General features: G+C 71.0%; 52 protein-coding genes (1 of these 52 only partly in view). 28 read left to right on the forward strand and 24 right to left on the reverse strand.

The window, feature by feature from the left end:
• The first annotated feature begins 29 nt into the window (after positions 1–29).
• The 11 genes from AC2XR2_RS28805 (at position 30) to AC2XR2_RS28855 (ending at position 10,656) form a co-directional block, all read left to right on the forward strand.
• Entirely contained in the window at positions 30–596 is a 567-nt protein-coding gene (locus tag AC2XR2_RS28805) for a dihydrofolate reductase family protein (RefSeq protein ID WP_381298490.1), read from the forward strand.
• A gap of 57 nt (positions 597–653) precedes the next feature.
• On the forward strand, positions 654–1,529 hold the full coding sequence (locus AC2XR2_RS28810; RefSeq protein ID WP_449351702.1) for an LLM class flavin-dependent oxidoreductase: 876 nt from the start codon (positions 654–656) through the stop codon (positions 1,527–1,529).
• A gap of 94 nt (positions 1,530–1,623) precedes the next feature.
• Positions 1,624–2,439, forward strand: a complete 816-nt coding sequence (locus AC2XR2_RS28815) for a methyltransferase domain-containing protein (RefSeq protein ID WP_491516685.1) — start codon at positions 1,624–1,626, stop codon at positions 2,437–2,439.
• A gap of 689 nt (positions 2,440–3,128) precedes the next feature.
• Complete coding sequence (locus tag AC2XR2_RS28820; RefSeq protein ID WP_381298496.1) at positions 3,129–3,902, forward strand: isoprenyl transferase; 774 nt, start codon at positions 3,129–3,131, stop codon at positions 3,900–3,902.
• A 326-nt stretch (positions 3,903–4,228) separates the two neighbouring features.
• On the forward strand, positions 4,229–5,554 hold the full coding sequence (gene phoH2 / locus AC2XR2_RS28825; RefSeq protein WP_381298498.1) for an RNA 5'-3' helicase PhoH2: 1,326 nt from the start codon (positions 4,229–4,231) through the stop codon (positions 5,552–5,554).
• A 398-nt stretch (positions 5,555–5,952) separates the two neighbouring features.
• The gene (locus AC2XR2_RS28830; RefSeq protein ID WP_330264689.1) at positions 5,953–6,636 is read left to right on the forward strand and encodes an aggregation-promoting factor C-terminal-like domain-containing protein; all 684 of its coding nucleotides are present in this window, start codon (positions 5,953–5,955) and stop codon (positions 6,634–6,636) included.
• A 9-nt stretch (positions 6,637–6,645) separates the two neighbouring features.
• On the forward strand, positions 6,646–7,302 hold the full coding sequence (locus AC2XR2_RS28835; protein ID WP_491516686.1) for an aggregation-promoting factor C-terminal-like domain-containing protein: 657 nt from the start codon (positions 6,646–6,648) through the stop codon (positions 7,300–7,302).
• A gap of 132 nt (positions 7,303–7,434) precedes the next feature.
• Positions 7,435–8,808 (forward strand): AI-2E family transporter, encoded by a 1,374-nt coding sequence (locus AC2XR2_RS28840; protein WP_381298503.1) that lies wholly within the window; start codon positions 7,435–7,437, stop codon positions 8,806–8,808.
• Between the two features lie 155 nt (positions 8,809–8,963).
• A complete protein-coding gene (locus AC2XR2_RS28845; RefSeq protein ID WP_491516687.1) occupies positions 8,964–9,782 on the forward strand; it encodes a MarR family transcriptional regulator in 819 nt (272 codons plus the stop codon).
• 42 nt (positions 9,783–9,824) lie between these two features.
• Positions 9,825–10,223, forward strand: a complete 399-nt coding sequence (locus AC2XR2_RS28850; RefSeq protein ID WP_330264685.1) for a roadblock/LC7 domain-containing protein — start codon at positions 9,825–9,827, stop codon at positions 10,221–10,223.
• A gap of 4 nt (positions 10,224–10,227) precedes the next feature.
• Positions 10,228–10,656, forward strand: coding sequence for a hypothetical protein (locus AC2XR2_RS28855; protein ID WP_037719954.1), 429 nt, complete (start codon positions 10,228–10,230; stop codon positions 10,654–10,656).
• Positions 10,657–10,678: 22 nt separating this feature from the next.
• On the opposite strand, the gene AC2XR2_RS28860 is transcribed toward AC2XR2_RS28855, so the two are convergent.
• The 5 genes from AC2XR2_RS28860 to AC2XR2_RS28880 form a co-directional block, all read right to left on the reverse strand.
• Positions 10,679–13,033, reverse strand: coding sequence for an ABC transporter permease (locus tag AC2XR2_RS28860; protein ID WP_491516688.1), 2,355 nt, complete (start codon positions 13,031–13,033; stop codon positions 10,679–10,681).
• The gene (locus tag AC2XR2_RS28865; RefSeq protein WP_020136838.1) at positions 13,030–13,716 is read right to left on the reverse strand and encodes an ABC transporter ATP-binding protein; all 687 of its coding nucleotides are present in this window, start codon (positions 13,714–13,716) and stop codon (positions 13,030–13,032) included. Before AC2XR2_RS28865 ends, AC2XR2_RS28860 begins: the two co-directional genes overlap by 4 nt.
• Entirely contained in the window at positions 13,713–14,237 is a 525-nt protein-coding gene (locus AC2XR2_RS28870) for a PadR family transcriptional regulator (RefSeq protein ID WP_123762826.1), read from the reverse strand. The genes AC2XR2_RS28865 and AC2XR2_RS28870 overlap by 4 nt, the downstream gene beginning before the upstream one ends.
• 117 nt (positions 14,238–14,354) lie before the next feature.
• Positions 14,355–14,600 (reverse strand): type II toxin-antitoxin system antitoxin, encoded by a 246-nt coding sequence (locus tag AC2XR2_RS28875; RefSeq protein ID WP_381298510.1) that lies wholly within the window; start codon positions 14,598–14,600, stop codon positions 14,355–14,357.
• A complete protein-coding gene (locus AC2XR2_RS28880) occupies positions 14,597–15,514 on the reverse strand; it encodes an SPFH domain-containing protein (RefSeq protein WP_381298512.1) in 918 nt (305 codons plus the stop codon). Before AC2XR2_RS28880 ends, AC2XR2_RS28875 begins: the two co-directional genes overlap by 4 nt.
• A gap of 238 nt (positions 15,515–15,752) precedes the next feature.
• Between AC2XR2_RS28880 and AC2XR2_RS28885 the strand changes: the two genes are divergently transcribed.
• Positions 15,753–18,107, forward strand: a complete 2,355-nt coding sequence (locus tag AC2XR2_RS28885) for a transglycosylase domain-containing protein (protein WP_449351697.1) — start codon at positions 15,753–15,755, stop codon at positions 18,105–18,107.
• Between the two features lie 90 nt (positions 18,108–18,197).
• Here AC2XR2_RS28885 and AC2XR2_RS28890 read toward each other — a convergent pair whose 3' ends face one another.
• From AC2XR2_RS28890 to AC2XR2_RS28905, 4 genes are all read right to left on the reverse strand, one after another.
• A complete protein-coding gene (locus AC2XR2_RS28890; protein WP_491516689.1) occupies positions 18,198–20,318 on the reverse strand; it encodes a SpoIIE family protein phosphatase in 2,121 nt (706 codons plus the stop codon).
• Positions 20,319–20,610: 292 nt separating this feature from the next.
• Entirely contained in the window at positions 20,611–21,303 is a 693-nt protein-coding gene (fomD, locus tag AC2XR2_RS28895; protein WP_330264678.1) for a cytidylyl-2-hydroxypropylphosphonate hydrolase, read from the reverse strand.
• Between the two features lie 72 nt (positions 21,304–21,375).
• Positions 21,376–22,767: a class II fumarate hydratase gene (locus AC2XR2_RS28900; protein ID WP_491516690.1), complete on the reverse strand. Its 1,392-nt coding sequence runs from the start codon at positions 22,765–22,767 to the stop codon at positions 21,376–21,378.
• Positions 22,768–22,912: 145 nt separating this feature from the next.
• Positions 22,913–24,580, reverse strand: a complete 1,668-nt coding sequence (locus AC2XR2_RS28905; protein WP_491516691.1) for a fumarate hydratase — start codon at positions 24,578–24,580, stop codon at positions 22,913–22,915.
• 166 nt (positions 24,581–24,746) lie between these two features.
• On the opposite strand from AC2XR2_RS28905, the gene AC2XR2_RS28910 reads away from it, so the two are divergent.
• Together AC2XR2_RS28910 and AC2XR2_RS28915 are read left to right on the forward strand one after the other, a co-directional pair.
• Positions 24,747–25,451: a DUF1707 domain-containing protein gene (locus tag AC2XR2_RS28910; protein WP_491516692.1), complete on the forward strand. Its 705-nt coding sequence runs from the start codon at positions 24,747–24,749 to the stop codon at positions 25,449–25,451.
• A 174-nt stretch (positions 25,452–25,625) separates the two neighbouring features.
• On the forward strand, positions 25,626–26,000 hold the full coding sequence (locus AC2XR2_RS28915) for a WhiB family transcriptional regulator (protein ID WP_123762835.1): 375 nt from the start codon (positions 25,626–25,628) through the stop codon (positions 25,998–26,000).
• A gap of 164 nt (positions 26,001–26,164) precedes the next feature.
• Here AC2XR2_RS28915 and glpX read toward each other — a convergent pair whose 3' ends face one another.
• Positions 26,165–27,199, reverse strand: a complete 1,035-nt coding sequence (glpX, locus tag AC2XR2_RS28920) for a class II fructose-bisphosphatase (RefSeq protein ID WP_031042027.1) — start codon at positions 27,197–27,199, stop codon at positions 26,165–26,167.
• 129 nt (positions 27,200–27,328) lie between these two features.
• On the opposite strand from glpX, the gene AC2XR2_RS28925 reads away from it, so the two are divergent.
• Positions 27,329–27,850, forward strand: a complete 522-nt coding sequence (locus AC2XR2_RS28925; RefSeq protein ID WP_381303054.1) for a DUF4245 domain-containing protein — start codon at positions 27,329–27,331, stop codon at positions 27,848–27,850.
• A 54-nt stretch (positions 27,851–27,904) separates the two neighbouring features.
• Here AC2XR2_RS28925 and AC2XR2_RS28930 read toward each other — a convergent pair whose 3' ends face one another.
• From AC2XR2_RS28930 to AC2XR2_RS28945, 4 genes are all read right to left on the reverse strand, one after another.
• Positions 27,905–28,495 (reverse strand): malonic semialdehyde reductase, encoded by a 591-nt coding sequence (locus AC2XR2_RS28930; RefSeq protein WP_381303053.1) that lies wholly within the window; start codon positions 28,493–28,495, stop codon positions 27,905–27,907.
• Positions 28,496–28,636: 141 nt separating this feature from the next.
• Entirely contained in the window at positions 28,637–28,873 is a 237-nt protein-coding gene (locus AC2XR2_RS28935) for an exodeoxyribonuclease VII small subunit (protein WP_330264672.1), read from the reverse strand.
• A 9-nt stretch (positions 28,874–28,882) separates the two neighbouring features.
• Positions 28,883–30,091, reverse strand: a complete 1,209-nt coding sequence (gene xseA, locus AC2XR2_RS28940; protein ID WP_491516693.1) for an exodeoxyribonuclease VII large subunit — start codon at positions 30,089–30,091, stop codon at positions 28,883–28,885.
• A 70-nt stretch (positions 30,092–30,161) separates the two neighbouring features.
• A complete protein-coding gene (locus AC2XR2_RS28945; RefSeq protein WP_491516694.1) occupies positions 30,162–31,544 on the reverse strand; it encodes an APC family permease in 1,383 nt (460 codons plus the stop codon).
• 116 nt (positions 31,545–31,660) lie between these two features.
• Between AC2XR2_RS28945 and AC2XR2_RS28950 the strand changes: the two genes are divergently transcribed.
• On the forward strand, positions 31,661–32,662 hold the full coding sequence (locus AC2XR2_RS28950) for a 4-hydroxy-3-methylbut-2-enyl diphosphate reductase (protein ID WP_053852825.1): 1,002 nt from the start codon (positions 31,661–31,663) through the stop codon (positions 32,660–32,662).
• A 29-nt stretch (positions 32,663–32,691) separates the two neighbouring features.
• On the forward strand, positions 32,692–33,435 hold the full coding sequence (ppgK, locus tag AC2XR2_RS28955) for a polyphosphate--glucose phosphotransferase (protein ID WP_330264668.1): 744 nt from the start codon (positions 32,692–32,694) through the stop codon (positions 33,433–33,435).
• 90 nt (positions 33,436–33,525) lie between these two features.
• Here ppgK and AC2XR2_RS28960 read toward each other — a convergent pair whose 3' ends face one another.
• Positions 33,526–34,053, reverse strand: a complete 528-nt coding sequence (locus AC2XR2_RS28960; protein WP_381303050.1) for a DUF6542 domain-containing protein — start codon at positions 34,051–34,053, stop codon at positions 33,526–33,528.
• A 177-nt stretch (positions 34,054–34,230) separates the two neighbouring features.
• On the opposite strand from AC2XR2_RS28960, the gene ychF reads away from it, so the two are divergent.
• Positions 34,231–35,319: a redox-regulated ATPase YchF gene (gene ychF / locus AC2XR2_RS28965; RefSeq protein ID WP_330264666.1), complete on the forward strand. Its 1,089-nt coding sequence runs from the start codon at positions 34,231–34,233 to the stop codon at positions 35,317–35,319.
• Between the two features lie 48 nt (positions 35,320–35,367).
• Here ychF and AC2XR2_RS28970 read toward each other — a convergent pair whose 3' ends face one another.
• The 3 genes from AC2XR2_RS28970 to AC2XR2_RS28980 all read right to left on the reverse strand — a co-directional run bounded on the left by AC2XR2_RS28970 (position 35,368) and on the right by AC2XR2_RS28980 (position 38,381).
• The gene (locus AC2XR2_RS28970; protein WP_381303049.1) at positions 35,368–35,949 is read right to left on the reverse strand and encodes a Uma2 family endonuclease; all 582 of its coding nucleotides are present in this window, start codon (positions 35,947–35,949) and stop codon (positions 35,368–35,370) included.
• Between the two features lie 81 nt (positions 35,950–36,030).
• Positions 36,031–37,275 (reverse strand): acyltransferase family protein, encoded by a 1,245-nt coding sequence (locus AC2XR2_RS28975; protein WP_491516695.1) that lies wholly within the window; start codon positions 37,273–37,275, stop codon positions 36,031–36,033.
• A 197-nt stretch (positions 37,276–37,472) separates the two neighbouring features.
• Positions 37,473–38,381, reverse strand: coding sequence for a LysR family transcriptional regulator (locus AC2XR2_RS28980; RefSeq protein WP_491516696.1), 909 nt, complete (start codon positions 38,379–38,381; stop codon positions 37,473–37,475).
• 83 nt (positions 38,382–38,464) lie between these two features.
• On the opposite strand from AC2XR2_RS28980, the gene AC2XR2_RS28985 reads away from it, so the two are divergent.
• Complete coding sequence (locus AC2XR2_RS28985) at positions 38,465–39,295, forward strand: oxidoreductase (protein ID WP_491516697.1); 831 nt, start codon at positions 38,465–38,467, stop codon at positions 39,293–39,295.
• A gap of 62 nt (positions 39,296–39,357) precedes the next feature.
• On the opposite strand, the gene AC2XR2_RS28990 is transcribed toward AC2XR2_RS28985, so the two are convergent.
• On the reverse strand, positions 39,358–40,554 hold the full coding sequence (locus AC2XR2_RS28990) for a serpin family protein (protein ID WP_491516698.1): 1,197 nt from the start codon (positions 40,552–40,554) through the stop codon (positions 39,358–39,360).
• A gap of 60 nt (positions 40,555–40,614) precedes the next feature.
• Between AC2XR2_RS28990 and AC2XR2_RS28995 the strand changes: the two genes are divergently transcribed.
• The 6 genes from AC2XR2_RS28995 to AC2XR2_RS29020 all read left to right on the forward strand — a co-directional run bounded on the left by AC2XR2_RS28995 (position 40,615) and on the right by AC2XR2_RS29020 (position 47,280).
• On the forward strand, positions 40,615–41,952 hold the full coding sequence (locus AC2XR2_RS28995; RefSeq protein ID WP_491516699.1) for a DUF4190 domain-containing protein: 1,338 nt from the start codon (positions 40,615–40,617) through the stop codon (positions 41,950–41,952).
• 147 nt (positions 41,953–42,099) lie between these two features.
• A complete protein-coding gene (locus AC2XR2_RS29000; RefSeq protein WP_330264645.1) occupies positions 42,100–42,852 on the forward strand; it encodes a GntR family transcriptional regulator in 753 nt (250 codons plus the stop codon).
• Positions 42,853–43,201: 349 nt separating this feature from the next.
• Entirely contained in the window at positions 43,202–43,393 is a 192-nt protein-coding gene (locus AC2XR2_RS29005; protein ID WP_123762853.1) for an SPOR domain-containing protein, read from the forward strand.
• Positions 43,394–43,417: 24 nt separating this feature from the next.
• The gene (locus AC2XR2_RS29010; protein WP_381303043.1) at positions 43,418–43,906 is read left to right on the forward strand and encodes a (deoxy)nucleoside triphosphate pyrophosphohydrolase; all 489 of its coding nucleotides are present in this window, start codon (positions 43,418–43,420) and stop codon (positions 43,904–43,906) included.
• A gap of 95 nt (positions 43,907–44,001) precedes the next feature.
• Positions 44,002–44,406, forward strand: a complete 405-nt coding sequence (locus AC2XR2_RS29015; RefSeq protein ID WP_330264643.1) for an ATP-binding protein — start codon at positions 44,002–44,004, stop codon at positions 44,404–44,406.
• Positions 44,407–44,658: 252 nt separating this feature from the next.
• On the forward strand, positions 44,659–47,280 hold the full coding sequence (locus AC2XR2_RS29020; RefSeq protein WP_381303042.1) for a SpoIIE family protein phosphatase: 2,622 nt from the start codon (positions 44,659–44,661) through the stop codon (positions 47,278–47,280).
• A gap of 7 nt (positions 47,281–47,287) precedes the next feature.
• Here the strand turns inward: AC2XR2_RS29020 and AC2XR2_RS29025 are convergent, their stop codons facing one another.
• Positions 47,288–48,607, reverse strand: a complete 1,320-nt coding sequence (locus AC2XR2_RS29025) for a hypothetical protein (protein ID WP_491516700.1) — start codon at positions 48,605–48,607, stop codon at positions 47,288–47,290.
• Between the two features lie 72 nt (positions 48,608–48,679).
• Between AC2XR2_RS29025 and AC2XR2_RS29030 the strand changes: the two genes are divergently transcribed.
• Positions 48,680–49,879 (forward strand): glycoside hydrolase family 18 protein, encoded by a 1,200-nt coding sequence (locus AC2XR2_RS29030; RefSeq protein ID WP_491516701.1) that lies wholly within the window; start codon positions 48,680–48,682, stop codon positions 49,877–49,879.
• A gap of 45 nt (positions 49,880–49,924) precedes the next feature.
• Positions 49,925–50,905 carry a phosphotransferase family protein gene (locus AC2XR2_RS29035; RefSeq protein WP_491516702.1) on the forward strand — a complete coding sequence of 327 codons (981 nt, stop codon included), beginning with the start codon at positions 49,925–49,927 and terminating at the stop codon, positions 50,903–50,905.
• Here AC2XR2_RS29035 and AC2XR2_RS29040 read toward each other — a convergent pair.
• From AC2XR2_RS29040 to AC2XR2_RS29055, 4 genes are read right to left on the reverse strand one after another with little or no spacing between them, the layout of a single operon-like run.
• Positions 50,880–51,656, reverse strand: a complete 777-nt coding sequence (locus tag AC2XR2_RS29040) for a succinate dehydrogenase/fumarate reductase iron-sulfur subunit (protein ID WP_491516703.1) — start codon at positions 51,654–51,656, stop codon at positions 50,880–50,882. The two genes, AC2XR2_RS29035 and AC2XR2_RS29040, sit on opposite strands and share 26 nt — an antisense overlap.
• Positions 51,653–53,587, reverse strand: a complete 1,935-nt coding sequence (locus AC2XR2_RS29045) for a fumarate reductase/succinate dehydrogenase flavoprotein subunit (protein ID WP_449351681.1) — start codon at positions 53,585–53,587, stop codon at positions 51,653–51,655. Before AC2XR2_RS29045 ends, AC2XR2_RS29040 begins: the two co-directional genes overlap by 4 nt.
• Complete coding sequence (gene sdhC, locus AC2XR2_RS29050) at positions 53,587–54,423, reverse strand: succinate dehydrogenase subunit SdhC (RefSeq protein ID WP_330264636.1); 837 nt, start codon at positions 54,421–54,423, stop codon at positions 53,587–53,589. The genes AC2XR2_RS29045 and sdhC overlap by 1 nt, the downstream gene beginning before the upstream one ends.
• Positions 54,424–54,442: 19 nt before the next feature.
• Positions 54,443–54,733: an Rv0250c family protein gene (locus AC2XR2_RS29055; protein WP_330264635.1), complete on the reverse strand. Its 291-nt coding sequence runs from the start codon at positions 54,731–54,733 to the stop codon at positions 54,443–54,445.
• Positions 54,734–55,030: 297 nt separating this feature from the next.
• Between AC2XR2_RS29055 and AC2XR2_RS29060 the strand changes: the two genes are divergently transcribed.
• A protein-coding gene (locus tag AC2XR2_RS29060; RefSeq protein ID WP_449351680.1) for an ABC transporter family substrate-binding protein crosses the window boundary here: on the forward strand, positions 55,031–56,495 show its 5' portion. It continues 788 nt past the right edge of the window; the window shows 1,465 of its 2,253 coding nt (coding positions 1–1,465); its start codon is at positions 55,031–55,033; its stop codon lies beyond the right edge, outside the window.

Here is a 56,495-nt window from a genome sequence, read left to right on the forward strand (position 1 = left end):
CTCCATCCGAGCCCCGGGGCAGGTGACCGATGCGGAAGATCGTCCTGATGATGTCCGTCTCCCTCGACGGGTATTTCGAGGGGCCCGACCACGACATCAGCTGGCACCTGGTCGACGAGGAACTCCACCAGCACATGAACGACGTCACCCGGCGGATGGGCGGTGATCTGTGCGGGCGGGTCACCTTCGAGCTCATGGACGGCTACTGGCCCACAGCTGACGCCGCCCCCGACGTCACCCCGGTGGAGGCGGAGTTCGCCCAGCTCTGGCGGGAGTTGCCGAAGTACGTGTTCTCGCGGACCCTCGAACGCGTCGACGACCCGAACGCCACGATCGTCCGGGAGGTCGTACCCGAGGAGATCAGGAAGCTGAAGGAGCAGCCGGGCGGCGACCTGGTCGTCGGCGGTGCCGAACTCGCCGGCGAGTTCCTGCGGCACGGTCTCGTCGACGAGTTGCGTATCTACGTCCATCCCGTGCTCGTCGGCCGGGGCCGGCCCCTCTTCTCGTCCGCCGACACCCTGACCTCGCTCAACCTGGTGGAGACCCACACCTTCGGCAACGGGGTCGTGCTGCTCCGGTACGCGCTCGATGCCTGAAGCAGCGCGGTCTTAAAGGAGTTGTCGGGTGCCCCTCGCACGGGTAGGAAGGTCCGCATGACCGGACTCGGCGCTGTCTTCCGTCCCCAGCTCCCTCCCGAGCGGCTGCGAGCCCTCGCCCGGCTCGCCGACGAGACCGGGCTCGAAGAGCTCTGGCTGTGGGAGGACTGCTTCCTGGAGGGCGGGATCTCCGCCGCAGCGGCCGCCCTCGCGTGGACCGAGCGGGTCCGTGTCGGGGTCGGACTGCTTCCCGTCCCGCTGCGGAACGTCGCCATCACCGCGATGGAGGCGGCCACCCTGCACCGGATGTTCCCAGGGCGGCCGATTCTCGCCGTCGGACACGGCGTACAGGACTGGATGGGCCAGGTCGGCGCGCGGGCCGAGTCGCCGCTCACCCTGCTCCGGGAGCATCTCGACGCGCTGCGGGCCCTGTTGCGCGCGGAGCGTGTCACCACGCGGGGCCGGTACGTGTCCCTGGACGGCGTCGCCCTCGACTGGCCGCCCGCCGGCCCCGTCGACGTACTCACCGGGGCCACCGGACCACGCACCCTGCGCCTCGCCGGGCAGTCCGCCGACGGCACCGTCCTCACGGCCGGCACCCCGCCCGAGGGCGTCCGCCGGGCCCGCCGGCTCATCGACGAGGGGCGCGAGGAAGCGGGGCGCACCGGGGAGCCGCACCGGGTCGTCGTCTACCTCCTCACCGCCACCGGGCCCGACGCGGCCGCCCGGCTGCACGCCGAACTCGCCGCCGAGGGCCACGCCGACGTGCCCGACCTGGGCGTCGCCGGGGACGCGGACGCCGTCGCCAAGGCCGTCCAGCGGCTCGCCGACGCCGGCGCCGACACGGTCGTCCTCCAGCCGACGGCCGACGAGCCCGACCCCGAGGCCTTCGTACGCTTCACCGCACAGGAAGTCCGCCCCCTGGTGCCCTGACCTCACAGCACAACGCCCTGACCTCCGGCCCCTGACTCGGCCTGCGACGAAAACAGGCAGCGCCCACACCCCCCGCCCTGTCACGATCAACCCCATGACCACCCCACCTACCTCCACCTCCAGCCCCACCCCCACCTTCGAAGCCCTCGTAGCCGAAGGCGCCGCCGTCCCCACCGCGGGGTGGGACTTCTCGTGGTTCGAGGGGCGGGCCACCGAGGCGCGGCCGTCGTGGGGGTACGCCCGCTCGCTGGCCGGGCGGCTGGCCACGGCGACCGCCTCGCTCGACCTCCAGACCGGCGGCGGCGAGGTCCTGGTCTTCGCCCTCGACCAGGGAGAGGGAACCGAGGCACCCCGGCTGGCCGCGGCCACCGAGGGCTGGCCGCCCAACGCGGCCAAGGCCACCGCCCTGCTGCGCCCGCGCGGCATCGTGGTCGTCGCCACCCCGGAGGACGCGCCGCTGCCCTTCGCCGACGCCACCTTCGACCTGGTCAGCAGCCGGCACCCGGTCGACCCGCAGTGGGCGGAGATCGCCCGGGTGCTCCAGCCCGGCGGCACCTACTTCGCCCAGCACGTGGGCCCGCGCAGCGTCTTCGAGCTCGTCGAGCACTTCCTCGGGCCGCAGCCGCCGGAGCAGAGCTCCGACCGCCACCCCGACCGCGAGCGCGCGGCCGCCGAGGCGGCGGGGCTGGAAATCGTGGACCTGCGGGCCGAGCGGCTGCGGGTCGAGTTCCACGACATCGCCGCCGTCGTCCACTTCCTGCGCAAGGTGGTGTGGATGGTCCCGGGCTTCACCGTGGAGCAGTACGAGCCTCAACTCCGGTCCCTGCACGAGCGAATGGTGTCCGAGGGGCCCTTCGTCGCCCACAGCAGCCGACACCTCGTCGAGGCCCGCAAGCCACACCTCGGATAACCGCAAGCCGTACTGCGGATGGCCGTAAAACGCCACAAAGGCGGCATCCCGCCCCGTTCCACCCCAGATTTCCATGGTCTTCACGGGGTTTCCACATTGTTATCCCAGGCGGCTCGCATCCACGCCACTTCTGACGTAAATTCAACACGAGGCAATTCGCGTCAGCAAAGCTGCGCGGTGGCACCGCGCAGAGGAGGGGGCTGCGCGGTGCCGCGCCCACTTCCCGACGTCAAAGACGGGCGTCGACGACGGGCGTCAAAGAAACGTTCCGACCCGGAGTCACCCACGCGGGCGATGCCGTACGTCCCCATGATTCCGCCGTGATTCAGCCACGAAACCCCCATGAACTGGGCTTCGACCGGCCACCGCGCCGTCGCCGCGCGACTCCGGAGAGTAGTTGTGGCACGCCGATGCACGCAGCATCACTTACGAAGGGTTATGGTGGAAACCCCCCCTCGGGCCGGTCCGTCTCCCCCCCACGGACCGGCCCGTTTTTTCATGTGTGGAGCAGGGGTGCTTCCCGGGGATGGGGGCACCCCATCCACTCAGGGGCGCGGGGAACTGCGCGAACGGCCGGCGGCGACCCGCACTCGCCAACCAGGCGCAGCCACCCCCTCATTAGGCGCCCCCCAACCCCCGGTACCCTTCAGTCCGCGGGGACCGCATCCGCACGGAGGGGCGACAATCACGTGAACCTGCGCGACAAGCTGCGCGGCCTGCTCGTCAGGCTCTACGCACGCCGGGTGGAGGGCCACCTGGACCACGCCCAGGTGCCCAAGCACATCGGTGTCATCGTGGACGGCAGCCGCCGCTGGGCGAAGGCCGCCGGTTCCAGCCCCGTCGACGGCCACCGCGCCGGTGCCGAGAAGATCGAGGAGTTCCTCGGCTGGTGCACCGAGACGGACGTCGAGGTCGTCACCCTCTGGCTGCTGTCGACGGACAACTTCAGCCGCCCGCCGGAGGAACTCGGCCCCCTGCTCGGCATCATCGAGGACGTCGTGCGCACCCTCGCCGCCGACGGCCGCTGGCGCGTCCACCACGTCGGCACCCCCGACCTGCTGCCCGCCCCGATGCAGACGGCGCTGAAGGAGGCGGAGGAGTCCACCGCCCACGTCGACGGAATACTCGTCAACGTCGCCATCGGCTACGGCGGCCGCCAGGAGATCGCCGACGCCGTACGGGCGATGCTGCTGGACGCGCACGACAAGGGCACCTCGATGGAGGAGCTCGCCGAGGCCGTCGACACCGACATGATCGGCCGCCACCTCTACACCGGCGACCAGCCCGACCCCGACCTGGTGATCCGGACCAGCGGCGAGCAGCGGTTGTCCGGATTCATGCTCTGGCAGACCGCGCACTCCGAGTACTACTTCTGCGAGGTCTTCTGGCCGGCCTTCCGCAAGGTCGACTTCCTGCGCGCCCTGCGCGACTACGCGGCCCGCCACCGGCGCTACGGCGGCTGACACAGCCGCTTCACAGAAAGCGGCCGTATACCCCGTTCGGGACGGAAGTAACAAGGAGTTCACCAGCGCGCCGTCATATGCACTGGCATGGCACCGCATGTTCGAGGGCATAAGCCAAGCAGGTCGATGCCCGAACCACGGGTGTCGGATCTCAGCGGGCGGCACGGGGCCGTCCGCCCGGGAGGCCCTTTGCACCAGCCTTACCGTGCGGTTACGGCACGGAAGAAGCAGTGGAGGGCCGGTTCCCGGCCCGTGCAAACGGGCCGTCGACCGGTCCAGCTCCACTCCGTCGCTCCCCGACCTCATCCGAGGGGGTACGTCCTTCCGTGGTGACCAGCACAAAGCGCCGTATGCCTGACCGGCGCACCTATGTTCTCGACACCAGCGTCCTGCTGGCCGACCCGAACGCCCTGAGCCGCTTCGACGAGCACGAGGTCGTGCTCCCGATCGTCGTGGTCACGGAGCTGGAGGCAAAGCGGCACCATCCCGAACTCGGCTACTTCGCCCGGCAGGCCCTGCGCCTGCTCGACGAGTTCCGGGTGCGGTACGGCCGTCTCGACGCCCCCATCCCGATCGGGGAGCTGGGCGGGACCGTCCGTGTCGAGCTCAATCACTCGGACCCCAGCGTGCTGCCCAGCGGCTACCGCCTGGGGGACAACGACTCCCGCATCCTCGCGGTCGCCCGCAATCTGCAGGCCGAGGGGTTCGACGTCACCGTCGTGTCGAAGGACCTCCCGCTCAGGATCAAGGCGTCCTCCGTCGGCCTTCTCGCCGAGGAGTACCGCGCCGAGCTCGCCATCACGGACTCCTCCGGCTGGACCGGGATGTCCGAGGTGACCCTGCCCGGCGAGCAGGTGGACATCCTCTTCGAGGAAGGCCACGTCTACGTCCCCGAGGTCTCCGACCTCCCCGTGCACACGGGCCTGACCATCCACTCCGAGCGCGGCAAGGCGCTCGGCAGGGTCTCGCCCGACGGCAACATCCGTCTGGTGCGCGGCGACCGGGAGGCGTTCGGCATCAAGGGCCGCAGCGCGGAGCAGCGCATCGCGCTGGACATCCTGCTCGACCCGGACATCGGGATCGTGTCCATGGGCGGCCGGGCCGGCACCGGCAAGTCGGCGCTCGCGCTGTGCGCGGGCCTGGAGGCGGTCCTGGAGCGCCGTCAGCACCAGAAGGTCATGGTCTTCCGTCCGCTGTACGCGGTCGGCGGGCAGGAACTCGGCTATCTGCCGGGCTCCGAGTCCGAGAAGATGAGCCCCTGGGCGCAGGCGGTCTTCGACACGCTGTCCGCGGTCACCAGCCGCGAGGTCATCGAGGAGGTCACCGCGCGCGGCATGCTCGAGGTCCTGCCGCTCACCCACATCCGCGGCCGCTCGCTCCACGACGCGTTCGTGATCGTGGACGAGGCGCAGTCCCTGGAGCGGAACGTCCTGCTGACCGTTCTGTCCCGAATCGGCGCCAATTCACGGGTCGTTCTGACCCATGACGTGGCACAGCGGGACAATCTCCGCGTCGGTCGCTACGACGGTGTCGTCGCCGTGGTGGAGAAGCTGAAGGGGCACCCGCTCTTCGCGCATGTGACCCTGACGAGGTCCGAGAGGTCCCAGATCGCGGCCCTTGTGACCGAAATGCTGGAGGACGGCCAAATCTGAGGTAGTACCCGCCCGTTGGCGCCGTCCGGAAAGGCCAAGAGCCTAGCCGGGCGGCGCCTTCGCGTGTCGAGGTTTCTCGAAATCCCTGGGGTCAAACGGGATGTGAGCTTTCACACGCAACTCAGAATTGCCACCCGGCGTCCGGTTACGGCAGAGTCTCGGTTCTGTCAGGCCCCGCATACGGCACACCTGTACCCCCAGCGGTACGGCACCACAGCAGCACCACCAACTCCATAGTCGAAGCCGTATGCCGCCCGCGCACCATGCGGCGCTCCCCGCAAGGGAGTTGCCCACCGGGCCCGTGCCTCCCGTGACCCCGTTAGTTGGGAGGCCAGTGTCCAGGGGCACGATTGCGTCCGCCAGGGTCACCGAAGCGGGCGATGCTGGAAGGAAACCGTGTGAGCCCGATTTCGGTCCGGGGATTCGCAGTGGCCTCCGCCACCGCGGTCACCGCTGTAGGAAGCGTTGTCGGAGTCGCCTCCGGCAGTGTCGCGCAGCCGAACGACGCCGAGGCGACGGCAGCCGACACGACGCTCCTGGCGGACATCCCCGCGGGTGAGCAGGCTCAGGTGCAGACCGCGTCCCTCACGCAGCAGGCCGACTACCAGGCCATCGCCGCGGACGCGAGCGCCAAGAAGATCGCGGAGGAGTCGGCCCGCAAGGCCGCCGCCAAGTCCGCGATCGAGAAGAAGGAAGCCGCCGAGCAGGCGGCCAAGGAAGCCAAGGAGCGCGCCGAGGCCAAGGAGAAGGCCAGCCGCAGCGCCTCCAGCTTCCCGGTGCAGAGCTCGTACACCGTCGCGCAGATCCAGTCGATGGCTGCCTCGATGGTGCCGAGCGGGCAGTTCCAGTGCTTCAGCAACATCGTGGACCACGAGTCCAGCTGGAACTACCGGGCCGTCAACGCCTCCTCCGGCGCCTACGGTCTCTTCCAGGCTCTGCCGGGCTCCAAGATGTCGTCGGTCGGTGCCGACTGGCAGACCAATCCGGCCACCCAGATCAAGTGGGGCCTCAACTACATGGACAGCCGGTACGGCAGCCCCTGCGAGGCCTGGTCGTTCTGGCAGGCCAACCACTGGTACTAGGCCCCAGCCGTGAGCCGTAACTCCGCGCGTGGCTTCGCCGTGGTCTCGGCCACGGCGGTCACCACTGTCGGTGCCGTCATGGGCGTCGCCCAGGCCGGCACCGCACAGTCCACCGACGACGCCCAGGCGTCCGCCGGTGACGCGACCCTCCTCGCGGACATACCCGCCGGCGAACAGGCCCAGGTGCGGGCGGCCCCGCTGGCCCAGCAGGCCGAGACACAGGCCGTCGCCGCGGACGCCGTCGCCAGGAAGTCGGCGGAGGAAGCGGCCCGCGAGCAGGCGGCGAAGGACGCGCGGGCCAAGCGCGAGGCCGCCGAGGAGAAGGCGAAGAAGGAGCGGGAAGCCAAGGGCATCTTCCCCCAGCAGTCCTCGTACACCGTCGCCGAGGTCCAGGCCATGGCCCGCCAGATCGTGCCCAGCGGGCAGTTCCAGTGCTTCAGCAACATCGTGAACCACGAGTCCACCTGGAACTACCTGGCGGTCAATCCGTCCTCCGGCGCCTACGGCCTCGTCCAGGCCCTGCCCGGCAACAAGATGGCCTCCGCCGGCGCCGACTGGCAGACCAACCCGGCCACCCAGATCAAGTGGGGCCTCACCTACATGAACAGCCGGTACGGCAGCCCCTGCGGCGCCTGGTCGTACTGGCAGGCCCACGGCAACTACTGATCACGGACCGCCCCGGCCGCTCAACCCCGCGCAGCCCCTCCCCGTCCTAGGGGGAGGGGCTTTTGCCCTGTACGGTCGGACCGGACGACTCCAGGGGGAGTGGTGGGGAGAGACGGGGGAAGAGGACGGATCATGTCGCGAGTGCCAGGGTGGATCGGTCGGCTCGGTGCCCGGCTGACCGATGTGGGAGAGCGGTTGGACGAGCGCCGCGCCGAGGTCGAGCGCGAGGAGGCCGAGGCCGACCCGGCCCCGCGCCCCCGGCGCAAGCCCAGCAAGCCCGTGAGCGCCGCGTCCCGCGAGCCTGTCGTGCTGGTCCCGCGCCCCGATCCGGCACAGGCCGTGCCGTGGGGCGTCCGGGTCGCCGCCGAGGCCGGCTGGCGGCTCCTGGTCCTCGCGGGCACCGTGTGGGTGCTGATGCGGATCATCAGCTCCGTCCAGCTCGTCGTCTTCGCCTTCGTCGTCGCCCTGCTCATCACCGCGCTGCTCCAGCCGACGGTGGCCCGCCTCATGCGGCACGGCGTCCCGCGCGGCCCCGCCACCGCTCTCACCGCGATCCTCGGCTTCGTCATCATCGGTCTGCTGGGCTGGTTCGTGACCTGGCAGGTCATGGAGAACATCGACGACCTCTCCGACCAGATCCAGAACGGCATCGACGATCTGCGCAACTGGCTGCTGAAGAGCCCCTTCCACGTCACCGACAAGCAGATCAACCAGATCGCCAAGAACCTGCGGGAGGCGGTCGGCGCCAACACCGACCAGATCACCTCGGCGGGTCTGGAAGGTGTCCAGGTCGTCGTGGAGGCGCTCACCGGCATCCTGCTGACCTTCTTCTCCACCCTCTTCCTGCTCTACGACGGCCGCCGCATCTGGGGATGGACGCTGAAGCTGGTCCCCGCGGCCGCCCGTCCCGCCGTGGCCGGCGCCGGCCCGCGCGCCTGGCGCACCCTGACCGCCTACGTCCGCGGCACCGTCCTGGTGGCCCTCATCGACGCCGTCTTCATCGGTATCGGCATCTACTTCCTCAAGGTGCCCATGGCCGTCCCGCTGGCCGTGTTCATCTTCCTGTTCTCCTTCATCCCGCTGGTCGGCGCGGTCGCCTCCGGCGCGCTGGCGGTGCTCGTCGCACTGGTCACCCAGGGCGTGTTCACCGCGGTGATGACGCTCGTGGTGGTCCTCGCCGTCCAGCAGATCGAGGGGCACATCCTCCAGCCGTTCATCCTCGGACGCGCGGTCCGCGTCCACCCCCTCGCGGTCGTCCTCACGGTGGCGACGGGCGGCATGGTGGCCGGCATCGGCGGCGCGGTGGTGGCCGTACCGCTGGTGGCGGTGACGAACACGGTGGTGAGCTATCTCAAGTCGTACGCCGAGGAACAGTCGTCCGGACCGCCCGGGGACGAGGACGAGCACGAGCACGAGGAACAGGACGAGACGGCCGTGGAGGACGACCGGGCGCCGGCGGAACCGTCCCCGGGGCCCGAAAAACCTCCCTCGGATTCGGTCAAATGAGCGCCGAACGCGCTGATCTGAACAGCCAGCCGAACTCAACTTCCGTCAACTAACGGCAGCTGGGAAACCCACACCCGGAATATGCGCCCGGACTGATACACATTCCCTCCTCAGCGCTACGCGTCAGGCGTATGTGCGAGGCGGCGGGGGGTGTGATGTCGGGCCACGAACACCTGGCACAGGCCCTGGCCGAGTGCGGCCGTGACAGTTTCACCGGGGAGCTGCGGGTCCGTGGCACACCCGGCGGCACCTTCCACTTCGGGGACGGCCGGGTGGTCGCCGTGGAGTCCCCCGGCGCCCCCGGCCCCGAGGCCCTGCTGCTGCGCTCCGGGCGGGTCAGCGGCGAGCAGTGGGCCGAGCTGGTGCGGGAGTCGGGCGGCTCGCGCTGGCCGGCGACCGCGCTCATCGCGCACGGCTACGCGGGTGCCGCGCAGCTCAGGGTGGTGTGCGCGCTCGCCCTGCGCGACGCCGCCTTCGCGATGGCTGCGGGCCGGGTGGAGAGCTGCGAACGCGTCATCTCCACCGAGCTGTTCGCGCAGGTCCCGCTGGGTGAGCCACCCCTGCGGCTGCTCCAGGACGCGACCCGCAGGCTCACCGCACTGGCCGCGCTGCCGTACCCCGTGCACCCCGACCGGGAACGGCCCGTGGCCTCGGGCACCGACCAGGGATCCACCGCGCTGCGGCGCGAACTGCTCAGCCACGCCGACGGCCGCCGCACGGCCCGCGATCTCGCCTTCCGGGTCGGCCGCGGGGTCTACACCGTCACCGTCGAGGTCGCCCGCATGCTCGACGAGGGGCTCATGGTGTGCGCCCCGCCGCCCGCCCCGGTCCCGGTCCGCGCGCTGCCCGACGGCCACGCGCTCCGGCCCCGCAAACCCCCGCAGGGGGAGCAGCCCCCGCCTCCCGCGTACGGCGATCTGCCCCGCCGTAAACCAGGCAGCTTTTTCCGTCTCCGGAATGGAACACCGAAATGAAACAGCCGATCAGATGTGAACGAATTCAGGGGAGTTGAGTACATGGATCACCAAGCCCTGGCGCTCGAAATGCGCGGACTGCGCGAACAGGTCACCGGAATCACCGACACCGCGGTCGCCGCCGCGGACGGCCTGCTCATCGCCGCGGACACGGCCAACTCGATCGACCCGGAGGGTCTCGCCGCGCTCGCCGCGGCCGGCCTCGGCCTCGCCCGGCGCACCGCCGAGGCGTCCGCCCGCGGCACGCTGCGCCGGACGGTGACCTACGGCAGCCACGGCTGTGCCGCGTTCTACGCCGTCGGCGACACCGCCCTGATGGTCGTGCTCGGTGACGAGGGGATGGATGTGGAGCACCTGCACCGGGCGACCCAGCCGACCCTGAACCGGATCGGCTCGATCCTCACCGACAAGGCGACCGAGAAAGCATCAGAAGGAGTCTGAAGGGATGGCGACGAAGCGCATGGCCACAGGTTTCTCCGACCAGGTGATGGGCCTGGTCAAGTCCCTACGTACCGACGCTCCCGACTGCGTCGCCTCCGGCGTGGTCGACATGTCCACCGGCATGCTGCTCTCGTACGAGACGGTCGAGAACCACCCCCCGGAGGTGCTGGACCTCCTGGCGGGGGCGACTCTCGACCTGTTCCAGGGCCGTACCGTCGTGATGATCGAGGACGTCTTCAAGGAGCGTCGCGGGATCAGCAGCGACAACCACTTCTTCCAGGAGATCCTGGTCAACAGCGAGAACCTCACGCACCTGTTCGTGCGGCTGGTCGAACAGCAGGACGTCGTGGCCGTCGTGGTGTGCCGCAAGTCGGTCAACGTCGGCATGCTGTTCGCCCAGGTCCGGCGGGTGGTGAAGGAGTACAGCCTCTGAACGGACGGCCGGCTGTGGGCGGTTACTCCGTCCGCAGCCCGTCCGGGCGCATCAGCCTGAGCAGCGGCGGCAGGCTCAGCAGCGTCACCACGAGGACGACACCGGCGCCCACGCCGGTCATCGAGAGCACGCTCGACCAGTCCACCCGCACCGGGGTGTCGGTCATCCGCAGCAGGACCACGCCCAGCGTCAGCCCCACCGCCGAGGCCAGCAGCAGACCCAGCCCGACCGGGATCGCCGTCTGCCACAGCACCGACAGGCTCAGGGTGCGCCGCCTGGTACCGAAGGCGACCAGCGCCGACAGCAGCTTCTTGCGCTCCCGCAGCTGCTCCAGCTGGGAGACCAGCAGGCTCGCCCCGATCAGCGCGAGGACACAGACCGCGCCCACGAACAGGCCGGTACGGATGGAGGAGTAGCGGTCGTTGCTCTCGGTGGACACCCAGGTCATGGGCTCCTCGTACGGGTTGATCCGGGCGGCCGTGTTGCGGACGTAGTCGCGCGCGTCCGGCAGCGAGTCGTCCACCCGCACATAGATCTCTCCGCGCACGGCCTTCGCCGCCTGCGCCGGGAAGGCGCCCGGGGTGACCAGGATGCCGCCGCGCCGGTAGCCCGTCGGGTCGTCGATGGACTCCGCCTGCTTGACGACCTTCGGGACCGTCCAGGTGACCGAGGTGGGCTTCTCCGGGTCCGCGGAGGTGTCGAACCAGAGCTTCACGCCGGGCCGGATCGCGGCGGTCGACTCGTCGTCGGCGTTCTGCCGCACGGAGGCGCTGTCGCCGGGCTTCGGCGTGACGCGGGAGGCGAAGACGTCGCCGTCGCGGCAGGAGGGCAGCTTGGCCACCTCACGCAGGGACGTGCAGTCGGCGACGGTCACCCGGGCCCAGTTCGCGTTGTCGCCCGGCCCGTCGTTGACGAAGCCCTCGTCGAACGCGTACACCTGCCGGACGCCCTTGGTCTCGGCCAGTTCCTTCGCGGTCGCCGCGAGTGCCTTCCCCTTCGGGACGGTCACCTGCATCTGCGCCCGCGAGATGTCGTAGCCGGTGTCCTTGGTGTAGTCGCTCTCGGTGGCCGCGAACAGCATCTGGAGCGCGATCGCGCCGGCCACGGCCACCGCGATGCCGTTGACCATCCGGGCCGCCGTGCCGCTGCTCAACTGGAGCCTTCGCACGGCCAGTTGCCAGGACACCGCGCCCGCGCCCAGCCGGGCCACGACCGCCTCGACGATCCACGGCAGCAGGGCGGTCACACCGACCAGCAGCAGGATGACACCGCCGCTGACGAGGTACTGGTTGAAGTCGCCGCCGTCCCGGCCCTGTCCGACCATCGGGTACAGCATCCCGAGCCCGGCCAGCGGCAGCAGCAGCCGCCACCACAGCCGGCGTCGCGCGGGCTTCGCCGTACGCACCACGCCGAGCGGCTCGATCACCACGCCCCGCAGGGCGAGCAGCGTCACCAGGACGGCCGCCGCCGGCACCGCGACCGCGACCAGCAGGGCCAGCAGCAGGGAGGGGTTGAGATAGCTCGGGAACACGCTCTGCCCGAACAGCTCGACGGAGCCCGCCACTTCACGGCCGATCAGGAAGAACACCGTGCCGAGGACCAGTCCGAGCACCGCGCCCGCCAGCGCCTCGCCGGCGGCTATGCGCCGGGTCGAGCGGCCGTCGGCGCCCACCAGACGCAGGGCCGCGAGCCGTCGGTCGCGCCGCTCGCCGCCGAAGCGGACGGCCGCGGTGATGAACACGGCGACCGGCATCAGCAGCACCACGAAGACGACCAGGACCAGCAGCACCAACACCGGGTCGGAGTCCGACTCGGTCGGGTTCGGGTTGCCGTACTTGTCGATCCGGGTGACCCCGACGCCGTTGACCACGAGCCCCTCCGCCCCGCGGTAGAAGGCGAGTTCGTGGGAGCCGATCAGCCCGCTCTCGGCGATCGTCCCGGAGATCCTGTTCGGCAGCCGCTCCCGCAGCAGCTTGCCGTCCTCGGACTCCAGCAGTTTCTTCAGCGCGGGGGAGACGACCATCTCGCCGACCGCGGGGAACTTCGCGACGCCGGGCGGCAGGGGCGCCTTGGGCCCCTCGGGCTCCAGGTCCCGGCCGCGGATGTCGGTGGTCCGGAAGGTGGTCGACGCGTTCCCCGACAGCAGGGTGTCGTCGGCCCTCTTGATCTCCGGCCCGAAGTTGGTGTCCGCGCGGGCGTCACCCCGCTCGTGCCGGACCGCCAGCGCGTTCGGCAGCGCGGTGGTCAGCAGCAGCAACGCCACCCCGAGTCCGACGCCGACCGCGGTCAGCAGCGCCCGGACCCACCCCTCGCGTCCGCCCGCGAAGGCGAACCGGACCCCCATGGCGAGGTCTCGCCACCACTGCCCGAGTTTCATACGACCCGCTCCATGTCCCGGGACTTCCCGTCCCGTACGACGATCTCGCGGTCGGAGTAGGCGGCGACCCGTGCCTCGTGCGTGACGAGGACGACGGCCGCGTTGGTGGACCGGGCCGCCTCGGTGAGCAGCTCCATGACCCGCTCGCCGTTGAGGGAGTCGAGGGCACCGGTCGGCTCGTCCGCGAACAGCACGCGCGGGTTGGTCACCAGGGACCGGGCCACGGCCACCCGCTGCCCCTGGCCGCCGGACACCTCACCGGGACGCTTCTTGCGGAGGTCGTCGACCTCCAGGCGCTCCATCCAGCCGAGCGCGGCCTTCTCGGCCTCCTTGCGGGAGGTGCCGTTCAGCCGCAGCGGCAGCGCCACGTTCTCGACGCAGGTCAGCTCGGGCACCAGCTGACCGAACTGGAAGACGAACCCGAACTCGGAGCGCCGGAGGGCGCTGCGCTCGGCGTCGTTCATGGTGGCCATCTCGCGGCCGTTGTAGAGGATCGAGCCCGAGTCGGGCGTGACGATCCCGGCCAGACAGTGCAGCAGGGTCGACTTGCCGGACCCGGAGGGGCCCATGACGGCGACGACCTCGCCGGGGTGGATGGAGAACTCGGCGCCGTCGAGCGCGACGGTGGGGCCGTACGCCTTGTGCAGCGCGTCGGCGACGAGCAGGGAACCGGCCGGGGTCACTTGACCACCACCTCCGCGAGCTTCTCGAGACGCGCGGCGGTCAGCTCCAGCCAGCGCAGGTCGGCTTCCAGGTGGAACAGGGCGTGGTCGCAGATCAGCTGGTCCGCGAGGTCGCCCCGGCGCTTGCGGTCCGTGAGGATGCGCATCATCCGCAGGTGCTCGGCACGCTGGGTGTCGAGGATGTCTCCCGCGTCCCGGTGCGTGAGCAGCGCGAGGACGACCTTGGTGTACAGCGTGGACTGGAGGTACGGCTCGGGCTTCTCGGGCGTCGCGAGCCACCGCTGTACGTCGGTGATCCCGGCGTCCGTGATGGCGTACCGCTTGCGCTCGGGGCCGCCGCCGGGCTCGATCCCGTCGACTTCGACGAGCCCGTTCTTCAGCAGGCGGGACATCGTCGAGTAGACCTGGCCGTAGTGCAGCGGCCGGTCGTGACCGAACTTCTCGTCGAAGGCCCGCTTGAGGTCGTAGCCGTGGCGGGGGCCCGACTCCAGGAGCCCTAGAAGGGTGTGACCGATGGACATGGGGAGGACTGTACATGCGGTGTATACCCCGCATGTATACGCGCAGTGTGTAGGTGGGTGTCAGGCGGTGAGCAGCCGCAGGTGGGGGCCGATTGTCACGGTTCTGCTACGCGCGCCCTAGGGCTCGCGGGGGTCCTTGGGCGGCCGTCCCCGGCGCGGCAGCGGTCCGGTGTCGCCGGGCAGCCGGCCGGCGTCCTTCAGGGCCCGGCGCAGCAGGAACTCGATCTGCGCGTTGGCCGACCGCAGCTCGTCCCCGGCCCACCGCGCCAGTGCCTCGTACACGAGCGGGTCCAGCCTCAGCAGCACCTGCTTGCGCTGCTGAGGCCGCCGCTCGGGGGAGTCCCCCGCGGAAGGTGCCGTCACTGGTAGAGCGTCCCGGTGTTGAGGACCGGCTGCGGGGCCCGGTCGCCGCACAGCACCACCATCAGGTTGGACACCATCGCCGCCTTGCGCTCCTCGTCCAGCTCGACGATGTCCCGCTCGGTGATCCGGGCCAGCGCCTCCTCGACCATGCCGACCGCGCCCTCCACGATCTGGCGCCGGGCCGCGACGACCGCCCCGGCCTGCTGCCGCTGGAGCATCGCCGAGGCGATCTCGGGCGCGTAGGCGAGGTGCGTGAAGCGGGACTCGATGATCTGGACGCCGGCCGTCTCCACACGCGCGTGCAGCTCGCCGGCGAGCTTCTGGGTGATCTCGTCGGCGTTGCCGCGCAGCGAGAGCCCGTCCTCGTCATGGGCGTCGTAGGGGTACTCGATCGCGATGTGCCGTACGGCCGTCTCGGTCTGGGTGGCGACGAACTTCACGAAGTTGTCCACCTCGAAGGTGGCCTGCGCGGTGTCCTCGACCTTCCAGACCACGACCGCGGCGAGCTCGATCGGGTTGCCGTAGGCGTCGTTGACCTTGAGGACGGCGGTCTCGTGGTTGCGGACCCGGGTGGAGACCTTCGTGCGGGAGGTGAAGGGGTTCACCCAGCGCAGGCCGTCCTTGCGGATCGTGCCCTTGTAGCGGCCGAAGAGCTGGACGACCCGCGCCTCGCCCGGCGCGACCGTGTTCAGGCCGCGCAGCGAGATGATCGCGGCGACCAGCACGAGGGCGCCGGCGATCGGGAAGGCCGGGCCCTCCCCGCTGAGCGCGAGCAGATAGACGGCGAGCAGCAGTCCGAGCAGGCCCAGCAGCAGCGCGAGCGCGCCGCCGATGCTGTGCGCGGGGACCTCCCGTACCCGCGGGGCGGGCATGTCGGGTGCGTCGGCGATGGGTTCGGTGTCGTGTGCGGACATGAGGATCCCCCGTTTCGTGTGACTAGCTCTCTTCTAGCTAAGTGATATCACTTTACCCCCTCGCGGCAACCTTGAAGCCCTCCCGGAGGTCTGGTTCCGAGGAGGCGGGTGCTGATTCTCACGCCCCCCTGAGACCGGATCGAAGGTCCTGTGTCATATAGACCGGTGTTAGCTTTCTGAGCTGACCTGAGCCACGAACCTGTGTGGCCGCCGATGAGGAAGCGGAGCGAGTCGACCCATGGGACGAGCGGAAGAGAGAAGAGCACGTCAGCGCGGTGGCCACCGCGCGGCGCCGCCCACGCGCTCGTCCGGGACGCCGAGCGAGGGCGTCGCGACCGGCGGCAGGGCCGCGGCGCGCAAGGCCGCCGCCCGCGGTAAGAAGGGCGCCAAGAAGGGTAAGAGCGGCATACGCCGGCTCTTCACCTGGAAGAAGATCCTCGGCACCTTCTTCGCCGTCTGTCTGCTCGGCATCGGCGCCTTCGTCGTGATGTACATGATGATCGACGTGCCCAAGGGCAACGCGAAGGCCCAGGAACAGAGCAACATCTACAAGTACAGCAACGGCTCGGTCATGGCCCGCGAGGGCGACACCAACCGCGAGATCGTGGACCTCTCCGAGGTGCCCAAGCCGGTCCAGCGCACCTTCGTGGCGGCGGAGAACAAGACCTTCTACACGGACGCGGGAGTCGACCTCAAGGGCATCGCCCGCGGTCTCTTCAACACCCTCTCCGGCAAGGGCAAGCAGGGTGGCTCCACGATCACCCAGCAGTACGTCAAGAACTACTACCTCGACCAGGACCAGACCGTCACGCGCAAGCTGAAGGAACTGGTCATCTCGCTGAAGGTGGACCGCGAGACGCCCAAGGACGACATCCTCGCGGGCTACATCAACACCAGCTACTACGGCCGCGGCGCCTACGGCATCCAGGCCGCCGCCCAGGACTACTACCGCGTCGACGCCAAGAAGCTCAACGTGGCGCAGGGCGCGTATCTCGCCGCGCTGCTCCAGGCCCCGAGCCAGTACGACTGGGCGGTCGCCACCCCCACCGGCAAGAAGCTGGTGCAGGAGCGCTGGAACTACGTCCTGAACAACATGGTCGGGCAGGGCTGGCTGAGCCAGAGCGAGCGGGACAAGATGACGTTCCCGGTGCCCAAGGAGCCCAAGGCCGCCCCCGGTCTGGAGGGCCAGAAGGGCTACTTCGTCAAGCTCGCCAAGCAGCAGCTCGAGAAGCAGATGATGGCCAAGGAGGGCATCACCCAGGACGAGGCGGAGGCCCGGGTCGAGAACGCCGGGTGGACCTTCACCCTGAACATCGACAAGAAGAAGCAGGCCCAGCTGGAGAAGGCGGTCAAGACCCAGCTGACCAGCAAGCTGGACCCGAAGAAGCGGACGGTCGACAAGAACGTCCAGGCCGGCGCGGCCTCGGTGGACCCCAAGACGGGGAAGATCGTCGCCCTGTACGGCGGCACGGACTACACCAAGCACTTCTACAGCAACGCCAACCGCACCGACTACCAGCCCGCCTCGACCTTCAAGCCGGTCATCCTCGCCGCCGCGCTGGAGAACAACTCCGAGACGCAGAGCGGCAAGCCGATCGGCGCCGACACGATCTACGACGGCACCAGCAAGCGCCAGGTCGTGGACAGCAACGGGGACAAGGTCGGCTTCGCCCCCGAGAACGAGGACGACCAGGACTACGGCAAGCAGGTCACCGTCCAGACGGCGATGAACAAGTCCATCAACTCCGTCTTCGCGCAGATGGGCGTCGACGTCGGCATGGACAAGGTGCTGGCGACGGCCACCAAGCTCGGCATGGACACCGGCAAGCTCAAGCCGCTGCCCGCCTACACCCTGGGCACCATGGGGGCGAGCCCGATCCAGATGGCCGGCGTCTACGCCACCCTCGACAACCACGGCAAGCAGGTCACGCCGACCATCATCAAGTCGGCCGAGCAGGGCGGCACCGAGTACCGGATGCCCGACCCGATCGGCGAGCAGGTGATCAGCAGGGAGGCCGCCGACACCGTGACCTCGGTGCTGACCGGCGTGGTCGACGACGGTACGGCCAAGGTGTCCGTGGCGGAGAACCCGGCCCGCGACGGCCGCAAGGTGGCCGGCAAGACGGGTACCTCCGACGACAACAAGTCGGCCTGGTTCACCGGCTTCACCCCGGACCTGGTGACCTCGGTCGGGCTGTTCGGCGAGGACTACAAGACCGGCGGCCAGAGCAAGATGTACAACACCGCCGGCCTGCCCCGGGTCAACGGTGGTGGCTTCCCGGCGCAGATCTGGGCGGCGTACACCTTCGGCGTCGCGGGCAAGAACACCAAGTTCGACCTGGAAACCGACCAGGGTGCCGCGGTCCAGCCCTCCTGGACGCCGAGCCCGTCGGTGACTCCGTCCGACACCCCGTCGTCGACCCCGACCACGGAGAAGCCGTCGCAGACCCCGTCGCAGACGCCGACGACGACCCCGCCGACGACTCCGCAGAACACCCCGACGACGAGTCCACCGGTGTCGGTCCCGCCGTCGACGCCGCAGAACACCCCGACCACACCTGAGAACCCGTTCGACCCGAACGGCGATCAGTAGCGACCGAAAAGGAGGGGGCGCCCGGCCTGTGCCGGGCGCCCCCTCTCGTCGTTCCCGGGGTCAGCCCCGGTCGAGCTCGAACCCCAGGGGCTAGCCCCGGTTGAGCTCGAACCAGACCACCTTGCCGGTGCTCAGCCGCGTGGCACCCCACCGCCGGGCCAGGCGGTTCACCAGGTAGAGCCCCCGGCCGCCCTCGTCCGTCGCCCGGGCCTGCCGCAGCCGGGGCAGCTGCGGCACGTCGTCGCCGACCTCGCACCGCAGCACATCGGTCCGCAGCAGCCGGAGCGTCACCGGACGGGTCGCGTACCGCACGGCGTTGGTGACGACCTCGCTCACCAACAGCTCGACGGAGTCGGTGAGATCCTCCATGCCCCAACGGGACAGCGCCCGCCGCGCGAGCCGCCGGGCCCGCCCCGGCGCCGCGTCCTCCGGCTCCAGGAACCAGTACGCCACATCGCTCGGCGCGATCCCGTCGAAGCGGGCCGCGAGCAGCGCGATGTCGTCGTCCCGGTCACCGGGACCGAGCATGTCGAGCACCTCGTCGCACAGGGCTTCCAGCGGCGGCGGATGATCCGGCCCGGTCAGCTGCGCGGTCGCGGCGAGCTTCTCCCGCAGCTGCTCTATCCCGGTCCACACGTCCCGCAGCCGGGACTCCACGAGCCCGTCGGTGTACAGCAGGAGGGTCGCCCCCGCGGGAGCGTCCAGCTCCACGGCCTCGAAGTCGACGCCCCCGACACCGATCGGCGCGCCCGGCGGCACCCGGAGCACCTCCGCGCGGCCGCCCAGATGCAGCAGCACCGGCGGCGGATGCCCGGCGTTGGCGATGGTGATCCGGTGCGAGACCGGGTCGTAGACGGCGTAGAGGCAGGTCGCCATACGGTCCGTGCCCAGCCGCTGGGCCTGTTCGTCGAGGTGGTGCAGCACCTCCTGGGGCGGCAGGTCGAGCCCGGCGAGGGTCTGCGCGGTCGTGCGCAGCTGGCCCATGATCGCCGCGGAGGTCATGGAGTGCCCCATGACGTCACCCACCACCAGCGCGACCCGGCTGCCCGGCAGCGGGATCGCGTCGTACCAGTCGCCGCCCACCCGGGCCGTCTCGGCGGCGGGCAGATAGCGCGAGGCCAGCCGCACACCGGTCGGCCGGGGCAGGGTCTCCGGGAGCATCGTGCGCTGCAACTCGTCGGCGATGTACGCCTCACGGCCGTACAGCACCGCCTTGTCGATGCCCAGCGCGCTGTGCGTGGCGAGCTGGGCGGCGACCAGGAGGTCGTCCGGGTCGAAGGGGATGCGGTCCGGGCGGCGCAGGAACAGCGCGGCGCCGATGACCCGGCGCCGGCCGCGCAGCGGGGCGAGAATCGCGCGGCGGCCCGACGGCACGGCGAACTCGACACCCTCGCCGAGCAGTTCCGGCAGCGCGGCATGGGCGGCGGGAGTGTCCGTGAAGACCGGGCGCACCCCGCGCAGCACCTCGGCGAGCGCGCTGCCGGGCTGCACCTCGCACAGTTCGGTGCCGAGCGCGTCCAGTTCGGACGGGTTCTCCGGCACCGGCACCGGCAGGATGCCGTCCTCCAGGTCCCGCTCCTGCTGCGGGATCCGGTCGCTGCGCCGCAGCCGGAGCACCAGGGGCCCGGTGGGCCGCTCGTCGCCCACCGGCAGCGGGTCGCGCAGATAGACCAGGATCGCGTCCGAGAAGGTCGGCACGGTCGCCCGGCACAGCCCCATGACGATCTCGTCCAGGTCGATGCCCCGGGCGATCCGGCGGGTGGCCGCGCCCACGAAGCGCAGCCGGTCGCCGTCCCGGCGCATCGGAGTGGGCCGGCCCGGGGGCAGACCCTGTCCGGTACGGCGTTCGTCGCCGCCCTGCGACCGGTCGTCCTCGCCGCCCGGCTGGACCGGGACCGCCTCGGAGACGGGCCGCGGGCGGTGCGGGTCCTGCTCGGCGGCGGTCGGCTGGGAGTGCTCGGGGCCGGTACCGGCCGGGTTCATGCCCATGTCCTTGTGGTTGCCGGTGGTGCCGGTCTTGCTGTTGCTGCTCTGGAGGACGGGGGCCGGGTCCGGGGTGGGGTCACCGGAGCGGGCCTGGACAGGTAAAGCGGCCGGGGGCTCGACGCCCGGGGCGGGAGCGGGCAGCGGGGAACGCAGCAGCGCCCCGCCGGGGTCCGTCGGGTCGACGCCCGGCTGGGGGCGTTCGAAGGAGGTCGGGTGCTCCGTCACGCGTGTCGAATCCGTCCGTCCGGGGCTGCGCGCCGTACGCGCAGTGGGTCCCGCCGAAATCCCGATACCCGGAATGCGTGTCCCAGGAACGGAATTTCCGCGTGGTCAGGGGCAGTTCCCGCCGTGGCGGCGAACCGTCGGCCCGTACCGGTGTTGCCCTCGTACCCCACGCTCACGTCCTGCCGCCCCTCGGTGACGATCGGTCAAGCCCAGTGCCCGCTCCGGTAGTTGCCGCTGCGCACTCTTGCGGAGGACGATCCTACGTTTGCAGCCCGGGGGCGCATCAAGGGTCTCATGAGGACAAGTGCGCGGGCGTACGGTCCCAGTCTTCCGGAAGGAGCGGCACAGTCCAGGACGGATCGGGCCGCCAGTCGGGCCAGCCGTCCGAGAACGGCGGGCCCCAGGCGCGGATCACCTCCACCGCGGAGCGGCCCGCGGCCCGGACCTGTTCGGCCAGGTCGGGGCCCATCAGGCCGTCCTGCTGGGCCTGCGCGAACTCGTCCTCGTCCCGCCACTGCCAACTGCGGTCGGGATCCACGGTGATGTCCAGGAAGTGGTCCTCGGAGTCCACGCCCCCGGCCCAACGGACCAGCGGCTCCTCGAGGTTCACGTACCAGTTCTTGAACCGCCAGCCCGGCTCCCAGAACAGCCACACCGACCACGGCAGACCGGGCCGGGCCAGCTTCAGCACCCCGGTGCCGAACCAGCGGTCCCGCTGCACGGTCCGCGGCTTGGTGTAACGGGACTCCAGCGGCTCGGCGTGCACCGAGGTGCCGTCGGCCAGCACCGGCTTCACACACTCGGTGCCCGGTGCCAGCCACACGGCGAGCAGTTCCGCGTCGTCGCGTACGACGGTGACGGGGCGGGCGATGTGGAACTGGGCGCCCGCGTTCTCCCGGTAGCGCCACAGGATCTGACTCCCGGGCTCCCAGAAGTGCGCCGACGTACCCGCTTCCACTGCTCTCACCGCTCCACCGTCTGCCATGACCAGATATTAGGTGCCATAGGCATACGACGCTGCGGTACGCGTCACGGTTCACGCCGGGGCCGGGAAAGGTTACGGCCGTGTCATCCGCAGGACATCCAGCGCCTCGTCGAGCTGCTCGGCGGTCAGGTCGCCGCGCTCCACGTACCCGCCCTCCAGCACGGCCTCGCGGATCGTCTTCTGCTCGGCGAGGGCCTTCTTGGCGACCTTCGCGGCCTCCTCGTACCCGATGTACTTGTTGAGCGGGGTGACCACGGAGGGCGAGGACTCGGCGTACTCCCGGGCCCGTTCGCGGTGGGCCACGATGCCGTCGACGGTCCGGTCGGCGAGCAGCCGGGAGACGTTGGCGAGCAGCCGGACCGACTCCAGGACGTTCTTCGCGATGACCGGAAGCATGACGTTGAGCTCGAAGTTGCCGGCCGCGCCGGCGGTCGCGACGGTCGCGTCGTTGCCGATCACCTGGGCGGCGACCATGAGCACGGCCTCCGGGATCACCGGGTTGACCTTGCCGGGCATGATCGAGGAGCCGGGCTGGAGGTCGGGCAGCGAGATCTCCGCGAGGCCCGTCCTGGGCCCGGAGGACATCCAGCGCAGATCGTTGGCGATCTTCGTCAGTCCGACCGCGATGGTCCTGAGCTGCCCGCTGGTCTCGACGATCCCGTCCCGCGCGCCCTGCGCCTCGAAGTGGTCGCGGGCCTCGGTGAGGGGCAGCCCCGTGGTGCGGGCGACCTCCTCGATGACGGCGGCGGAGAACCCGGGCGGGGTGTTGATGCCGGTGCCGACGGCGGTACCGCCCAGCGGCAGTTCGGCGAGCCGGGGGAGGGAGGCGGTGAGGCGCTCGACGCCGTACCTGATCTGGGCGGCGTACCCGCCGAACTCCTGACCGAGCGTCACCGGGGTGGCGTCCATCAGATGGGTCCGCCCCGACTTCACGACGTCGGCGAACTCCTCGGACTTGCGGCCGAGGGCGTCGGCGAGGTGCTGGAGGGCGGGGATCAGGTCCCGGGTGACGGCGGCGGTGGCGGCGATGTGGATGGAGGACGGGAAGACGTCGTTGGACGACTGGGAGGCGTTGACGTGGTCGTTGGGGTGCACGCCCCGGCCGGCGCCGAGCCGTTCGGTCGCCAGGGTCGCGATGACCTCGTTGGTGTTCATGTTCGACGAGGTGCCGGAGCCGGTCTGGAAGACGTCGATCGGGAAGTGCTCGTCCCACTTCCCCTCGGCGACCTCCTCGGCCGCCTCCTGGATGGCCTCCGCGATGTCCTTGTCGAGCACCCCCAGCCGCGCGTTCACCTTCGCGGCCGCCCCCTTGATCCGCGCGAGCGCCTCGATGTGCGCCCGCTCGATCCGCTGCCCGGAGATCGGGAAGTTCTCCACGGCCCGCTGCGTCTGGGCCCGCCACTTGGCGTCCACGGGGACCTGGATCTCGCCCATGGAGTCGTGCTCGATGCGGTATTCGCTCATACCCGGTACAGCGATCGGGGCGGGCGGGATGTTCCGGGCCGTGGGCCGCTCGGGTGTCCTTGGGAGGTGAGCCGGGTCTCACCCCGGGGACGGGACGGGTAGCGGCGGAGGGGGCGATATTCCGTCCTCCGCCGCACTCGGGGTACTACGCCAGCCCAGGTCCCCGCACGGGGATCGTCGTGAACGTCGGTGCGGGCGCGGGATCTTGGAAGAAGTCGTTGCCCTTGTCGTCGACGACGATGAAGGCGGGGAAGTCCTCGACCTCGATCTTCCAGACCGCCTCCATGCCGAGCTCCTCGTATTCGACGACCTCGACCTTCTTGATGCAGTCCTGGGCGAGACGGGCCGCCGGGCCGCCGATGGAGCCGAGGTAGAAGCCGCCGTGCGTGTCGCAGGCCTTGGTGACCTGGGCGGACCGGTTGCCCTTCGCCAGCATCACCTTGGAGCCGCCCGCCGCCTGGAACTGCTCGACGTAGGAGTCCATGCGGCCGGCCGTGGTCGGACCGAAGGAACCGGACGCGTAGCCCTCGGGGGTCTTGGCCGGGCCCGCGTAGTACACCGGGTGGTCCTTGAGGTACTGCGGCATCTCCTCGCCCGCGTCAAGGCGTTCCTTGATCTTGGCGTGCGCGATGTCACGGGCCACGACCAGCGGACCGGTCAGCGAAAGCCGCGTCTTCACCGGGTACTTGGTGAGCTCCGCGAGGATCGTCTCCATCGGCTGGTTCAGGTCGATCTTCACCACGTCGGACGACTCGTCCAGGTGCTCGTCCGTCGTCTCCGGCAGGAACCGCGCCGGGTCCGTCTCCAGCTGCTCCAGGAACACACCCTCCGCGGTGATCTTCGCGACGGCCTGGCGGTCGGCCGAGCAGGACACGGCGATGGCGACCGGGCAGGACGCGCCGTGCCGGGGCAGCCGTACGACCCGCACGTCGTGGCAGAAGTACTTGCCGCCGAACTGCGCGCCGATCCCGATCTTCTGCGTCAGCTCGAAGACCTTCTCCTCCAGCTCCTTGTCCCGGAACCCGTGCCCGAGCTCCGAGCCCTCGGCCGGGATCTCGTCCAGGTAGTGCGCGGAGGCGTACTTGGCCGTCTTCAGCGCGTACTCGGCACTCGTACCGCCGACGACGATCGCCAGGTGGTACGGCGGACAGGCGGCCGTACCGAGCGAACGGATCTTCTCCTCCAGGAACTTCATCATGGAGGCCTCGTTCAGGACGGCCTTCGTCTCCTGGTAGAGGAACGACTTGTTGGCCGAGCCGCCGCCCTTCGCCATGAACAGGAACTTGTACGCGCCGCCGTCGGTGGCGTACAGCTCGATCTGCGCGGGGAGGTTGGAGCCGGTGTTCTTCTCGTCCCACATGGTCAGCGGGGCCATCTGCGAGTAGCGCAGGTTGAGGTTCAGGTACGCGTCGTAGATGCCCTTCGACAGCGCCGCCTCGTCACCGCCCTCGGTCAGCACGTTCTGCCCGCGCTTGCCCATGACGATCGCCGTACCGGTGTCCTGGCACATCGGGAGCACGCCCGCCGCCGCGATGTTCGCGTTCTTCAGCAGGTCCAGCGCCACGAACTTGTCGTTGCTGGACGCCTCGGGGTCGTCGATGATCCGCCGCAGCTGGGCGAGGTGAGCCGGCCGCAGATAGTGCTGGATGTCGTGGATGGCCTCCTCGGCGAGCTTGCGCAGCGCCTCCGGCTCCACCTTGAGGAACGTCCGCCCGTCGGCCTCGAAGGTGGAGACACCCTCGGAGGTCACCAGCCGGTAGGGGGTGGTGTCCTCTCCCATGGGGAGCAGATCGGTGTACGCGAACTCAGGCATCTCAGCCCATTCCTCACTCGAAAGACAGCGGCCGGCCTCCGTTGGCAGGCGCCACCAGCCTAGAACCTGTCCCAGCACGGGAGCTTGTGAGGTAAGGCTCAGTTGCTTGGCCAAGACTTGCCCACAGGCCTAGTCGCGATCTATCGCGTTTCGGTACGCTGCTGCCGTGGACCTTCAGAAGAAGACCGGACCCCAGGTCGCCGGGCCCGCGGAGCTGCGCGCCTCGGACGCCGACCGCGACCGCATCGCCGACATCCTGCGCGAGGCCCTCGGCGAGGGCCGCCTCACCGCGGACGAGCACGCCGAGCGGGTCGAGGGGGTGCTGAGCGCCAAGACGGTCGGTGAGCTGGAGGTCTTCATCCGGGACCTGCCCGCCGCCCATGAGCGCCGGACCGTCCCGGCCTGGACCCCGGCCGCCAACCGCCCGACCGACGCGATCCCCCACGACCCGGACGACAACGTGGTGGCCGTCTTCAGCGCCGCCGTCCGCAAGGGTCGCTGGCGCGCAGGGCGCCGTATCCACGCCTACGCGATCTTCGGCACCGTCGAGATAGACCTGAGCGAGGCGATCTTCGAGTACCGCCAGGTAGTCATCAAGGCGTTCTCGGTCTTCGGCAACGTCGAGATCCGTGTCCCGGAGAACGTCTCGCTGCGCGGCACCGGCGGCGGTGTCCTCGGCAACTTCGAGGTGGACACCCTGGATTCGGCCGAGCCCGACGCCCCGGTGGTCTATGTCGACGGCTGGGCGATCCTCGGCAACATCGAGGGGCGGCCCAAGCGCGGCAAGCTGGTCGCGGACATCCTCGACCGGGCGCAGCGTGCGGTCGACCGCAAGGTCGACAGGAGTTTGCGCAAACACCTGGATCGTTGACGGTTGTGAATCGGGGCGTGCCCGAAGCCGGCGCCTCCGCCCCCGGGCGGCGCCCCGAAGCGCACGCGACGGCCCGGGATCCAGCGGTTCGGGACTCAGTGCATAGGCGCGCGCACAGCGGGTAGGGCTTGCTGCATCGTCTCTCGCTCGCGAAGCCGTCGTCAGGAGTAGACCGTGCTGCAACCGCCGCATTCGTCCCTGCAGGTAGCTGCCGTGCCGGCCCAGCGGGGGCCAGTGCGGGACAGGGACCAAGACGCTCCATGGCACACCGAGGCGGTGTGCCGGCGCGACGAGGCCGGCCTGTTCTTCGCCCCGTCCAAGGAACCCACCGCCGCCCGGCTGTCCCGCGAGGAGGCCGCGAAGCGCGTCTGCGCCCGCTGTCCGGTCATGGTCGAATGCCGCGAACACGCCCTCCTGCAACCCGAGCCCTACGGCGTCTGGGGCGGCCTGACCGCGGCGGAACGCCGAGTCGTCCTGGCCCGCCGCAGGCGCCGCGACCTGGAACTGACCAAGGCGGCCCGGGCGGCCCGCATAGCCCAGGCGGGCTGACGGCCGCACCACGCGAAAGGGCGCCCCCACCGCACCGGGGACGCCCTTCTCGGCTGCGCTTCTCCTCACCGGGTGAGGTGACTCCCTAGGGGCGCGGGGAACCGCGCGAGAACCCCCGCACAGCCGCACCCGCCGACGCTCCGAAGCCCCCGAGCTGCCAGGCGCTACTTCGCGCGGTCGAAATCGATCGCACTGTAGGCCCGCAGCTTGCTCAGCCGATGCTCCGAGTCGATCCTGCGCACCGTCCCCGACTTCGACCGCATCACGATCGAGTCGGTCGTCGCGGTCTCCGACCGGTACCGCACACCCCGCAGCAGCTCACCGTCGGTGATACCGGTAGCCACGAAGAACACGTTCTCCCCGGACACCAGGTCGTCGGTGGTCAGCACCCGGTCCAGATCGTGCCCGGCGTCGATCGCCCGCGCCCGCTCCTCGTCGTCCTTGGGCCACAGCTTGCCCTGGATCGTCCCGCCGAGACACTTCACGGCACAGGCGGAGATGATCCCCTCCGGCGTACCGCCGATGCCCAGCAGCATGTCGACGCCGGTGCCCTCGCGCAGCGCGTAGATCGAGCCGGCCACGTCACCGTCGGAGATCAGCTTGATCCGGGCGCCCGCCTCACGGATCTCCTTGATGATCCCTTCGTGCCGGGGCCGGTCGAGGATGACCACGGTCACGTCTTCGGGGGTGGACCGCTTGGCCTTGGCGACCCGCCGGATGTTCACGGAGACCGGCGCGTTGATGTCGACGAAGTCCGCGGCCTCGGGGCCCGTGACGAGCTTGTCCATGTAGAAGACGGCGGACGGGTCGAACATCGAGCCCCGGTCCGCCGCGGCCAGTACCGCGATCGCGTTCGGCATGCCCTTGGCCGTCAGCGTGGTGCCGTCGATCGGGTCGACGGCGATGTCGCACTCGGGTCCGGTCCCGTCGCCCACGCGCTCCCCGTTGAAGAGCATCGGGGCCTCGTCCTTCTCGCCCTCGCCGATAACGACCACGCCGTTCATCGACACGGTGGAGACGAGGGACCGCATGGCGCGTACCGCGGCACCGTCGGCACCGTTCTTCTCGCCCCGGCCGACCCAGCGGCCCGCGGCCATCGCGGCGGCTTCGGTCACCCGGACGAGTTCCAGGGCGAGGTTGCGGTCGGGGGCCTCGGAGGGGACTTCGAGCTCGGACGGCAGATGATGATGCTCGGTCATCGGAGCGCACCTTTCTGGGATACGGCGACGGCCGGATGAGGGTTCGACCGTCGACTCTATCGTCAGTCCGACAAAATGAGCAGGGGACCCCACGGATGAGCGGACCGGGCACCTGCGACGATAGGGGGCGTGGCAGGTTCGAACGGCAAGCAGAAGACGGTCCGGGACATGATCCTCTCCCTGGGCCTCATCGGGATCGCGGCGGCGGTCATCTACGTGTTCATCCCGCACGACGACTCCGCTCCGGACATCAAGGCGGTCGACTACCGCGTCGAGCTGCTGACGGCCCGCCGCGCGGCCTCCTATCCGGTGGCCGCTCCCGAGGGACTGCCGGCCGGCTGGAAGGCGACCTCGGTGCGCTTCCAGGGTGACGAGTCCGACGCCTGGCACCTGGGCTTCCAGGCCCCCGGTGGTCAGTACGTGCAGATCGAGCAGTCCACTCAGAAGCCCTCGGAGTTCGTCGACGACGCGAGCCAGGGCGGCGAGGCGACGAAGCAGACCGAGGAGATCGCGGGCCGCACCTGGACCCGGTACACGGGCGGCCGCTACGACGCCCTCGTGCACAGCGGCGACGGGGCGACCACGGTGGTCGCGGGCACGGGATCGTTCGCCCAGCTGACCGAGATGGCGAAGTCGCTGAAGATGGCCTGACGGCATGCGGAAGGGCCCCCACCGGAGTGGGGGCCCTTCCGCATGCCAGTCGGCTCAGACGGTGGTGACGACCTCGTCGTACGCCAGCCGCGGGGAGCGCGGGAACCAGGCGTCCTCGCCCGGCTTGCCGATGTTGACGACCATCAGCGGGGTGTGGTCGTCGTCCAGGAACTCCTTGCGGACGCCCTCGAAGTCCAGGCCGGTCATCGGGCCGGCGGCGAGGCCCGCGGCACGGACGCCGATGATGAAGTACGCGGCCTGCAGGGCGGCGTTCAGCCCGGCGGCACCCTCACGGGCCGGACGCTCGCTGAAGAAGAGGTCCTTGGCCTGGGGGAAGTGCGGCAGGAGCTGGGGCAGCTCCTCGTGGAACTCGTTGTCCGCGGAGAGGATCGCGACCAGCGGGGCGGTGGCGGTCTTCGGCTGGTTGCCCTCGGCCATGTGCTGGACCAGGCGCTCGCGGGCCTCGGGGGAGCGGACCAGGGTGATGCGCAGCGGGCTCTGGTTGAAGGCGGTCGGGCCGTACTTGACCAGGTCGTAGATCGCCTGGACCTGCTCGTCGGTCACCGGCTCGTCGGTGAAGGTGTTCGCGGTACGGGCCTCGCGGAACAGCAGGTCCTGGGCGGCGGGGTCAAGGACGAGAGACATGGGGAACCTTCTCGGACGGGGCGTGGACCCCGGAAGCGGACCGGGGACCGTTTGACGTCCTCGACCGTACGCGATTGAAGTTCAACCTTCAACAAAAAGCGGGGCGTGGTGATCCGCTTCACAGCTCACCCGGTGTCCGACCTACTCCGAGTCGCCCTCGGCCCCGGTCTCTTCCTCCTCGGCCAGCGCCGCGTCCAGCCGCGCCCGCGCCCCGTCCAGCCAGCGCCGGCACACCTTGGCCAGCTCCTCGCCCCGCTCCCAGAGCGCCAGGGACTCCTCCAGGGTCGTGCCGCCCGCCTCGAGGCGCCGTACGACCTCGATCAGCTCGTCCCGCGCCTGCTCGTACCCGAGCGCCTCTTCCGCCACCTTGCTGGTCATCGCCCCACCCTATGCATCGACTCGGACAACGAACTCACCCTCGGCGACCCGCGCCCGCAGGGTCTCCTCGGCGCTCACCTCGTCCGGCGCCCGCACCACGTGCCCGTCCGTCTTCTGGAGCACGGCGTACCCGCGCTGAAGGGTCGCGGCGGGGGAGAGGGCCACCACGCGCGCGTGCGTGTGCGTCAGCTCGGAGTCGGCGCGGTCGAGGAGATGGCCGAGCGTGCGGCGGGCGCGGTCGGCCAGGGAGGCCACATGGTCGGCGCGCTCGTCGATCATCCGGTGCGGATCCTCTATCGACGGCCGCGCCAGCGCGTGCGCGAGCCCCCGCTCCTCCCGCTGGAGGAACGACTCGACACACCGCCGCGCACGGTCCCTGAGCGCCCGCACCCGCTCGTACTCCTCACCCACGTCCGGTACGACCTTCTTGGCCGCGTCCGTCGGCGTCGAGGCCCGCAGGTCGGCGACGTAGTCCAGCAGCGGGGTGTCCGGCTCGTGCCCGATCGCGGAGACGACCGGCGTACGGCAGGACGCGACCGCCCGCACCAACTGCTCGTCGGAGAACGGCAGCAGGTCCTCCACGCTGCCGCCGCCGCGCGCCACGATGATCACGTCCACGTCGTCCAGCGCGTCCAGCTCCTTGACCGCCTGCACGACCTGCGGGACCGCGTGCACGCCCTGCACCGGGACATTGCGCACCTCGAAGCGGACCGCGGGCCAGCGGTGCCGGGCGTTCTCCAGGACGTCCCGCTCGGCGGCCGAGGCCCGCCCGCACACCAGCCCGATCAACTGCGGCAGGAACGGCAGCGCCTTCTTGCGCTCCGCCGCGAACAGCCCCTCCGCCGCCAGGGACTTCTTCAGCTGCTCCAGCCGCGCCAGCAGCTCCCCGACCCCGACCGGCCTTATCTCGGTGGCCCGCAGCGAGAGCTGACCGCGCGGGGCGTACCACTCCGGCTTCGCCAGTACGACGACCCGGGCGCCCTCGCTGACGACATCGGCGACGTCGTCGTAGACCTGGCGGAAGCAGGTCACGCTCACCGAGATGTCGTACGACGGATCCCGCAGCGTGAGGAACACCACGCCCGCGCCCGGACGCCGGGACAGCTGGGTGATCTGCCCCTCGACCCACACGGCGCCGAGACGGTCGATCCAGCCACCGATGAGCCGCGACACCTCACCGACGGGCAAGGGCGCTTCAGGAGTCGAGTTCACAGCCATGCCGCGAGCGTAACGGCCGGTACCGACAACGCACCGTCACCGGAAGGGAACCGGCAGCAGCGCCGGGCCGTCAGCGCCTCGCGTCCGGCCGGGGCTGCCGGCCGCGCTGGGCGATCAGCACCCCGAGGCCCGCCGCGAGCCACAGCGCGCCCACCACCTGGGCCGCCCCCGACGCCTCCACGATCACCGCCACCGTGATCGCCGCCCCGGTCACCGGTACCAGGACGTGCCGCCACCAGATCACCGGGCCGCCGCGCCGCCGGACCGCGAACCAGCCCACCACGCTCGCGTGCAGCAGGGTGAAGGCCGTCAGGGCGCCGATGTCGACCACCGACACCAGGTGGTCCATGCCGTCGTCCCGGCTCGCCGCCCACACCGCCGCGACGAGCGTGATGCCGGCCGCGCACAGCAGGGCCACGCGCGGGACGCCGGAGTCCGTCTTCGCCAGCGCGCGCGGCAGCCGCCGGTCGCGGCCCATCGCGAACAGCAGCCGCCCGGCCGCCGCCTGCCCGGCCAGTGCCGCGAAGGCCGCGCCGATCGCCTTGCTGACGGCCACCAGATCGTGCAGCCAGGTGCCGGCCGCCGCGTCCACGGCGTCGTAGAAGGCGGAGCCCTGCTGGGCCGGTTCCGTCGCGTACCGCGCCGAGGTCGTCGGGTCCAGGAGCGCCACCAGGTACGTCTGCGCCACGAACAGCACACCCGCCAGTGCCAGGCAGAACAGCACCGCGCGCGCGACCTTCTGTGAACCGCCCGTGACCTCCTCCGCGAAGGAGGCGATCGCGTCGAAGCCCAGGTAGGAGAGGACCGCGACCGACACCGCCCCGATCACCGCCGACAGCGCGAACGCGCCCTGCGTGCCGTCCCCGGACAGCGGTGACAGCCAGCCGCGCTCGGCGCCGTCCCGCGCGAGGACGACGATCGCCGAGACCGCGAAGACCAGCAGGACCACGATCTCCATCGCCAGCACCAGGAAGCCCACCCGGGCCGCCGTCCGCACGCCCCACAGGTTCAGCAGGGTCGTGACGAGGACCGCGAGCGCCGTCCACACCCAGCGGGACACCTCCGGGACCAGGGAGTTCATCGCGATACCGGAGAACAGGTACGCCACCGCGGGGATGAGGAGGTAGTCCAGCATCGCCATCCAGCCCGCGACGAAACCCGCCTCCTTGCCGAGCCCCGCGCGCGCGTAGGCGAACACCGACCCCGCCTGGGGGACGACTCGCACCATTTGTGCGTAACTGAACGCGGTGAACGCCATCGCCGCCGTGGCGATCAGGTAGACGAGGGCGACCGCCCCGTGCGACTTCGCGTCCAGGGTGCCGTAGACGCCGACGGGCGCCATGGGGGCGATGAACAGCAGCCCGTAGACCACGAGGTCCCGGAAGCCCAGGCTGCGCCGCAGGTCGCCGTGTTCCTCCTCGGCCGTACGGTCCGCCGTACCGGTACCGGACATCGTGCCTCCGCCTGGTCCTCGTCCGCCCTCCCCCTCACATCCCCTGCTCAGTTTTCCCGGGAAGGTCACGGGCACACGATCTTTGACCGTCCGATCGCGGCCTTACGATGGGACGCATGACCGCTTCGCCTGGCCGCCGTGTCCTGCTCGCCGCCCCCCGTGGCTACTGCGCGGGTGTGGACCGCGCCGTGATCGCCGTCGAGAAAGCCCTGGAGCAGTACGGCGCTCCGGTGTACGTCCGGCACGAGATCGTCCACAACAAGTACGTCGTACAGACCCTGGAGAAGAAGGGCGCCATCTTCGTCGAGCGCACGGAGGAGGTCCCGCCGGGCAACATCGTCATGTTCTCGGCGCACGGCGTCGCCCCCGTCGTCCACGAGGAGGCCGCGCGCGGCAGGCTCGCCACCATCGACGCGACCTGCCCGCTGGTCACCAAGGTCCACAAGGAAGCCGTCCGGTTCGCCAACGAGGACTACGACATCCTCCTGATCGGGCACGAGGGCCACGAGGAGGTCATCGGCACCTCCGGCGAGGCCCCCGACCACATCACCCTCGTCGACGGCCCCGCGGACGTCGCCAAGGTCGAGGTCCGCGACGAGTCGAAGGTGGTCTGGCTCTCCCAGACGACCCTCTCCGTCGACGAGACCATGGAGACCGTCGACGCCCTCAAGGAGAAGTTCCCGCAGCTCATCTCCCCGCCCAGCGACGACATCTGCTACGCCACCCAGAACCGCCAGCTCGCCGTGAAGCAGATGGGCGCCGAGGCCGAGCTGGTCATCGTGGTCGGCTCCCGCAACTCCTCCAACTCCAAGCGGCTCGTCGAGGTCGCCAAGCTGGCCGGCTCCCGCGAGGCCTACCTCGTGGACTTCGCGAGCGAGATCGACGAGGCCTGGCTGGAGGGCGTGACCACGGTCGGCGTGACCTCGGGCGCCTCGGTGCCGGAGGTGCTGGTCGAGGAGGTCCTGGAGTGGCTGGCACAGCGCGGCTACGGCGACGTGGAGCTGGTGAAGGCGGCCGAGGAGTCCATCACCTTCTCGCTGCCGAAGGAGCTGCGCCGGGACCTGCGCGAGGAGGCGGCGGCGCTGGTCGCGGAGCGCAAGGGGACCTCCCAGGCGTGACTGTCCGTCGTCCGTCGTAACGTAGGGCCATGCAGATCTTCGGCTTGGACATCGGCGGATCCGGGATCAAGGGCGCCCCTGTGGACCTGGACAAGGGCGATCTGGCGCAGGAGCGCCACAAAGTGCTCACCCCGCACCCGGCGACACCCGACGGCGTCGCCGACGGGGTGAAGGAGGTCGTGGACCACTTCGGCTGGACCGGCCCGGTCGGGCTGACCTTCCCGGGCGTGGTCACCGGCGGCTCCCACATCCGTACGGCCGCCAATGTCGACAAGAGCTGGATCGACACCGACGCGCGCGCGTTGTTCGGCGAGCGGCTCGGCGGGCTGCCGGTGACCGTGGTCAACGACGCCGACGCGGCGGGCGTCGCCGAGATGAACTTCGGCGCGGGCAAGGACCGCAAGGGCACCGTCATCCTGCTCACCTTCGGTACCGGCATCGGCAGCGCGGTCTTCGTCGACGGCGTCCTCGTCCCCAACACCGAGCTGGGGCACCTGGAGCTGCACGGCCACGACGCGGAGAAGAAGGCGTCCAGCAAGGCGCGGGAGGACGAGGAGCTCTCCTGGGAGCACTGGGCCCACCGGGTCCAGAAGTACCTCGCCCACGTCGAGATGCTCTTCTCGCCCGAGCTCTTCATCATCGGTGGCGGTGTCAGCCGCAAGGCCCAGAAGTTCCTGCCGCACATCGAGGGCATCCAGGCGGAGATCGTCCCGGCGCAGCTCCAGAACAACGCGGGGATCGTGGGGGCGGCGATGCACGCGGCCCACGGGTAGGCGGGGCCGGCGAGTCCGCGTGCCCCCCTCGTCGTACGGCGAGCCCGCGTGCCCCCGTCGTCGTACGGCGAGGCCGCTCCTCCGCGGGCGTCAGCGGGAGCGGCGCCGCACCAGGCGGATCCTGCGGACCAGTGCCACGAGGCCAGCGGCCAGGGTGCCGGCGTAGAGCCAGCCGGCCTGCGTGGCCAGGGCGGTGAACAGGCCCATCAGGCGGCCCGAGGTGCCGCCGCCGCTGTCGGCGACGGGGACCAGCCCGGCGGCGAAGGCGATCGGGACGATGATCGGGGCGGTCAGCAGGTCGCCCCGGCGCAGCCAGACCGCCGTCAGCACACTCACCGGCACGAACAGCACGCCGTACGCCGTCAGCGACGAGCCGAACAGCAGCGCGCAGAGACAGCCGAGCAGGATCATCAGCGCCATGCAGAACAGGCCGCCGCCCAGCCCGGTGAGCCGGGGGTTCGGCAGCCGCCGCAGCGTCCGGACCACCGGCGGCGGGGGCCGGCGGGCCACCGGAGGCCGACGCTCGCCGCGGGCCTGCGCGGGCAGCGGCGCTCCCGGTACTCCCGGTGCCGCGCGGCGCGTTCCGTTGTGCGGGGGGCGGGTCCTGTAGTGCTCCACTCGTCCAACCTAGGTCTGCTTATGTGCCCAATCGCCCTTCAGACACGCCGGGGGAAAGACCTTGGCCATGCGTTCGAGAGGCCCGCCGGGGCGGGGTGCGGCACGCCGTAGACTGGTGGATCGGCCCCCTGGCCGCCAGTCTCCTCACGTCTCCTCTCACGTACGGGAAGTCGCAACGTGTCGCTCACGATCGGAATCGTCGGCCTGCCGAATGTCGGCAAGTCGACCCTGTTCAACGCCCTGACCAAGAACGACGTGCTGGCGGCCAACTACCCGTTCGCCACGATCGAGCCCAACGTGGGCGTCGTGGGAGTTCCCGACCCGCGCCTCGCGAAACTGGCCGAGATCTTCTCCTCCCAGAAGATCCTCCCGGCGACCGTGGACTTCGTGGACATCGCGGGCATCGTGCGGGGCGCTTCGGAGGGTGAGGGCCTCGGCAACAAGTTCCTCGCGAACATCCGTGAGTCGGACGCGATCTGCCAGGTCATCCGCGCCTTCAAGGACGAGAACGTCGTGCACGTCGACGGCAAGGTCTCGCCGAAGGACGACATCGAGACGATCAACACCGAGCTGATCCTGGCCGACCTCCAGACCATCGAGAAGGTCCTGCCCCGCCTCCAGAAGGAGTCGCGGATCAAGAAGGACATCGCGCCGAAGGTCGCGGCCGTCGAGGCGGCGAAGGAGATCCTGGAGAAGGGCGACACGCTGTTCTCGGCGGGCATCGTCCAGGGCTCGGGCAACGAGGAACTCCTGCACGACCTGCACCTCCTGACCACCAAGCCCTTCCTGTACGTCTTCAACGTCGACGAGGACGAACTGGTCGACGAGGGCTTCAAGGAGGAGCAGCGCGCGCTGGTCGCCCCGGCCGAGGCGATCTTCCTGAACGCCAAGCTGGAGGCGGACCTCGCGGAGCTCGACGAGGAGGACGCCCTGGAACTCCTGGAGTCGGTCGGCGCCGAGGAGCCCGGCCTCGCCACCCTCGCCCGCGTCGGCTTCAACACCCTCGGCCTCCAGACCTACCTCACGGCCGGCCCCAAGGAATCCCGCGCCTGGACCATCAAGAAGGGCGCGACGGCCCCCGAGGCGGCCGGCGTGATCCACACGGACTTCCAGAAGGGCTTCATCAAGGCGGAGGTCATCTCCTTCGACGACCTGGTGGAAACCGGCTCGGTGGCGGAGGCCCGCGCGAAGGGGAAGGCGCGGATGGAGGGCAAGGAGTACGTGATGCAGGACGGGGATGTGGTGGAGTTCCGCTTCAACGTGTGAGCGGATGAAGGGGCCGGGCTCTGGCGAGCCGGGCCCCTCCTGTGTTCCCTATGTGCTCCGCCGCGGGATGAGCCTGTCGAGATCCAGGCTGATGTCGAAAGGCACGGGCCGGTTCAGGGTGCCGCGGAAGATGCCGGCGGGGGCGTAGGCGCCGGTTGGTTCGTCGAGTTCGTAGACGTGGACGACTGGGGCGCCGTTCTCGTCCTCGATGCACCAGTAGTGCGGGATGCCGGCCTGTGCGTACTTGCGCAGCTTGACCGTGCGGTCCCGGTGCGCGGACTCGGGTGAGACGACCTCGATGACGAGTCGCACCTCGTCGGGCGTGAACCAGGTGCGGTCGCCGTCGTAGGCGGCCGTCGTCAAGAGCAGATCGGGCTCGGGCCGGTTTCGCTCGTCGAGCTTTATGGTCATCTCGCGCCCGACGCTGACTTCGCCAGGAGCCTGCTCCATGAGGGCGACGGTGAGCATGGTGACGAGGTGGCCGTGCCACCACCGCTGGGGCGACATCATGAAGACGAGGGCTCCGTCGATCAGCTCGGTGTGGCGGGGTGCCTCGGGGAGGCGGTCCAGGTCCTCCGCGAACCAGCCTTCCTCGCGCGGCGGGCGCATCCAGTCGGGCAGTGCGGTCATGGCTGAACCGTAGCGAATCGACGGGGCCCGGGCCACGAGATCATCACGGGACGACCGCTTCCCTGAGCCCTTCGGGGCCGGTCACGACAGCCGTGTCCGGCGGGCCAGGATGCGGCCCCAGGTCTGGCAGGGAGCTTCGATGCAGCGGTAGGTCAGCAGGCAGAGCGGGAGCAGCACGGTGACGAAGGCTGCTTCCAGCACGAGGTCGTCCTGGCGGCGTCGGCCGACCGTGCTGTCGATGACCGTCAGCAGCACGGGATGCACCAGGTACACCGAAAAGCTGATCGTGCCCAGGCCGGTCACGACCCGCGGCAGGGACCGCCCGCGCACCGCCAGCCCGGCGCCGAAGGTGAGCACAGCCAGCAGGAACGCGGTGATCCAGCCGGACCGTGTGAAGTGGTCGCCGTCGCCGTACCCGTACGCACTCCCCACGGCGCAGACGGTCACCACGACGGCGGTGCCGGCGGCGAAGCGCCAGGTGCCCTGACCGTGCTCCGCGCGGTGGACGGTGGTGCCCAGGAACATCACGGCGAGGATCACCAGCCCCTCCCACAGGGGGATCGTGCCGTTGAGCGCGACCAGCGTGAGCGCCGACAGCCCGCCCAGCACACCCCCGAAGGTCCGGAGCGGTGCCGACCGTCCACTCGCACAGCACACAGCGGCCGCCATGATGACCGCGGTGACCGCGATCACCGGGCCGGTGCCGAACAGACCGGACAGGGCCGAGGCCGGCAGCGCCACCCCTGCCCCGACGCTTCCGGCGGCGACCAGTGCGAGGGCGATCGCGGCCACAGGGGAGCGCCGGTGGAGACGGGTGGTGAAGAGCGCGACGACCAGCAGGTAGAAGGCCATCTCGTAGGAGAGCGTCCACAGGACGAGCAGGACACTGGGTGTCCCCAGCAGTTCCTGGAGAAGGGTGAGGTGGGCGAGCGCCACGGCGCCGGCACTGTGCGAACCGACGTCGCGCAGCTCCGCCGCTCCCACTGCGTGCAGGGCGAGCAGCACGCCGACGACGACCGCGCACAGCGGGTAGACGCGGAAGACCCGTCCGATCCAGAAGCTGCGCACACATCCCCGGCGCTCCAGCGAGCGGGGGATGACGTAGCCGCTCACCAGGAAGAACACCAGGATGCCGTAGCGGCCGGCGTTGAAGTGCGGCACCAGCTCCTGCCGGAGCTCCGGCAGGAAGGTGTACGACGAGTGGTCGAACACCACCGCGAGTGCGGCGAGACCGCGCAGCCCGTCCAGCCAGCCCAGCCGCGAGGGCCCCGCCGACGAGACCGGCGGTCGTTCGGACGAAACGGGGATGAGGAACGGGGATTCCATGCGCGAGCAGCGTCCTCTTCGGTCAGGCGGCCCCGGTCGGGGCGGGCTGATCGCAGCCGAGCAATGCGGTGAGCGCTGCCGGTGGATCCGGCGGCACTTCCCATTCAGCGCTTCGCGTCCGGGTTGCGCGACCCGAGGAGGGCGGCGGGAGGCATCAGGACGTGCCCGGCGCACAGAGGACGCCGTCGCCGGTCCCCTCAGCCCTCCACCACCGCCCGGCATGCCTCCGCATACCCCCGCACCAGCGGCCGCCCCCCGTCCTCCCTCCGCCACGCCAGGACGTACCTGCTCGGCCCCAACCCCCGCACCGGGCGGGTGACCACACCGCCCAGGGTGATCAGGGGCGCGTTCCCGGCGGCCACCAGGCAGATGCCCAGGCCGGCGACGAGGGCCTCGTACGTCTCCTCGGTGCCCGCGATCTCCGCGCCGACGCGGGGCGGGCGGCCGGAGCGCTCGTCGACGGCGAGCCAGAAGTCGCGCAGAGGGCCCGCGCTCGCCGGCAGGGCCAGGAACGGTTCGTCGGCCAGGTCGGTGAAGTCGACCTCCTCGCGGGCGGCCAGCGGATGGGTGTCGGGGAGGGCGACCAGGCGGGGCTCCTCGGCGACCGGCGTCCACGCGTAGCGCTCCGCGTCGGGCAGCGGCAGCCACACGAACGCGACCTCCGTCGTGCCGTCCGCCAGACCGGCGGTCGGATCCTGCCAACCCATCTGCCGCAGTCGTACGACCGCCTCCGGATGCGCGGCCGTGAAGCGGGAGCGGATCGCCGGGAGCAGCCCGCCGCGGCCGGGGCTGGTGCTCATGCCCACCACCAGCGTGCCGCGCCCCGCCGCCCGTGCCCTCGCCATCGCCGTGTCGGCCGCCGCCCACGCCTCCAGCACCTGCCGGGCATGCGGCAGCAGCGTCTCGCCCGCCTCGGTGAGCAGCACGCCCCGCCGGTCCCGGCGGAACAGCTCCGCGCCCAACTGCCGCTCCAACGACCGGATCTGCTTGCTCAACGCGGGCTGGGACACGTACAGCCGCTCGGCCGCCCGCGTGAAGTGCAGCTCCTCGGCCACCGCCAGGAAGTAACGCAGGTCCCGTACATGCACGTCGGTCGTCATGGCCATCGGTTATCACCAAGGGTCTTGGACGGGCAACCGGCTTCCGCAGCAGGCTGGTTCACACGGAACCGGATCAAGAGGGAGTCGACATGAACAAGGTGTGGCTGATCACCGGCGCGAGCAGCGGCTTCGGCCGGGCGATCGCCGAGGCCGCCCTGGCCGACGGCGATGTCGTCGTGGGGGCCGCCCGCCGGCCCGAGGCGCTGGACGACCTCGTGGCCGCCCATCCCGACCAGGTGGAGGCGCTGCGCCTGGACGTCACCGACACGGCCGCCGCCGAGGCCGCCGTACGGGACGTGGTGGCCCGGCACGGCCGGATCGACGTGCTGGTCAACAACGCCGGGCGTACCCATGTCGGCGCGTTCGAGGAGACCACCGAGGCCGAGCTGCGCGAACTGTTCGACCTGCATGTCTTCGGCCCTGCGGCGCTCACCCGGGCGGTGCTGCCCGGTATGCGCGAGCGGCGGTCGGGCGCGATCGTGCAGATGAGCAGCATGGGCGGGCAGCTGTCCTTCGCGGGCTTCTCGGCGTACAGCGGGACGAAGTTCGCCCTCGAGGGCCTGTCCGAGGCCCTCGCCGACGAGGTCCGGGAGTACGGCGTCAAGGTGCTGATCGTGGAGCCGGGGGCCTTCCGCACCTCGCTGTTCGAGGCGAGCCGGGCCGGGGTCAGCGCCGACAGCGGGGTCTACGCCAAGGTGAGCGAGACCCGCGAGGCCGTCTCCGGCGGCGACGGCACCCAGGCCGGCGACCCCGCGAAGGCCGCCGCCCTGATCCGCGCCGCGCTCGACGCCGAACAGCCCCCGCTGCGGCTGCCCCTCGGCGACGACGCGGTCACCGCCGTACTCGACCACCTCGACGCCGTACGGTCCGACGTCTCCACCTGGGAGAAGAGCAGCCGGGCCACGGGCTTCGACGACTGAGTTCCAGCGGCCCGCAAGCGCGGCCGAGGAGCCGCTCCAGCGCGCTGTCGGTGCTCAAAGGGTCACCACGGTTCCGCCACCCACCCCGCCGTCAGCACCAGCCGCGTCTCCCGGTGTACGGCGAGAAAGCCGAAGGGGCGGTCGAAGGCGGCCGTGACCACGGTCGAGGTGTACCGGGGCGTGGGCGGCGCACCGCCCGGCGCCGCGGCGACCGCCGTCACCGCGGCCGCCTCGAAGCCGAGCGCGTCGAAGCGGCCCAGGGCGGACTGCCGGGCGGCGCCGACGGCCAGGGGCGAGGCGCTGATCCCGGGGAAGTGGCCCTGCCCCGCGTCCCGTGCCGCGGTGAGCCCGAACAGCCCGTGCAGGCGCAGCAGATCGTGGTGCGCCCGCACCTCGAACGCCACCGTGGTCAGCTCCAGCGCCGGCTGCTGGGGACCGGCACACGGCCGCTCCTCCACCCGCAGCCCCGGCCCGGCGGGCCCGTACGGAAGCAGCGCCCCCTTCACCACCGGGCACCCGCCGTCGAGTACGGCCACTCCCGCCTCCAGCACCTCACCGGGCGTCATGTGCTCGTCCCCGAGCAGGAGATGGACGTCGACGCCGTCGTCGCCGCACACCTTCGCCTCGGTGACCCGTCCGCCCGGTACCGCCGCCACCCCGACCCGGTCCAGCCGTACGCCCCGCCGGTGCAGCCCGCGCAGGGTCCTGCCCTGCCAGGGACCCGCGGACGGCCGTACCGGACGCGCCTCGAACGGCCGCAGCCACGTGGTCCGCAGGGCCAGCGCGCTAGCCAGCACCAGCTGGGTGTCCCTCCGGACCTCGACCGGCATCCGTTCGATCAGCCCGCCCGTCCGCTTCACGGCCCAGGTGTCCAACTCCCGCTGATCGGCGTCCGGATCGCCGCTGAGCACCCCGTGCGCGTCGGCCGGCAGTCCGGCCGCCCACTCCTCCCGCGGCTCCACCGTCCGTGCGGTCCACAGGCCGAGGGCCGAGTCCAGTCCCCGTACGTCCGCCAGCGCGTGCAGCAACTCCCGTGCCGCGGCGGCCGATTCGGCCGCCGGCAGCCCCACGGCCGCTGCCAGCTCCTCGCGTGCCGCTCCCTGTGCCCCGTCGGCCAGGAAGGCCAGCAGCGGCCACACCCCGGCGGCCGAGAACACCGTGCCCCCTGGAGACATCCCGGTCCACCGTGCCGTGAGCCCGTTCACCGCCCGGGTCGTCGTACCCGTGATCGGCATTCCACCCCCGCCTGCCCCGCGCATACCATGCGCCCTGTCGTACGTCAGTTCCCCGCCGCTGTCTGAACCAGGAGCACGGTACCCGTGTCCATACCCCCGCCCCCTGGGCCGCACCAGCCCGACCCCGCCCAGGGACCCCAGGGACCGTCCCCCGCCCCGGACCCCTACCGGCCACCGCCGCAGGGACAGCAGCCGTACGGCCCTCCGTCGCAGGGACAGCAGCCGTACGGGCCGCAGCCGTACGGACCCACGCCCCCGGCGCAGCAGCCGTACGGCCCCACGCCCCCCGGGCAGCAGCCGTACGGACAGCAGCCGTACGGGCAACCCTATGGGGTGCCCTATCAGACCTGGGGCCAGGGCTACAGCCCCTACGCCCGCCCCTCCTCCGTGAACGGGCTCGCCATCGCCTCGCTGGTGTTCGGCGTGCTGTGCTGCTTCCCGGCCGTCGGGCTGGTGCTGGGCGTGATCGCACTGGTGCAGATCAAGAAGAAGGGGCAGTCCGGGAAGGGCCTGGCGATCGCCGGGTCGATCCTGTCCTCGCTGGGACTCGCCCTGTGGGTGGCCGCGCTCGCCACCGGCGGGCTCTCGGAGGCGTGGGACGGGTTCAAGGAGGGGGCGACGGAGGGCGCGGCCTTCTCGGTGGTGAAGGGCCAGTGCTTCGATGCGCCGGGGGAGTCCCTCGACGGCCTCACCTACGACGTCGACGCGGTGCCCTGCGCGGGTGAGCACGAGGGCGAGGTGTTCGGCGAGTTCGAGATGAGCGGGTCGGTCTTCCCGGGCGACGCCGCCGTCTCCGACGCCGCCGACGAGAGGTGCTACCCCCTCCAGGACGCCTACGTCATGGACACCTGGTCGCTCCCCGACGACGTGGACGTGTACTACTTCGGCCCGACCCGGCAGAGCTGGCGCCTCGGCGACCGCGAGGTCACCTGCATCTTCGGGAACACCGACGAGACGGGCACCCTGACCGGCTCGCTGCGCGTCGACGCGACCACCCTCGACGACGACCAGCTGACCTTCCTCATGGCGCTCAACGCCGTCGACGAGACGTTCTGGGAGGAGCCCGAGGAGCAGCCGGAGGACGACCTGCGGGGCTACCGGGACTGGTCGCAGGACATGCACGACAGCCTCGACGACGAGATCCGCCACCTCAGGGCGCACACCTGGTCGGGCGCCCCGGCCAAGCCGGTCCAGGCCCTGCTCAAGGACATGGAGAAGGCCCGCGGCGAGTGGGCGAAGGCCGCCGCCTCCGACGACGTGGACACCTTCTACACGCACTACGACGCGGGCTACGCCTACGTCGACGGCCCCACCACCATCACCGCCCGCAAAGCTCTGGGGCTCGCCTCGGATCCGCCGTACGACGACGAGGACACCGGCGGCACGGGCGACGGCGCGGGGAGCGACCACCTCGATGTGTGAACCCGGCCATAGCGGGGAGAAAGTGCCTGCGTAAAGCCCACCACCGGCACATGTCATCACATCGAGTGATTCTCTGGCCTTTGCTTGCATGGGCCAACCCACGGTTGCCAGGCTGTTGCTGTCTGTACAACCTGATGGGAGCGGCCAGTGACATTCGGTGAGCAGCCGGCGTACCTGCGCGTCGCGGGTGATCTCCGCAAGAAGATCGTCGACGGTTCGCTGCCACCACACACCCGTCTGCCGTCCCAGGCCCGGATCCGCGAGGAGTACGGCGTCTCGGACACCGTCGCCCTCGAGGCGCGCAAGGTGCTGATGGCCGAGGGCCTGGTCGAGGGCCGCTCCGGCTCCGGGACCTACGTCCGCGAGCAGCCCGTGCCCCGCCGGATCGCCCGCTCCGGGTACCGCCCGGCCTCCGGAGCCACCCCCTTCCGGCAGGAGCAGGCGGACGGCGAGGGGCGCGGCACCTGGGAGTCCAGCAGCCGGCAGACCGACGCCTCCGCCGCCATCGCCGAGCGGCTCGCCATCCGGCCCGGCGACCGCGTGATGTGCACGAAGTACGTCTTCCGGGAGGCCGGTGAGCCCATTATGCTCTCCACCTCCTGGGAGCCCCTCGCGGTCACCGGGCGCACCCCCGTGATGCTCCCCGAGGAGGGCCCGCTTGGCGGCATGGGCGTGGTGGAGCGCATGGCGGCCATCGACGTCGTCGTGGACAACGTCACCGAGGAGGTCGGCGCCCGCCCCGGCCTCGCCGAGGAACTGCTCGCGCTGGGCGGTGTCCCCGGCCATGTGGTCCTCGTGGTCCACCGCACCTACTACGCCTCGGGACGCCCGGTGGAGACGGCCGACGTGGTCATTCCGGCCGACCGCTACCAGGTCGCGTACCACCTTCCGGTGAAGTAGTCGCGTGCCCGTGGAGTAGCGCGTCCGTGAAGTAGCGCACGCCCCGGGGAAGTTGCCCAGGGCGAGCACTCAACCGGCCCACAGGCGAACGCCGTTCGAATTCGGCCGTTCTCGCAGGTCGACACCGCTGTCCCAGGTGCGCCCCTGACCGGAGGCATCGCGGTCCACCGGGGGCGCGTTCACTGCCGTGCGCCCCCGGTCCGAGGAGTCCGTCCTGGCTGGTTGCGTACCTCTTTGTGAAAACGCGTGTTCGCTGCGTAAAGGTTGGGCGTAGGCTCGGGCATATGCGGATTGCGGTTTCCTTATCGGGTGGGGCTCGACGCAGGTCGGGAAGGAGCGGTGGGGCGCAATGAACGACGGCACGATCACTCTTCCCTGGCTGGTCATACGGCAGGACGACAACGGCAATCGCTACCGCGTGGGCAGGTACGCGACCCGGGCGGAGGCCCAGAAGATCGCGGACAGCCTCGACGCCCGCGGCCACAAACAGCTCTACTGGGTCGAGCGCATCAGCCAGAACGGCGCCGGCTCGGCCGACTGACCCGTCTCCCGTAGGCTCCGGCGTATGACGGAACGGATCGTGGTGGTGGCGGCCGCCCTCTACGACGGCGACCGCCTCCTCGCGGCCCGCCGCAGCGCACCCCCGGACCTGGCCGGCCGGTGGGAGCTGCCGGGGGGCAAGGTGGAGAGGGGCGAGACCCCGGAGCAGGCGTTGTCCCGCGAACTGCTCGAGGAACTGGGTGTAGCAGCGGAGGTCGTGGAGCGCGTCCCGGGCGAGTGGCCCCTGAAGCCCCCGTACGTCCTCCAGGCGTGGCGCGCGCGCCTCCTGCCCGACTCCCCGGACCCCAAGCCCCTGCAGGACCATGACGAACTCCGCTGGCTGACGCCGGACGAGCTCTGGGACGTCGACTGGCTCGACCAGGACGTCGAAGCCGTCGCCGCGCTGAAGCTCCTCAGGGGCGCGGGGCTGTATCGACATGCGGCTCCGCCGCGGGGCGCGACCAGCCACCACAGACCCGCACCCGCCCCACAACAGAACCCCCCGAGTTCCTAGGCGCCCTGTCTTCAGCCATTCGCACGGTACCGCCCCCGCAATATCGGGTATGTGCCCCTTAACCCCACGAAAGTGGACATTGGCCGGCCCGGGATGTGATCGGCGTGATCGACACCGAAGGCGACTGCGCCGAGTGGACCTTCCCCGCGGACCCCGGCGCCGTACGAGCCGCTCGTGCAGCGGTCCGCGAAAGACTGCGCGCCTGGGGCCTCGACGGCCTCGCCGACATCGCCGCCCTGCTGGTCAGCGAGTTGGTGACGAACTCCCTGCGGCATGCCACCGGCCCCATAGGCGTCCGCCTGGTCCGCCCCGGCGCGGTCGACGGCGTCCTCCTGGTGGAGGTCTCCGACCCGCTCCCCGATCCGCCCCGCGAACGGGTCGCCGAACCGGACGACGAGCACGGCCGGGGCCTCCAGCTGGTCGCCCACGCCGCCCACCGCTGGGGCACCCGCCCCGGCACGACCGGCAAGACGGTCTGGTTCGAGCTCTCGGTGCCATGAGGAACACCTGTACGACAGCCCGTCCCCTGTCCAGCGACTGGTTCAGGCCAGTGGCAGTTGTCGAAGGACGTGATTCGATGCCGTGTCCGCTGGTTAGAAGACTGGAAGTGTTGTCGCAGCCCGGACCGAAAACCGTCGGGATCGTGCTGTGATCGTGAACACCGTGTTGTGCGGCGCCGTAGTGCTGGATACTGCGGGCAGCCGCCCCCGGTGACCGGTACCGGACGCGGTGAGCTGGAGGGGACGGTTCGCGTGAGCGAGATACCAGCGAAGGCCACGGAGTCGAAGGACCCGTCGGACGGCGCGAGGACGGAGGCCGCGGAGGATGCCGTACAGGTCCGTCCCGGCGAGGCGCCGTCCGGTGATGCCATGTGGCAGAGCAGCCCGCCCGGCTCGATCTACGACTACATCAAGGTCGCGTCCTTCTCCATAGGCCCCGACGGGCTGGTCGACCAGTGGAGCCTGCGCGCCGAGCAGCTCTTCGGCATCCCCGCCGCGCAGGCGGTCGGCATGGACCCCATCGAGGCGTTCATCGACCCGGACCTGCGCGCGCAGGGCCAGCGCAAGATGGCGGAGATCCTGGACGGCCGTGAGTGGACCGGAGTGGTCCCCTTCCGGGTGCCGGCCGCGGTCGAGGGCGAGTGCGGCCGGGAGGGCCTCGCCGAGGTCTATGTGATGCCGACGCGGACCGAGGAGGGGGAGAAGGCGGCCGTCTGCATCGTCGTCGACGTCCGCACGCTTCGGAGCATCGAGACCGACCTCGCCGCCTCGCAGGCGATATTCGGTCAATCTCCCTTCGGCTTCGTGCTGATCGACCCGGACCTGCGGGTCCGCCGCGTCAACTACCGGTTCGCCTCCCTGTTCGGCGGCACCCCGGACGACCACCGCGGCAAGGGCGTCCACGACTATCTGCCGCGCCCCGAGGCCGAGCGGGTCACCGCGACCCTGCGCCGGGTCCTGGAGACCGGCGACTCCATCACGGACATGCACGTCACCGGCTTCCTGCCGGGCTCCGACGAGCGCCGCCACTGGTCCATCAACCTGTACCGGGTGCGCAGCGGCTCCGGTCGGCCCATCGGGATCGCCTGGCTGGGAACCGACATCACCGCCCGCCGCGCCGCCGCCCGCGAGGCCGCCGCGGCCCGGCGCAATCTCGCCCTCCTGAACGAGGCGGGCGCCCGCATAGGGAACTCCCTCGACCTGGAGACCACGGCCCGCGAACTCCTCGACGTGGTCGTGCCCGGCTTCTGCGACCTGGCCACCGTCGACCTGTACCAGGGTCTGCTGGCGGGCGACGAGACCCCGCCCGGCCTCGCCGACGGCAGCGCCGAACTGCGCCGGGTCGCCTTCGCCAGCGCGGTCTCCGACGCCCCCTTCCTCGGCTCCGGCGCCCCCGTCTCGGTCGGCGCGGTCCACCACTACCCCTTCAACTCACCCTGCGCGGACGCCCTGCGCACCGCCCGGCCGCTGTACGTCCCGGCCGAGGAGGGCGGCCTCGTCCAGTCCACGCTCGCCGTGCCGATGGTCGCCCACGACACCGTCGTAGGCCTCGCGCAGTTCGCGCGGACGAAGGGCAGCGAGCCGTTCGGGGACCGGGACCGGGACCTGGCGGTGGAGCTCGCGGCGCGGGCCGCGGTCTGTATCGACAACGCGCGCCTGTACCGGCGGGAGCACGAACGGGCGTTGATACTGCAGCGGTCCCTGCTGCCGCCCGGCGACCCGGTCGCCTCCGGTCTGGACATCGCCTGCCGCTATCTGCCCGGCAACTCCTCGGCCGACCGCCCCAGCGAGGTCGGCGGCGACTGGTTCGACGTCATAGAACTGCCGGGCCACCGCACCGCGTTGGTGGTCGGCGACGTGATGGGCCGCGGCCTGCGCGCGGCGGTGGCGATGGGTGAACTGCGGTCCGCCGTGCGGACCCTGGCCCTGCTGGACCTCGAACCGGCCGAAGTCCTCTCCGCGTTGGACGAGATCGCCCGCGGGCTCGGCGCCCCCGGCGGAGTCCAGCAGGCGACCCGCGCGGCCCGCCGCCCCCGGGAGGCGGACCTGTCCGAGGTGTACCTGGCGACCTGCGTGTACGCCGTCTACGACTCGGTGACCAGGCGCTGCACCTTCGCCAACGCGGGCCATCTGCCCCCGGTGCTGGTCGAGCCCGGCGAGGACGCGCTCATGCTCGACGTGCCGCCCGGCATGCCGCTCGGCGTGGGGGGCGAGCCCTTCGAGGAGGTCGAGGTCGAACTACCCGAAGGTGCCCTGCTCGCGCTCTACACGGATGGACTGGTCGAAAGCCGCGATCACCCCCTCGACGAAGGCCTCCAGGCGTTCGTCGGGGCGCTGACCGACCCCTCCGCGCCCCTGGAGGACGTCTGCGACCACGTCCTCAACACCCTCGACACCCACCATGGCGAGGACGACATCGCGCTGCTGATGGCACGTGTCCAGGGCCTGCCCGCCGACTCGGTCGGCGACTGGACGCTGCCGCGGGAGCCGCGCAGCGTGGGCCGGGCCCGTGAGTACGCGCGCGGCCAGCTGCTCAGCTGGGACCTGGAGCCCCTGGTCGACACCACGGAACTCCTCGTCAGCGAACTGGTCACCAACGCCCTCAGGTACGGCGAGGGAGACATCCGGCTGCGTCTCCTCCTCGACCGCACCCTGGTCTGCGAGGTCTGGGACTCCGGCCTGGTCCAGCCCCGCCGCCGGCGCGCCCGCGACACCGACGAGGGCGGCCGCGGCCTGCAACTGGTCGGCCTGCTCAGCGCGGCCTGGGGCTCCCGGCGGACCCCGCGCGGCAAGACGGTGTGGTTCGAACTGCCCTTGCCGGACGGGGAGAACGGCATGGTGGACCCGGCGGAGGCACTGCTGAGCCTGTTCTAGGCGGTTGTCATGCGGTGTGCCCGCGCAGGCGTACGTCCCGTTCGGCGAGGTCGCGCGCCTCGCGGGCCAGCGCGTCCGCCCGCGGGAGATCGTCGGTCAGCCGCGCCTGCGACAGCAGGACCCGGGGCGCGGCACCGACCGCCTCCCGGTGCACGGCCACATGGTCGTCCGCCGCGGCCACGGACTCCCGGGCGACCAGCAGCGCGGCCACCGGGAGCACACCGGACCGGCCGCCCGCGAGGGGCGCGGTCGCGTGCACGATCCGACGCAGCACGCCGAGCGGGTCGTACGGCTGTCCGGACGTCGTCTCCTGTCGTACGGCGGCCAGGACCGCGTCGGCGTGTGCGAGCCGGGTGCGGGTCTCGCCCTCGGGCCGGGCGCCGCCGCGGAAGGGGGCCAGTTCCGCCTCGGCGCCCGTGAGGGCGGGCGGGATCAGCCGCGCGGCCTCGGCGCGTGTCTCCCGCAGCCGGGTCACGGCCGTCACCAGCACGTCAGCCCGGGCGATCGCGCTCTCCGCGGCGCGGAGCCGGTGGGCCGCCTCGTCCAGCTGGTCGGAGGCGAGCGCCTGGTGGGTCTCGTTGAGGTGGACGGTGGCGGTGACCAGGCTGTCCTTGGCCCGCTCCACATAGCCGGTGACGGCCTCGCCCACGAGCGCGGTGTCCGCCCCGGCCGTGCGGGCGGTCAGTTCCCGGAAACGGGTCTCGGCCACCGCCAGGGCCTCGCGGGGATCGCGGTCCAGCGCCCGTAGCGTGCGCAGGCTCTCCGTCCCCTCGGTCAGCCGCCGCCCGGCCTCCTCGCACCGGCCCACGACCCCGGCGAGGGCGGCCGCCTCCTCCGGTACGCCCTCGTCGTACCGCCGCCGGATCGCGCACGCGGCGGCCAGCTCGGACTCCGCGGCCCCGGCCACCCCGACGAAGGGGGCCAGTGCCTCGCGGCCCGACCCGGCCTCGGCGAAGGAGAGTTCCTCGCGGAAGGCGCGGAGGTGGTTGTCGGCGTCGACGAGCGCGGTGCGGGCGCGGTCGTCCAGGCCGGCGAGCGGGGGCGGGGCCGCGGGGGCGGGGTACGCGCCGACGTGGGTGGTGCCGGGCGCCGCCGGTGTCGTACGACTGCGGGTGCGGCGGATCCGGCGCACGGAGCCGTAGGCGGCGAGGACCACCACCACGGCGAGCGCGGCCACCGGCAGGACGAGGTCGCCGGCGGACGAGTCCTCCTCGGCCGCCGCGGCGCTCGACCGCGCGCCCGCAACCGGAGCGTCGTCATTGATCGTCATCCACGGCAACACCAGCCACACGACCCCGGCCACCACGCCCACCAGGGCATGCGCCACCCGCACGGATATGTGCGATCGGCTCCGCCGAGGTCGGCCGCGTATCAGGGATGGCGTCACATTTCGGAGCGTATGGGCCGGAATGCGCGGACGCGAGCGGGGTGGGACGGCGGGGGTACGCGAGGGGACGGGGAGCGGATGTCACAGGCACCGGACGCACGGGGCGGCCAGGACGGCGAGCGGATGTCGCAGGCACCAGGCGTACCAGGGGACCAGGACGGCGAGACGGAGCAGACGGCACCGGCACCGGCACCGGCGCCGAGGACGAGGCGTCGCCGCTGGATTTGCCGAGGCGTCCTCGCGCTCGCGCTCGTCGTGCTCCTTCCCCTCCTCACCGTCGCCGTCGCGCTCCGTCTCAACTACGCCGGCGACCCCGCCGACGGCACCCGCACCCGCCACAAGGACGCGATCTGGCTCGGCCACGCCTGGGTGGACGGCCGCAAGGGCGACGCCGACGTCACCGCCCTCGCCCGGCGCCTGCGGAACACCGGGATCCGGGACCTGTACGTCCACGCGGGCCCCCTGGAACACGACGGAACGCTGCCCGCCTCGGCGTATCCGAAGGCGGCCTGGCTGATCGGCGCCGTGCACGAGGCGGCCCCCGGCATCCGCGTCCAGGCCTGGCTGGGGGACAAGCTCGCCACCGAGAGCCCGGACGGCATGCACCTCGCCGAGAAGGACACCCGGGCCGCCGTCGTGCGCTCCACCCGCGAGATCCTCGCCGCCGGTTTCGACGGCGCCCACTTCGACCTGGAACCCCTGCACTCCGGCGACCGGGACTACCTCGACCTCCTCGACACCCTCCGCCAGGTCACCCGGGCCCACGGCGTCCCCCTCTCGGTCGCCGCGCACCAGATCGACCCGCTGCCCGCGCTGCACTCCGCCGCGGGCGTCCTCGCCGAGCACCCCAAGTGGTGGTCGCAGGCCTACTTCGGCCAGGTCGCGCGGCGCGTCGACCAGATCGCGGTGATGTCGTACGACACGGCCACGCCCCTGGAGAGCCTCTACGGCGGCTATGTCGCCCAGCAGACCTCCCTGGCCCTGGAGGTCACCCCGGACTCCACCGACCTGCTGATGGGCCTGCCCTTCTACCGGGAGAACAACTTCGACCACTGGTCCTTCGCCGAGACCGTCCCGGCGGCCGTCCGGGGCGTCCGCCTCGGGCTCTCCCGCACCGACGCGGACCGAGCGAACTTCGGCGTGGCGCTGTACGTCGACTTCGCGGCCACGGAGGCGGACTGGACGGCGTACGAGAAGGACTGGGTCCGCTAGAAAACCACCTGCGGCCCGGCGCCCGGCACTGCGACGATCTGCCGAATGACCCCCACCCGCAGACACCTCACCCGTGACGATCTCGCCCCCCTCGCCCGCGCCGCGACCGGCCGCACCCTCACCGGCGTCACCAGACTCCGCGGCGGCACCAAGAAGGGTGTCTACCGGCTCGCCCTCGACGACGAGACCACCGTCGTCGCCTATGTCTGGTCGCCGGACGAGGACTACTGGGACGCCGGGCCCTCCGACCTCCGCGATCCCTTCTCCGCGGGCACCAGCCGTGACGTGTTCACCGCGGCCCACGACCGGCTCGCGGCCACCGGGGTGCGGACCCCGCGACTTCTGTACGCGGACGCCGAAAACGACACCGTGGTCGTCGAGGACCTGCGGGGCGGCAGCCTGGAGGACGTCCTGGAGCGGGACCCGGTGGCCGGGCGCGCCGCGCTGGAGCAGCTCGCCGGCGAACTGGCGACCCTGCACGCGCAGGAGGGCCCCGCCTTCGGCAAGGCCGTGCTCGTCGACAACGGCGGTACCTCGTCCGCGAGTTCGGCCGCCCGGCGCGTCACCGAGGGCGCCCTGCGCGACCTCGGGGAGGCCGCCGCACGGGACGAACGGATCGCGGGGGTGCGCGAGGACCTGGAGGAGAGCCTGCGGCGGCTCGACGCGGCGGTACGGCCCCGCGACCGGCACTCCCTCATCCACGGAGAACTCGGTCCCGACCACGTCCTGCTGGACGACCGGGGGCGGCCCGCGCTGATCGACATCGAGGGGCTGATGTACTTCGACGTCGAATGGGAGCACGTCTTCCTGCGGATCCGTTTCCAGGAGCGCTACGACGTCCTGCGGGCCCCGGCCCGGGACCTGGACGAGAACCGCCTCCGCCTCTACCGCCTCGCCATGCACCTCTCCCTCGTCGCCGGCCCCCTGCGTCTGGTGGAGGGCGACTTCCCGCACCCGGAGGGGATGCGGGAGATCGCGGAACACAACCTCGGGGAGGTGCTCACTCTGCTGAGGAGCGTCTCCTGATCTTCGACCCCAGCCACACCAGCGGGTCGTACTTGCGGTCGACGGCCCGTTCCTTCAGGGGGATCAGTGCGTTGTCGGTGATCTTGATGCCCTCGGGGCAGACCTCCGTGCAGCACTTGGTGATGTTGCAGTAGCCGAGGCCGTGTTCGTCCTGGGCCGTCTTCTTGCGGTCCAGGCCCTCGGACTCGGCCGCGTCCAGCGGGTGCATGTCCAGCTCCGCCACCCGCATCAGGAAGCGCGGGCCCGCGAACGCCGGCTTGTTCTCCTCGTGGTCGCGGACGACGTGGCAGGTGTCCTGGCACAGGAAGCACTCGATGCACTTGCGGAACTCCTGCGAGCGGTCCACGTCCTCCTGCATCATCCGGTACTCACCGGGCCCGAGATCGGCCGGTGGCACGAACGCCGGGACCTCCCGCGCCTTCTGGTAGTTGAAGCCGACGTTCGTGACCAGGTCGCGGACGACCGGGAAAGCGCGGAGGGGGGTGACGGTGATCGTCTCCTCCTGGGTGAAGACCGACATGCGCGTCATGCACATCAGCCGCGGCCGCCCGTTGATCTCCGCCGAGCACGAACCGCACTTGCCCGCCTTGCAGTTCCAGCGGACCGCGAGATCCGGCGCCTGGGTGGCCTGGAGACGGTGGATGATGTCGAGGACCACCTCGCCGTCGTTGACCTCGACCTTGAAGTCCTCCAGGTCACCGCCCTTGACGTCACCCCGCCACACCTTGAAGTGGGCCGTGTAGCCGCTCATTCGTACAGCTCCTCTTCGGCGAGGTACTTGACCAGCTCCTCCTTGTCGAAGAGGGCGAGCAGGTCGGCGCGGATGGGTTCGGTGGTCTCACGGGTGAGGTCGATCTGGCCGCGGACCGGATCCGTGGCCGCCAACCCGCCCGTCGGGTCGGCCAGTTGGCACAGCAGGTTCACCCGGCGCCACTTGCGGTCCATCCCCGGATGGTCCTCGCGGGTGTGCCCGCCGCGCGACTCGGTCCGCTCCAGCGCGGCCCGCGCCACGCACTCGCTGACCAGCAGCATGTTGCGGAGGTCGAGAGCGAGGTGCCAGCCCGGGTTGAACTGCCGGTGCCCCTCGACCCCGGCCCTGCGCGCCCGCACTCGAAGATCCGCGAGCTTCTCCAGGGCCTGCTCCATCTCGCCCTCCCGGCGGATGATGCCGACCAGGTCGTTCATGGCCTGCTGGAGCTCCTGGTGCAGGGTGTACGGGTTCTCCGGAGGCCCTACGGCGGGCTCGGCGCCCTCCGCCGAGAAGGGCCGCAGCGCCTCCGCGGCCGCCGCGTCGACCTGGACCTCGTCCACCGGCGGTCGGTCCGCCGCGAGGCCGGTCGCGTACTCGGCCGCGTGCCAGCCCGCCCGGCGCCCGAACACCAGCAGGTCGGACAGCGAGTTGCCGCCGAGCCGGTTCGAGCCGTGCATCCCGCCCGCGACCTCACCGGCCGCGAACAGCCCCGGCACCCCGCGGGCCGCCGCCGTGTCCGACTCGACCGCGATCCCGCCCATCACGTAGTGGCAGGTCGGCCCGACCTCCATCGGCTCGGCCGTGATGTCGACGTCCGCCAGCTCCTTGAACTGGTGGTACATGGACGGGAGTCGGCGCCGGATGACCTCGGCCGGCATGCGTGTCGAGACGTCGAGGAAGACCCCGCCGTGCGGGGAACCCCGGCCCGCCTTCACCTCGGCGTTGATGGCCCTCGCCACCTCGTCGCGGGGCAACAGCTCCGGAGGACGGCGGTTGTTGTCCGGGTCCTCGTACCAGCGGTCGCCCTCCTCCTCCGACTCGGCGTACTTCTCCTTGAAGACGTCCGGGACGTAGTCGAACATGAACCGCTTGCCCTCGGAGTTGCGCAGCACCCCGCCGTCGCCGCGCACGGACTCCGTGACGAGGATCCCCTTCACCGAGGGCGGCCAGACCATGCCGGTCGGGTGGAACTGCACGAACTCCATGTTCAGCAAAGGCGCTCCGGCCAGCAGGGCCAGGGCGTGGCCGTCTCCCGTGTACTCCCACGAGTTCGACGTCACCTTGAAGGACTTGCCGATGCCCCCGGTGGCGATCACCACGGACGGGGCTTCCAGGACGAAGAAACGGCCCGTCTCACGGTCGTAGGCGAAAACCCCGGAGACCCGGCTGCCGTCCTTCAACACCCTTGTGACCGTGCACTCCTGATAGACCTTCAGGCGCGACTCGTAGTCACCGGTCTCCCGCTTGTCCTCCTGCTGGAGGGACACGATCTTCTGCTGGAGCGTGCGGATCAGTTCGAGGCCGGTGCGGTCGCCGACATGGGCGAGGCGCGGGTACTCGTGGCCGCCGAAGTTGCGCTGGGAGATCCGGCCGTCCTTGGTGCGGTCGAACAGGGCGCCCCAGGTCTCCAGCTCCCAGACCCGGTCCGGGGCCTCCTGGGCGTGCAGTTCGGCCATCCGCCACTGGTTGAGGAACTTGCCGCCGCGCATGGTGTCGCGGAAGTGGACCTGCCAGTTGTCGTTCGAGTTGGCGTTGCCCATGCTGGCCGCGATGCCGCCCTCGGCCATCACGGTGTGGGCCTTGCCGAACAGGGACTTGCAGATCACGGCCGTACGGGCACCGCGCTCGCGGGCCTCGATGGCGGCCCGCAGTCCGGCACCGCCCGCGCCGACCACGACGACGTCCCATTCCTGCCGGTCGACCACGGACATCAGAAAAACCTCGGATCGTCGAAAGCGCCGGAGGCGACCAGATACACGTAGAAGTCGGCGAGCGCCACGCTCACCAGCGAGGCCCAGGCCAGCTGCATGTGACGGGCGTTGAGCTTCCCGACGAACTGCCAGGCCTTGTAGCGCACGGGATGCTTGGAGAAGTGCTTCAGCTTGCCGCCCACGATGTGCCGACAGGAGTGGCAGGAGGCGGTGTACGCCCAGATCAGCACGATGTTGACCAGGAACACCAGGGTGCCGAGGCCCATGTGGCCCCACTCGTAGTTCTCGTCGCGGAACGAGAGCACGGTGTCGTAGGTCAGGATGCCGGCGACCACGATCGCGGCGTAGAAGAAGTACCGGTGGATGTTCTGCAGGATCAGCGGGAAGCGGGTCTCACCGGTGTACTTCTTGTGCGGCTCGGCCACCGCGCAGGCCGGCGGGGACGCCCAGAAGCCCCGGTAGTAGGCCTTGCGGTAGTAGTAGCAGGTCAGGCGGAAGCCGAGCGGGAAGATCAGGATGATGATCGCGGGGGAGATGCCCCACCAGCTGCCGAAGAGCTCCCAGTTGGGGCCGTGCCGCATGGGCTCGCAGCGCTCGGCCAGACAGGGGGAGTAGAACGGCGAGACGTAGGGGGCCGCGTAGTAGTCCGTGTCGGCGAAGGCCCGCCAGGTCGAGTACACGATGAAGGCGAGCAGCCCGGCGGCGGTGGCCGCCGGCGCCAGCCACCAGCGGTCGGTGCGCAGGTGCGGGGCGTCGATCGCGGCGCGCGTGCCGGTGCGCACGCCGCCGCTCACGGGATGGGGTTCGGTGTCGGGGGGTTCCGTACCAGTGGCCAACGCTTGACTCCGGTCGGGTTCAGGGGGCCCTGCGGTCGCGGGCGCCGAGGCCCTCGTCGTCCGAGTCCGTCCACAGGGTGTTGTCGTAGGGGGTGTCGGAGATGGAGACGAGATCCGGGCGGCGGGCCTTGGCGAGCGCCGGGTCGGTCTCCCTCAGCAGCGCGAGGCTCTCGCGCAGACGGTCGGCGTCGATCCGGACCCGGCGCATCTCCAGGCCGCCGCTGCCCAGCTGCTGCTCCAGCCGCTTGACATGCCGGAGCACTTCGTCGAGAGCGCGCTGGGCCGATGCCAGTTCGTCGTTCACGGACATGACGTGACCTCACTTCCGTGGGCGGGTTGCCCTGCACGGGAACGGTCATGCGCCTGCGAGTGTTGCGCGTCACACCTGCCGGTGTGAAGGGACGTGCACCGATTGGCGGATCGTGAGCCTGAGTGCGCGCCCCTCGTGCGCCGTCGATTGCGCCGCACGGGTGGGCTTCCCGGTCTGTGTCGCCGTGTCGCCGTCCGTTGCCGAACCCTTTCCTCTTCAGTGGCCGCATAGATGTGATCAGCTCCATATACCGCCAAAAGTGATCATAACGCCCGCGGCTCCCGGAGGTAAGCAGAGATGTCCCACAACGGCGTCGGACTGCGCGCGGTCATGCGCTCGGTCGCCTTCCTCACCGCGGGAGCCCTCGCGGTGCCCGCCCTCGCCGGGTGCAGCTCCGAGGAGAAGACGAGCAAGCCACTCGCGGAGCAGGACATCGCGCCCGCGGCCCGTGACCAGGTCGCCGACGGCGGCACCCTGCACTGGGCGGTGGACGCCGTCCCGGAGACCCTGAACACCTTCCAGGCGGACGCGGACGCGACCACCACCGCAGTCGCCCAGGCCGTCCTGCCGTCGATGTACCGGCTCGACGCGGCCGGGCGGCCGCAGATCAACCCCGACTACCTGGAGTCGGCGAAGGTCGTCGAGACCGAGCCCCAGCAGGTCGTGCTGTACAAGCTGAACCAGCAGGCCGTGTGGAGCGACGGCCGGGAGATCGGCGCCGCCGACTTCGCCGCCCAGTGGCGCGCCCTGTCCGGCAAGGACTCCGCGTACTGGACCGCCCGCAACGCCGGCTACGAGCGCATCGAGAAGATCGAGCGCGGCGCCAACGACCTGGAGGTCCGGGTCACCTTCGCGCGGCCGTACGCCGACTGGCGCTCGCTGTTCTCGCCGCTGTACCCGAAGGACGTCATGGGCACCCCGGACTCCTTCAACGACTCCGCCCGCAAGAAGCTCAAGGTCACCGCCGGTCCGTTCCGGCTGAAGAAGGTCGACCGCAAGGACGGCGAGCTCACCCTGGCCCGCAGCGAGCGCTGGTGGGGGCATCCCGCCAAGCTGGACGAGATCGTGCTGCGGGCCGTACCGCGCGACGAGCGGGCCGGCGCGCTGGCCGCCGGCGATCTGGACCTCGCCGAGATCGACCCCGAGGCCCTCGGCCGCATCAACCTCGCCGCCCGCGCGGGCGCCAAGGCCGGCAGCACCCCGCTCGCCGGACCGGGCGGCCTGTCCGGCCACGGCCCCGGCAGCAACCTGGGGGCCGCGGACGCCCTGCGCTCCTGGGCCGTGGCCCACGAGGACGACGAGAAGGCCGCGGACGAGGAGTCGGACGCCCGCGAGAAGAAGCGCAAGGCCGCCCTCGCCTACGAGCGGCAGCAGACGGCACTCAAGGGCTTCGAGGTCCGCAGGTCCCTGGAACCCGCCTACACCCAGCTCGCCCTCAACGGCGCCTCGGGTCCGCTCGCCGACGAGCGGGTCCGCCGGGCCGTGGCCCGCGCCCTGGACCGCAAGGCGCTGGCCAGTGCCGTCCTCACCCCGCTCGGACTGCCCGCCGAACCCGTCGGCAGTCACCTCGCGCTCTCCGGCCAGGACGCCTACGCCGACAACAGCGGCGCGCTCGGCGGCCAGGACACCGAGGAGGCGGAGGCCCTGCTGGCCGACGCCGGCTGGGTGCACGGCGGCCCCGTGAAGAAGGAGAAGGGGGACAAGGGGGAGAAGGCCGCCGGGGCCAAGGGCAAGAAGTCGGACAAGGACGCGGACGACTCCG

Source organism: Streptomyces sp. LS-MS-L19 (assembly GCF_058382285.1).

What these genes read in the sequence shown, in the direction of transcription:
- AC2XR2_RS28805 (WP_381298490.1), top strand. Translation starts at nt 30, where the DNA reads ATGCGGAAGATCGTCCTGATGATGTCCGTCTCCCTCGACGGGTATTTC.
- AC2XR2_RS28810 (WP_449351702.1), top strand. Translation starts at nt 654, where the DNA reads ATGACCGGACTCGGCGCTGTCTTCCGTCCCCAGCTCCCTCCCGAGCGG.
- AC2XR2_RS28815 (WP_491516685.1), top strand. Translation starts at nt 1,624, where the DNA reads ATGACCACCCCACCTACCTCCACCTCCAGCCCCACCCCCACCTTCGAA.
- AC2XR2_RS28840 (WP_381298503.1), top strand. Translation starts at nt 7,435, where the DNA reads ATGTCGCGAGTGCCAGGGTGGATCGGTCGGCTCGGTGCCCGGCTGACC.
- AC2XR2_RS28845 (WP_491516687.1), top strand. Translation starts at nt 8,964, where the DNA reads ATGTCGGGCCACGAACACCTGGCACAGGCCCTGGCCGAGTGCGGCCGT.
- AC2XR2_RS28850 (WP_330264685.1), top strand. Translation starts at nt 9,825, where the DNA reads ATGGATCACCAAGCCCTGGCGCTCGAAATGCGCGGACTGCGCGAACAG.
- AC2XR2_RS28855 (WP_037719954.1), top strand. Translation starts at nt 10,228, where the DNA reads ATGGCGACGAAGCGCATGGCCACAGGTTTCTCCGACCAGGTGATGGGC.
- AC2XR2_RS28860 (WP_491516688.1), bottom strand. Translation starts at nt 13,033, where the DNA reads ATGAAACTCGGGCAGTGGTGGCGAGACCTCGCCATGGGGGTCCGGTTC.
- AC2XR2_RS28870 (WP_123762826.1), bottom strand. Translation starts at nt 14,237, where the DNA reads ATGTCCATCGGTCACACCCTTCTAGGGCTCCTGGAGTCGGGCCCCCGC.
- AC2XR2_RS28880 (WP_381298512.1), bottom strand. Translation starts at nt 15,514, where the DNA reads ATGTCCGCACACGACACCGAACCCATCGCCGACGCACCCGACATGCCC.
- AC2XR2_RS28885 (WP_449351697.1), top strand. Translation starts at nt 15,753, where the DNA reads ATGGGACGAGCGGAAGAGAGAAGAGCACGTCAGCGCGGTGGCCACCGC.
- fomD (WP_330264678.1), bottom strand. Translation starts at nt 21,303, where the DNA reads ATGGCAGACGGTGGAGCGGTGAGAGCAGTGGAAGCGGGTACGTCGGCG.
- AC2XR2_RS28900 (WP_491516690.1), bottom strand. Translation starts at nt 22,767, where the DNA reads ATGAGCGAATACCGCATCGAGCACGACTCCATGGGCGAGATCCAGGTC.
- AC2XR2_RS28905 (WP_491516691.1), bottom strand. Translation starts at nt 24,580, where the DNA reads ATGCCTGAGTTCGCGTACACCGATCTGCTCCCCATGGGAGAGGACACC.
- glpX (WP_031042027.1), bottom strand. Translation starts at nt 27,199, where the DNA reads ATGACCGAGCATCATCATCTGCCGTCCGAGCTCGAAGTCCCCTCCGAG.
- AC2XR2_RS28930 (WP_381303053.1), bottom strand. Translation starts at nt 28,495, where the DNA reads ATGTCTCTCGTCCTTGACCCCGCCGCCCAGGACCTGCTGTTCCGCGAG.
- AC2XR2_RS28935 (WP_330264672.1), bottom strand. Translation starts at nt 28,873, where the DNA reads ATGACCAGCAAGGTGGCGGAAGAGGCGCTCGGGTACGAGCAGGCGCGG.
- xseA (WP_491516693.1), bottom strand. Translation starts at nt 30,091, where the DNA reads ATGGCTGTGAACTCGACTCCTGAAGCGCCCTTGCCCGTCGGTGAGGTG.
- AC2XR2_RS28945 (WP_491516694.1), bottom strand. Translation starts at nt 31,544, where the DNA reads ATGTCCGGTACCGGTACGGCGGACCGTACGGCCGAGGAGGAACACGGC.
- AC2XR2_RS28950 (WP_053852825.1), top strand. Translation starts at nt 31,661, where the DNA reads ATGACCGCTTCGCCTGGCCGCCGTGTCCTGCTCGCCGCCCCCCGTGGC.
- ppgK (WP_330264668.1), top strand. Translation starts at nt 32,692, where the DNA reads ATGCAGATCTTCGGCTTGGACATCGGCGGATCCGGGATCAAGGGCGCC.
- AC2XR2_RS28970 (WP_381303049.1), bottom strand. Translation starts at nt 35,949, where the DNA reads ATGACCGCACTGCCCGACTGGATGCGCCCGCCGCGCGAGGAAGGCTGG.
- AC2XR2_RS28975 (WP_491516695.1), bottom strand. Translation starts at nt 37,275, where the DNA reads ATGGAATCCCCGTTCCTCATCCCCGTTTCGTCCGAACGACCGCCGGTC.
- AC2XR2_RS28980 (WP_491516696.1), bottom strand. Translation starts at nt 38,381, where the DNA reads ATGGCCATGACGACCGACGTGCATGTACGGGACCTGCGTTACTTCCTG.
- AC2XR2_RS28985 (WP_491516697.1), top strand. Translation starts at nt 38,465, where the DNA reads ATGAACAAGGTGTGGCTGATCACCGGCGCGAGCAGCGGCTTCGGCCGG.
- AC2XR2_RS28990 (WP_491516698.1), bottom strand. Translation starts at nt 40,554, where the DNA reads ATGCGCGGGGCAGGCGGGGGTGGAATGCCGATCACGGGTACGACGACC.
- AC2XR2_RS29005 (WP_123762853.1), top strand. Translation starts at nt 43,202, where the DNA reads ATGAACGACGGCACGATCACTCTTCCCTGGCTGGTCATACGGCAGGAC.
- AC2XR2_RS29010 (WP_381303043.1), top strand. Translation starts at nt 43,418, where the DNA reads ATGACGGAACGGATCGTGGTGGTGGCGGCCGCCCTCTACGACGGCGAC.
- AC2XR2_RS29030 (WP_491516701.1), top strand. Translation starts at nt 48,680, where the DNA reads ATGGGCCGGAATGCGCGGACGCGAGCGGGGTGGGACGGCGGGGGTACG.
- AC2XR2_RS29035 (WP_491516702.1), top strand. Translation starts at nt 49,925, where the DNA reads ATGACCCCCACCCGCAGACACCTCACCCGTGACGATCTCGCCCCCCTC.
- AC2XR2_RS29040 (WP_491516703.1), bottom strand. Translation starts at nt 51,656, where the DNA reads ATGAGCGGCTACACGGCCCACTTCAAGGTGTGGCGGGGTGACGTCAAG.
- AC2XR2_RS29045 (WP_449351681.1), bottom strand. Translation starts at nt 53,587, where the DNA reads ATGTCCGTGGTCGACCGGCAGGAATGGGACGTCGTCGTGGTCGGCGCG.
- AC2XR2_RS29055 (WP_330264635.1), bottom strand. Translation starts at nt 54,733, where the DNA reads ATGTCCGTGAACGACGAACTGGCATCGGCCCAGCGCGCTCTCGACGAA.